General features: G+C 72.0%; 47 protein-coding genes (1 of these 47 running past the window's edge). 23 read left to right on the top strand and 24 right to left on the bottom strand.

Translation table 11 applies throughout. The annotated features are described in order from the left end of the window. On the bottom strand, positions 1 to 459 hold the start of the coding sequence (gene rsmH, locus ACTMMA_RS07795; RefSeq protein ID WP_441189552.1) for a 16S rRNA (cytosine(1402)-N(4))-methyltransferase RsmH. The gene continues 630 nt to the left of window position 1, outside the view; the window shows 459 of its 1,089 coding nt (coding positions 1-459); it begins with the start codon at positions 457 to 459; the stop codon falls past the left edge of the window. Positions 460 to 662: 203 nt separating this feature from the next. Beyond that, positions 663 to 1,100, bottom strand: a complete 438-nt coding sequence (gene mraZ / locus ACTMMA_RS07790; RefSeq protein ID WP_441189666.1) for a division/cell wall cluster transcriptional repressor MraZ — start codon at positions 1,098 to 1,100, stop codon at positions 663 to 665. Between the two features lie 475 nt (positions 1,101 to 1,575). Between mraZ and ACTMMA_RS07785 the strand changes: the two genes are divergently transcribed. Genes ACTMMA_RS07785 through ACTMMA_RS07775 form a run of 3 tightly spaced genes read left to right on the top strand, consistent with a single transcriptional unit; the run spans position 1,576 to position 6,178 of the window. Beyond that, entirely contained in the window at positions 1,576 to 2,562 is a 987-nt protein-coding gene (locus tag ACTMMA_RS07785) for an AAA family ATPase (protein ID WP_441189551.1), read from the top strand. Between the two features lie 26 nt (positions 2,563 to 2,588). Continuing rightward, entirely contained in the window at positions 2,589 to 3,842 is a 1,254-nt protein-coding gene (locus ACTMMA_RS07780; RefSeq protein ID WP_441189550.1) for a DUF58 domain-containing protein, read from the top strand. Next, on the top strand, positions 3,839 to 6,178 hold the full coding sequence (locus ACTMMA_RS07775; protein WP_441189549.1) for a transglutaminase TgpA family protein: 2,340 nt from the start codon (positions 3,839 to 3,841) through the stop codon (positions 6,176 to 6,178). The genes ACTMMA_RS07780 and ACTMMA_RS07775 overlap by 4 nt, the downstream gene beginning before the upstream one ends. Here the strand turns inward: ACTMMA_RS07775 and ACTMMA_RS07770 are convergent. The 6 genes from ACTMMA_RS07770 to ACTMMA_RS07745 all read right to left on the bottom strand — a co-directional run bounded on the left by ACTMMA_RS07770 (position 6,156) and on the right by ACTMMA_RS07745 (position 12,441). Next, on the bottom strand, positions 6,156 to 6,695 hold the full coding sequence (locus tag ACTMMA_RS07770; protein ID WP_441189548.1) for a GNAT family N-acetyltransferase: 540 nt from the start codon (positions 6,693 to 6,695) through the stop codon (positions 6,156 to 6,158). The genes ACTMMA_RS07775 and ACTMMA_RS07770 overlap by 23 nt on opposite strands. Before the next feature lie 8 nt (positions 6,696 to 6,703). Continuing rightward, positions 6,704 to 8,641, bottom strand: a complete 1,938-nt coding sequence (locus ACTMMA_RS07765; protein WP_441189547.1) for an RNA polymerase sigma factor — start codon at positions 8,639 to 8,641, stop codon at positions 6,704 to 6,706. Between the two features lie 207 nt (positions 8,642 to 8,848). Then, on the bottom strand, positions 8,849 to 9,256 hold the full coding sequence (locus tag ACTMMA_RS07760; RefSeq protein WP_441189546.1) for a universal stress protein: 408 nt from the start codon (positions 9,254 to 9,256) through the stop codon (positions 8,849 to 8,851). A gap of 98 nt (positions 9,257 to 9,354) precedes the next feature. Further along, the gene (locus ACTMMA_RS07755) at positions 9,355 to 10,521 is read right to left on the bottom strand and encodes a DUF4192 family protein (RefSeq protein ID WP_441189545.1); all 1,167 of its coding nucleotides are present in this window, start codon (positions 10,519 to 10,521) and stop codon (positions 9,355 to 9,357) included. Positions 10,522 to 10,588: 67 nt separating this feature from the next. Then, positions 10,589 to 11,350 (bottom strand): EcsC family protein, encoded by a 762-nt coding sequence (locus tag ACTMMA_RS07750; RefSeq protein WP_441189544.1) that lies wholly within the window; start codon positions 11,348 to 11,350, stop codon positions 10,589 to 10,591. 74 nt (positions 11,351 to 11,424) lie between these two features. Further along, positions 11,425 to 12,441: a PAC2 family protein gene (locus ACTMMA_RS07745; protein ID WP_441189543.1), complete on the bottom strand. Its 1,017-nt coding sequence runs from the start codon at positions 12,439 to 12,441 to the stop codon at positions 11,425 to 11,427. 148 nt (positions 12,442 to 12,589) lie between these two features. Here ACTMMA_RS07745 and ACTMMA_RS07740 point away from each other — a divergent pair, with 148 nt between their 5' ends. Both ACTMMA_RS07740 and ACTMMA_RS07735 read left to right on the top strand, forming a co-directional pair. Then, positions 12,590 to 14,722: a S9 family peptidase gene (locus tag ACTMMA_RS07740; RefSeq protein ID WP_441189542.1), complete on the top strand. Its 2,133-nt coding sequence runs from the start codon at positions 12,590 to 12,592 to the stop codon at positions 14,720 to 14,722. Next, positions 14,722 to 15,426 carry a 4a-hydroxytetrahydrobiopterin dehydratase gene (locus ACTMMA_RS07735; RefSeq protein WP_441189541.1) on the top strand — a complete coding sequence of 235 codons (705 nt, stop codon included), beginning with the start codon at positions 14,722 to 14,724 and terminating at the stop codon, positions 15,424 to 15,426. Before ACTMMA_RS07740 ends, ACTMMA_RS07735 begins: the two co-directional genes overlap by 1 nt. Here ACTMMA_RS07735 and coaE read toward each other — a convergent pair. Then, positions 15,414 to 16,682 carry a dephospho-CoA kinase gene (gene coaE / locus ACTMMA_RS07730; protein WP_441189540.1) on the bottom strand — a complete coding sequence of 423 codons (1,269 nt, stop codon included), beginning with the start codon at positions 16,680 to 16,682 and terminating at the stop codon, positions 15,414 to 15,416. The genes ACTMMA_RS07735 and coaE overlap by 13 nt on opposite strands. 45 nt (positions 16,683 to 16,727) lie before the next feature. Here coaE and ACTMMA_RS07725 point away from each other — a divergent pair, with 45 nt between their 5' ends. Together ACTMMA_RS07725 and ACTMMA_RS07720 are read left to right on the top strand one after the other, a co-directional pair. Further along, complete coding sequence (locus tag ACTMMA_RS07725; RefSeq protein ID WP_441189539.1) at positions 16,728 to 17,744, top strand: LacI family DNA-binding transcriptional regulator; 1,017 nt, start codon at positions 16,728 to 16,730, stop codon at positions 17,742 to 17,744. A gap of 21 nt (positions 17,745 to 17,765) precedes the next feature. Continuing rightward, the gene (locus tag ACTMMA_RS07720; protein WP_441189538.1) at positions 17,766 to 18,839 is read left to right on the top strand and encodes a glycerophosphodiester phosphodiesterase family protein; all 1,074 of its coding nucleotides are present in this window, start codon (positions 17,766 to 17,768) and stop codon (positions 18,837 to 18,839) included. An 18-nt stretch (positions 18,840 to 18,857) separates the two neighbouring features. Here ACTMMA_RS07720 and hrpA read toward each other — a convergent pair whose 3' ends face one another. The 5 genes from hrpA to ACTMMA_RS07695 all read right to left on the bottom strand — a co-directional run bounded on the left by hrpA (position 18,858) and on the right by ACTMMA_RS07695 (position 26,322). Next, positions 18,858 to 23,132 (bottom strand): ATP-dependent RNA helicase HrpA, encoded by a 4,275-nt coding sequence (gene hrpA / locus ACTMMA_RS07715; RefSeq protein WP_441189537.1) that lies wholly within the window; start codon positions 23,130 to 23,132, stop codon positions 18,858 to 18,860. A 61-nt stretch (positions 23,133 to 23,193) separates the two neighbouring features. After that, positions 23,194 to 23,709, bottom strand: a complete 516-nt coding sequence (locus ACTMMA_RS07710; RefSeq protein ID WP_441189536.1) for an AMIN-like domain-containing (lipo)protein — start codon at positions 23,707 to 23,709, stop codon at positions 23,194 to 23,196. A 45-nt stretch (positions 23,710 to 23,754) separates the two neighbouring features. Then, entirely contained in the window at positions 23,755 to 24,192 is a 438-nt protein-coding gene (locus ACTMMA_RS07705) for a hypothetical protein (protein ID WP_441189535.1), read from the bottom strand. 75 nt (positions 24,193 to 24,267) lie between these two features. Further along, a complete protein-coding gene (locus tag ACTMMA_RS07700; protein WP_441189534.1) occupies positions 24,268 to 25,515 on the bottom strand; it encodes a DUF445 domain-containing protein in 1,248 nt (415 codons plus the stop codon). A gap of 63 nt (positions 25,516 to 25,578) precedes the next feature. Next, a complete protein-coding gene (locus tag ACTMMA_RS07695; RefSeq protein WP_441189533.1) occupies positions 25,579 to 26,322 on the bottom strand; it encodes an HpcH/HpaI aldolase family protein in 744 nt (247 codons plus the stop codon). Between the two features lie 133 nt (positions 26,323 to 26,455). Here ACTMMA_RS07695 and ACTMMA_RS07690 point away from each other — a divergent pair, with 133 nt between their 5' ends. Next, positions 26,456 to 28,876: a hypothetical protein gene (locus ACTMMA_RS07690; RefSeq protein WP_441189532.1), complete on the top strand. Its 2,421-nt coding sequence runs from the start codon at positions 26,456 to 26,458 to the stop codon at positions 28,874 to 28,876. A gap of 27 nt (positions 28,877 to 28,903) precedes the next feature. On the opposite strand, the gene ACTMMA_RS07685 is transcribed toward ACTMMA_RS07690, so the two are convergent. From ACTMMA_RS07685 to ACTMMA_RS07660, 6 genes are all read right to left on the bottom strand, one after another. After that, positions 28,904 to 30,025 (bottom strand): PLP-dependent cysteine synthase family protein, encoded by a 1,122-nt coding sequence (locus ACTMMA_RS07685; RefSeq protein WP_441189665.1) that lies wholly within the window; start codon positions 30,023 to 30,025, stop codon positions 28,904 to 28,906. Between the two features lie 283 nt (positions 30,026 to 30,308). Further along, positions 30,309 to 31,031: an AIM24 family protein gene (locus ACTMMA_RS07680; protein ID WP_441189531.1), complete on the bottom strand. Its 723-nt coding sequence runs from the start codon at positions 31,029 to 31,031 to the stop codon at positions 30,309 to 30,311. A gap of 122 nt (positions 31,032 to 31,153) precedes the next feature. Then, entirely contained in the window at positions 31,154 to 32,179 is a 1,026-nt protein-coding gene (locus tag ACTMMA_RS07675) for an endonuclease/exonuclease/phosphatase family protein (RefSeq protein WP_441189530.1), read from the bottom strand. Between the two features lie 67 nt (positions 32,180 to 32,246). Next, positions 32,247 to 32,600, bottom strand: coding sequence for a winged helix-turn-helix domain-containing protein (locus ACTMMA_RS07670; protein ID WP_441189529.1), 354 nt, complete (start codon positions 32,598 to 32,600; stop codon positions 32,247 to 32,249). Further along, positions 32,597 to 33,049 carry a hypothetical protein gene (locus ACTMMA_RS07665; protein WP_441189528.1) on the bottom strand — a complete coding sequence of 151 codons (453 nt, stop codon included), beginning with the start codon at positions 33,047 to 33,049 and terminating at the stop codon, positions 32,597 to 32,599. The genes ACTMMA_RS07670 and ACTMMA_RS07665 overlap by 4 nt, the downstream gene beginning before the upstream one ends. Before the next feature lie 65 nt (positions 33,050 to 33,114). Then, positions 33,115 to 33,738, bottom strand: coding sequence for a cation efflux transmembrane domain-containing protein (locus ACTMMA_RS07660; RefSeq protein ID WP_441189527.1), 624 nt, complete (start codon positions 33,736 to 33,738; stop codon positions 33,115 to 33,117). A gap of 248 nt (positions 33,739 to 33,986) precedes the next feature. Here ACTMMA_RS07660 and ACTMMA_RS07655 point away from each other — a divergent pair, with 248 nt between their 5' ends. The 11 genes from ACTMMA_RS07655 (at position 33,987) to ACTMMA_RS07605 (ending at position 48,407) form a co-directional block, all read left to right on the top strand. Next, positions 33,987 to 35,222 (top strand): toxic anion resistance protein, encoded by a 1,236-nt coding sequence (locus ACTMMA_RS07655; RefSeq protein ID WP_441189526.1) that lies wholly within the window; start codon positions 33,987 to 33,989, stop codon positions 35,220 to 35,222. A 29-nt stretch (positions 35,223 to 35,251) separates the two neighbouring features. Continuing rightward, positions 35,252 to 35,827 carry a hypothetical protein gene (locus ACTMMA_RS07650; RefSeq protein ID WP_441189525.1) on the top strand — a complete coding sequence of 192 codons (576 nt, stop codon included), beginning with the start codon at positions 35,252 to 35,254 and terminating at the stop codon, positions 35,825 to 35,827. A 19-nt stretch (positions 35,828 to 35,846) separates the two neighbouring features. Continuing rightward, positions 35,847 to 37,607, top strand: coding sequence for an AAA family ATPase (locus ACTMMA_RS07645; protein WP_441189524.1), 1,761 nt, complete (start codon positions 35,847 to 35,849; stop codon positions 37,605 to 37,607). Beyond that, positions 37,604 to 38,878 carry a hypothetical protein gene (locus ACTMMA_RS07640; RefSeq protein WP_441189523.1) on the top strand — a complete coding sequence of 425 codons (1,275 nt, stop codon included), beginning with the start codon at positions 37,604 to 37,606 and terminating at the stop codon, positions 38,876 to 38,878. The genes ACTMMA_RS07645 and ACTMMA_RS07640 overlap by 4 nt, the downstream gene beginning before the upstream one ends. Positions 38,879 to 38,884: 6 nt before the next feature. Then, entirely contained in the window at positions 38,885 to 40,333 is a 1,449-nt protein-coding gene (locus ACTMMA_RS07635) for a hypothetical protein (protein ID WP_441189522.1), read from the top strand. Further along, a complete protein-coding gene (locus ACTMMA_RS07630; RefSeq protein ID WP_441189521.1) occupies positions 40,330 to 41,514 on the top strand; it encodes a coiled-coil domain-containing protein in 1,185 nt (394 codons plus the stop codon). Before ACTMMA_RS07635 ends, ACTMMA_RS07630 begins: the two co-directional genes overlap by 4 nt. Next, complete coding sequence (locus ACTMMA_RS07625) at positions 41,511 to 43,844, top strand: serine/threonine-protein kinase (RefSeq protein ID WP_441189520.1); 2,334 nt, start codon at positions 41,511 to 41,513, stop codon at positions 43,842 to 43,844. The genes ACTMMA_RS07630 and ACTMMA_RS07625 overlap by 4 nt, the downstream gene beginning before the upstream one ends. After that, positions 43,841 to 45,088 carry a PP2C family protein-serine/threonine phosphatase gene (locus ACTMMA_RS07620; RefSeq protein ID WP_441189519.1) on the top strand — a complete coding sequence of 416 codons (1,248 nt, stop codon included), beginning with the start codon at positions 43,841 to 43,843 and terminating at the stop codon, positions 45,086 to 45,088. Before ACTMMA_RS07625 ends, ACTMMA_RS07620 begins: the two co-directional genes overlap by 4 nt. Continuing rightward, on the top strand, positions 45,081 to 46,367 hold the full coding sequence (locus tag ACTMMA_RS07615; protein WP_441189518.1) for a vWA domain-containing protein: 1,287 nt from the start codon (positions 45,081 to 45,083) through the stop codon (positions 46,365 to 46,367). The genes ACTMMA_RS07620 and ACTMMA_RS07615 overlap by 8 nt, the downstream gene beginning before the upstream one ends. Then, positions 46,364 to 47,347, top strand: coding sequence for a double zinc ribbon and FHA domain-containing protein (locus ACTMMA_RS07610; protein WP_441189517.1), 984 nt, complete (start codon positions 46,364 to 46,366; stop codon positions 47,345 to 47,347). The genes ACTMMA_RS07615 and ACTMMA_RS07610 overlap by 4 nt, the downstream gene beginning before the upstream one ends. A 64-nt stretch (positions 47,348 to 47,411) precedes the next feature. Next, positions 47,412 to 48,407, top strand: a complete 996-nt coding sequence (locus ACTMMA_RS07605; protein WP_441189516.1) for a hypothetical protein — start codon at positions 47,412 to 47,414, stop codon at positions 48,405 to 48,407. Here ACTMMA_RS07605 and ACTMMA_RS07600 read toward each other — a convergent pair. Continuing rightward, complete coding sequence (locus tag ACTMMA_RS07600) at positions 48,398 to 48,871, bottom strand: helix-turn-helix domain-containing protein (protein WP_441189515.1); 474 nt, start codon at positions 48,869 to 48,871, stop codon at positions 48,398 to 48,400. The genes ACTMMA_RS07605 and ACTMMA_RS07600 overlap by 10 nt on opposite strands. 92 nt (positions 48,872 to 48,963) lie before the next feature. Between ACTMMA_RS07600 and ACTMMA_RS07595 the strand changes: the two genes are divergently transcribed. Next, entirely contained in the window at positions 48,964 to 50,961 is a 1,998-nt protein-coding gene (locus ACTMMA_RS07595) for a vWA domain-containing protein (RefSeq protein WP_441189514.1), read from the top strand. 38 nt (positions 50,962 to 50,999) lie between these two features. Here the strand turns inward: ACTMMA_RS07595 and ACTMMA_RS07590 are convergent, their stop codons facing one another. Next, positions 51,000 to 52,043 carry a serine/threonine-protein kinase gene (locus ACTMMA_RS07590; protein ID WP_441189513.1) on the bottom strand — a complete coding sequence of 348 codons (1,044 nt, stop codon included), beginning with the start codon at positions 52,041 to 52,043 and terminating at the stop codon, positions 51,000 to 51,002. Between the two features lie 67 nt (positions 52,044 to 52,110). Between ACTMMA_RS07590 and ACTMMA_RS07585 the strand changes: the two genes are divergently transcribed. Continuing rightward, on the top strand, positions 52,111 to 53,085 hold the full coding sequence (locus ACTMMA_RS07585) for an NAD(P)/FAD-dependent oxidoreductase (RefSeq protein ID WP_441189512.1): 975 nt from the start codon (positions 52,111 to 52,113) through the stop codon (positions 53,083 to 53,085). Positions 53,086 to 53,089: 4 nt separating this feature from the next. Next, positions 53,090 to 54,010 carry a hypothetical protein gene (locus ACTMMA_RS07580; protein WP_441189511.1) on the top strand — a complete coding sequence of 307 codons (921 nt, stop codon included), beginning with the start codon at positions 53,090 to 53,092 and terminating at the stop codon, positions 54,008 to 54,010. Positions 54,011 to 54,144: 134 nt separating this feature from the next. Here the strand turns inward: ACTMMA_RS07580 and ACTMMA_RS07575 are convergent, their stop codons facing one another. Beyond that, positions 54,145 to 55,170 (bottom strand): YihY/virulence factor BrkB family protein, encoded by a 1,026-nt coding sequence (locus ACTMMA_RS07575; RefSeq protein WP_441189510.1) that lies wholly within the window; start codon positions 55,168 to 55,170, stop codon positions 54,145 to 54,147. A gap of 46 nt (positions 55,171 to 55,216) precedes the next feature. After that, entirely contained in the window at positions 55,217 to 56,140 is a 924-nt protein-coding gene (locus ACTMMA_RS07570) for an SDR family oxidoreductase (RefSeq protein WP_441189509.1), read from the bottom strand. 210 nt (positions 56,141 to 56,350) lie between these two features. On the opposite strand from ACTMMA_RS07570, the gene ACTMMA_RS07565 reads away from it, so the two are divergent. Continuing rightward, positions 56,351 to 57,640 (top strand): ISL3 family transposase, encoded by a 1,290-nt coding sequence (locus ACTMMA_RS07565; protein ID WP_441189508.1) that lies wholly within the window; start codon positions 56,351 to 56,353, stop codon positions 57,638 to 57,640. Positions 57,641 to 57,671: the final 31 nt, after the last annotated feature.

The following is a 57,671-nucleotide window of genomic DNA, read 5'->3' as shown; positions in this document are numbered from 1 at the left end:
CTCGTAGGTGTTGAGGATCTCCGCGGCGGTGACCCCGCTCGTCTGGTCCATCCGCATGTCCAGCGGCGCGTCGGTGCGGTAGGCGAAGCCCCGCTCCGACTCGTCCAGCTGGAGGGAGGAGACACCCAGGTCGAAGAGGATCGCGTCGGCCCGCGCCAGGCCCAGGTCCGCCAGCACCGCCGGCACGTCGTCGCTGACGGCGTGCACGCCGGTGAAGCGGTCACCGAAAGGGGCCAGCCGCTCGGTGGCCAGCGCCAGCGCCTCCGGGTCGCGGTCGATGCCGATCGCGCGGGCCTGCGGGCAGCGGGTCAGCACGCCCTCGGTGTGACCCCCCATGCCGAGGGTCCCGTCGACGAAGACGGCGCCCTCGCGCTGGAGCGCAGGGGCGAGGAGGTCGACGCAGCGGTCGAGCATGACCGGCACGTGCCGGGAGGCGGTGGGAGGTGCGCTCGGCTTCATGGCGTGCGGCCCGGAGAGGTCTGAGTCGGTCGGCCGGAGGTCCTCGGCCCCGGATCCTGGTCCCCCACCGTCCGTCCTGCGGGTCCGGGACGGGGGAAGTCGTCCCGGCTGTGCGCGGGCTCCGGCGCGGGGGAAGTCGCGTCGGAACATGTCTGGGCGGACGGGGGGAGACCAGGACCCGGGCGCGCGGTGGCGCTCCCGGCTCAGATCAGTCCGGGCACCACCTCCTCCGAACGCTCGGCGAAGGCGGGCTCGGCGACGTCCAGGTATGCGGTCCACGCGCCGGTGTCCCAGACCTCGACGCGATTGCCCGCCCCGATGACGGTGCACTCGCCGGTGAGTCCGGCGTAGGCGCGCAGCACCGGCGGGATGGTGACCCGACCCTGCTTGTCAGGAAGCTCGTCCGAGGCCCCGGAGAGGAAGACACGCTGGTAGTCGCGGACGTCCCGGGAGGTGGTGGTCGTCCCGGTCGTCATCTCGGTGGCGATCCGCTCGAACTCCGCGCGGGGGTAGACGTACAGGCACCGCTCCTGCCCGCGGGTGATGACCAGACCGTCCTCAAGGCGGGCGCGGAACTTGGCCGGCAGGAACATCCGCCCCTTGTCGTCGAGCTTGGGGGTGTGGGTGCCGAGGAAGAGCACTCGGACCACCCCCTCTCGGCTCGGTTCACGGGTCTGTGTCTCCAGGTCGCCCCACTCTACTCCACTTTGCTCCCTCTCCGCAGCAAAATCCCGCATGTTTCCTCGCGATTCTCAACATCGTTGCAGGTCAGGGGCCAGGGAGCGAAGTGGAGCAGATTCTGCCTCCAGGACCACCCTTCCCACCGGCACCGGACCCCGCACCCGGACCGGGGTGACGGCCGAGGATGCGGGGCGTGACCGCATACCCGCAGGTCAGAGCAGTTTCCTCCCGGCACCCGGTGAGCTGTGGAGCGAGGTGGAGCAGAGATATGGAGCGAAGTCCAGCAGAGGTGGGGAGCGAAGTGGGCGGAGGTGTGGAGGGAGGTGGAGCGCAGGCGTGGAGGGAGGTGGGGCGAAGTGCGGCGGGGTCCGCCGGAGTGGGCGCTGCGGGTGCCGGAATGCACGATCCGGGCCCAGGTTTGGCAAGATCGAGGACATGTCTGCGATCTCCCCCGCACCCGACGCGGTCGACCTCGACTCGGTGCAGTCCGTCGCCGTCGCGATCCAGCGCGCGATCACCACCGTCATCGAGGGCAAGGACGACGTGGTCGCGACCGCGGTCACCGTCCTGCTGGCCGAGGGTCACCTGCTCGTCGAGGACGTTCCGGGGGTCGGCAAGACCATGCTGGCCAAGGCTCTCGCCCGGGCCATCGACTGCCGGGTCTCCCGCGTCCAGTTCACACCCGACCTGCTGCCCAGCGACATCACCGGCGTGAGCGTCTTCAACCAGGAGACCCGCGACTTCGAGTTCCGCAAGGGCTCGGTCTTCGCCAACGTCGTGGTGGGCGACGAGATCAACCGCGCCTCCCCCAAGACGCAGTCGGCGCTGCTGGAGGCGATGGAGGAGCGGCAGGTCACGGTCGACGGCACGACCTACGAGCTGCCGCGCCCCTTCCTGGTGATGGCCACCCAGAACCCGATCGAGATGGAGGGCACCTACCCGCTGCCGGAGGCGCAGCGCGACCGGTTCATGGCGCGCCTGTCGATGGGCTATCCGTCGGTCTCCTCCGAGATGGCCATGCTGGCCTCGCACGGCGCGGTGAACCCGCTGGACTCCCTCCAGCCGGTCGCGACCGCCGAGGACGTGCAGCGCGCGATCGAGTCGATCCGTAACCTGCACACCGCCGACGTGCTGCGCCAGTACGTCGTCGACGTCGTCGGCGCCTCCCGTCAGCACCGCCTGCTGCGCCTCGGCGCCTCCCCGCGGGCCGGCCTGCAGCTGCTGCGTGCCGCCCGCGCCCACGCCGCGCTCACCGGCCGCGACCACGTGCTCCCCGAGGACGTGCAGACCATGGCGGTCCCGGTGCTGGCCCACCGCGTCCTGCCCAGCGGCGAGGCCTCGCTGGCCCGGCACAGCCCGGCCGACCTGGTCCGCGACCTCATGGGCAAGACGCCGGTCCCCTCCGGACGCTCCGCCCGCTGAGCCGACGACCTGATGCCGACGACCTGATGCGCTCTCCTTTCGGCCGGCTGACCACCCGGGGCAAGTTGTTCCTCGCCCTGGGTGCGGTCGTGGCTGCTGCGGGAGTGCTCCTGGGCTATCCGGACGTCACGCGGGTCGGCCTGGTCCTGGTGGCCCTGCCCGTGCTGGCGCTGCTCCTGATGCCCAGGCGCACGCCCCGGATCCGGGTGCTGCGACGCATCGACCCACCCCGTCTGACCCCGGACGAGCGAGGGGTCGTCGAGGTCCGCTTCACCAACGTCGGCCGCAGGCGCACCCCGGTCTACCTGGCCGAGGAGCACCTCCACTACCAGCTGGGCGACCGGCCCCGCTTCGTGCTGCCGCGGATGACGCCGGGCGAGGAGCGGCGGCTGACCTACACGATCCGCAGCCGCCACCGCGGGGCCTACACCCTGGGCCCGATCATGCTGCGCCAGCGCGATCCCTTCGGGCTCACCTTCCTCACCCTCCAGCTGTCCGCCACCTCCGAGGTGCTGGTGCTCCCGCGCCTGCACTCCCTCGGCGACGGTCGGGTGCGAGGCACCTCCCGCGGCAGCGAGGGCGAGATGCCGCAGATGGTGGCGCTCCACGGTGAGGACGACGTCAGCATCCGCAACTGGCGCGAGGGTGACGAGCTGCGCCGGGTGCACTGGCCGGCGACCGCCCACCGCGGCGAGCTCATGGTGCGGCAGGAGGACCGTCCCGCCCGTCGGCGCGCCCTCCTCCTGCTCGACTCCCGCTCCCAGGCCCACCCGGGCAGCGGGGTGCGGAGCTCCTACGAGTGGTCTGTCTCCGCGCTGGCCTCGGTCGCCCGCCACCTCGTCGCCAACGGCTTCGTGGTCCACCTGCTCACCGACGACGCCCTGCGCGACGGCACCGCCGACGACCCGATCGAGCTGGACGAGACACTCAGCTCGCTGGCGCGGGTGCAGCCCGAGCAGGACTCCCGCCTCGACCGCTTGACGGCGGCCGCCTCCTCCTTCACCGCCGGCGGCGCCCTGGTCGTCGCCGCGGTGGTCGCCAGCGACGAGGAGTCGCTGCGCACGCTGGCCGCCATCCGCCAGCCCGGCTCCCGTGCCCTCGCCTTCGTCATCGACCCCGAGAAGTTCGGCGGCTCGCGCGGTGAGACGGGGGACGGCGCCTCCTCCCCCACCAGCACGCTGGCCGACGCCGGCTGGCGCACCGTGGTGGTAGGACCGCACACCGAGGTCGCCCAGGCCTGGGCCGCGATCAGCCCGACGTCCGTGGGGAGCATGCGATGAGCGCCCTCGACAACCAAGCCTTCAACCAGGCCTTCCACCGCGGCATGTGGGCCGAGGGGCTCGTGGCGGCCCTGGCCACCCTCGCCGTCGCCTGGCCGCTGACCCAGCTGCTCCGGGAGGACACCTGGCTGGTGCCGGCCGTGCTCATGGTGGGCCTGGTGGCGCTCACCGGGGCGGTCCTGCGGACCATCGACGCGCCCCCGAGCGTGGTCTCGCTGGGCCAGCTCGCGCTGGGCCTCGCCGGCCTGATGCAGCTCTACCTGCGCGACTCGCTGTGGAGGGGTTTCCTGCCGACCTCGGAGACCCTGCCCCTCGCGGGCGAACTCCTGCGCGAGGCAGGTGTGGTGCTGCAGACCTATGCCGCCCCCGCACCGACCACCGAGGGGGTCGCCTTCCTCGTCGTCGCGGTGCTCACCCTGACCTCGATCTCGGTGGACTCCATGGGAGTCACGGGACGGGCGCCGGCCAGCGCGGGCATCCCCCTGGCCGCCGGCTTCCTCGTCTCGGTCTCCAACTCGGGCCAGGCCATGGAGCCGTGGTACTTCGCCGCCGTCGCCGCCCTGTGGCTGGTCATGCTCGCCCAGCAGGGCCACCGCGTGGTGACCGCCTGGCCCTCGGACTCCCGCCGCGAGTCGGTCGGCAGCGACGACGTGTCCTCGGGCATCCCGCGCCACAAGGGCCTGGCGCAGGTGCTCGGCATCGGCGCCCTCGTGGCCGCGGTCGCCGGCGCGGCCGCCATCCCGCACCTGCCGCCGACCTTCTTCGGCGAGGGCCTGGCGCGCAACCCGGACGCCCGCGAGGTGCAGGGCGGCACCGGCGAGGTCTCCTTCACCGAGACGATGGACCCGACGCAGGACCTGCGCAACCAGTCCCAGGAGCCGGTCCTGACCTACCGGACCACTGCTCCGCGGCTCGAGCCGCTGCGCGTGACGTCCACCGAGAAGTGGGAGGACGGCCGCTGGGTCGCCCCGGACCGCGACGAGGGTCCGATCATGCCCGTCGGCGAGCAGATCCCCGCCCCGGAGGGCCTCTCCCCCGAGGTGCCCACCGAGGAGCAGACCCTGACCGTGCTGGGCAACGCCCTGCCGGCCCCGCACCTCGCGGCGCCCTCACCGCTGGCCAGCGTGCGCACCGGCAACGGCGAGACCTTCCGCTACGACCCCACGGACGCCACGGTGCTCCTCGACCGTGCCGCCCCGCGCTACGAGGCGACCTGGCTGGCCCTGCCCGGCGGCACCGAGCTGCCCGAGGGCACCGGTGCCCCGCTGGAGGACCGCAGCGCCTTCCCGGAGGAGGTGCTGGAGGTCGACGACACCACCACCGCCTCGATCGATGACCTGACCGAGGAGATCGTCGGCGATGAGACCAACGACCTGGCCAAGGCCATCGCGATCCAGAACCACTTCCGCACCGAGGGCTACACCTACTCCCTCGAGCTGGACCCCGCTGCCCGCGAGGATGCCACCGACCCGATCGGCGGCTTCCTGGACACCAAGATCGGCTACTGCGTGCAGTACGCCACGACGATGGTGATGATGGCCCGCCACGAGGGCATCCCGGCCCGGATGGCCGTGGGCTTCCTGCCCGGCGAGGTGCAGACCGACGGCAGCCGCAAGGTCGTGGCCGCCAACGCGCACACCTGGCCCGAGCTATGGATCGAGGGTATGGGGTGGACGCGCTTCGAGCCCACGCCCCGGGTCCACGCCGGCCCCCCGCCCGCCTACGCCCGGACCCCTGCCGAGGGAGCGGCCGAGACCGAGACGACCACGACCACCACCCGCACCATCACCCCGAGCGTCAACCCGACGCCGCCCCCCACCCCGGTCGAGCCGACCTGGCTGGACCGCCTCGGCGAGATCCTGCCGTGGCTGGGTCGGATCCTGCTGGGCGTGCTCGTCCTGGCTCTGCTGATGGCGGTCGTCCCGTTCGTGGGCCGTCGCTACCGGGAGGCCGGTCTGCGGTCCGCCGAGGACGTGGGCGACGAGGTCGAGGGTCAGTGGACCCTGCTGACCCGCTCGTTGCAGGACCTCGGCGTCGAGCCTCCGCCGGCCCGCAGCCCCCGCGACATGGCGCGGCACTACGAGGGTGAGACGGTGCTGAACCGGCGCAGCACCGAGGCGCTCGGCCGGGTCACCGCGACCCTGGAGCGCAGCCGCTACGCTCCCCCGGCGGCCACGGCGGCCAAGGACGCCGAACGGATGAGGGAGGACGTGCAGGCGGTGGTCGAGGACGTGCGCAGGGACACGCCGTGGAACGTCCGGCTCAACGCCCTTCTGCTGCCCCGCAGCGGGATGGACGGCATCCGGGCGTGGTTCAACGGCGACTTCCGCCGGTAGACAGCGGCAGCTCCATCTCCAGGTCCGTCGACCCCCGCGTCGGGTGCACGAGCCGCCGGCCGGTCAGCTCGAAGCCGAGCCGCCGGTAGGCGGCGATGGCTCGGACGTTGGTCTCCAGGGCCTGCAGGACCCATCGCTTCGCGCCCTGCTCACGCGCGACCGGCAGGGCGGCCGCGGCGAGCGCGTCCAGCACGCCCCGTGACCGCCACTGCGGCCGGACGTAGACAGCCACCACGAGCAGGTCGTCAGGGAGCAGCCCCTCGTCCTGCGGCCCAGGAGGCACCATGGTCCAGGTGCCGACGGGTCGACCACCGACCCGGGCGTGGAAGGTGCCGGGGTGGGCGCTACGGCGCCACTCCTCCTCGGACCGGCCCACCACGTCGGCGTGCTCGGTCCAGAAGGCCTCCGGCGCGTCGAGCAGCATCTCGAGCCGCAGCTCGCGATAGTCCTGCCAGTCCTGCGGACCCAGCCGCACCACCTCTCCGGGGAACGCGTCCGCAGGGGTGGGTGACAGCATACCAGCCCTCAGTCGAGGTAGTCGCGAAGGACCTGCGAGCGCGAGGGGTGACGCAGCTTGCTCATCGTCTTGGACTCGATCTGGCGGATCCGCTCGCGGGTGACCCCGTAGACCTTGCCGATCTCGTCCAGCGTCTTGGGCTGGCCGTCGGAGAGGCCGAAGCGCATGGAGACGACGCCCGCCTCGCGCTCGGAGAGCGTGTCGAGCACCGAGTGCAGCTGCTCCTGCAGGAGGGTGAAGGAGACCGCGTCGGCCGGGACGACCGCCTCGGAGTCCTCGATGAGGTCGCCGAACTCGCTGTCGCCGTCCTCACCCAGCGGGGTGTGCAGCGAGATGGGCTCGCGGCCGTACTTCTGGACCTCGACGACCTTCTCCGGCGTCATGTCCAGCTCGGCGGCCAGCTCCTCCGGGGTGGGCTCACGGCCCAGGTCCTGCAGCATCTGGCGCTGGACGCGGGCGAGCTTGTTGATGACCTCGACCATGTGCACCGGGATACGGATGGTGCGGGCCTGGTCAGCCATCGCGCGGGTGATCGCCTGCCGGATCCACCAGGTGGCGTAGGTCGAGAACTTGTAACCCTTGGTGTAGTCGAACTTCTCGACCGCACGGATCAGACCCAGGTTGCCCTCCTGGATGAGGTCCAGGAAGAGCATGCCGCGGCCGGTGTAGCGCTTGGCCAGCGAGACCACGAGTCGCAGGTTGGCCTCAAGCAGGTGGTTCTTGGCGTTCTTGCCGTCGTTGGCGATCCACCACAACTCTCGCTTGAGCTTGGCCTCGATCTTCTCGCCGGAGTTGAGCTTCTCCTCTGCGAAGAGACCGGCCTCGATGCGCTTGGCCAGCTCGACCTCCTGCTCGGCGTTGAGGAGGGCGACCTTGCCGATCTGCTTCAGGTAGTCCTTGACCGGGTCGGCCGTCGCGCCGGCGGTCACGACCTGCTGGGCAGGCGCGTCGTCGTCGTCGGCGGTGGACAGGACGAAGCTGTCGTCGTCGGACTTGGCGCCGTCGGCCTTCCCCTTGCCGTCGACGTCCTTGTCCTCGTCGTCCTCATCGGCGTCGGAGTCCTTGCCGGTGTCCTTCTCGGCGTCCTTCTCCGTGTCCTTCTCGGTGTCCTTCTCGGTGTCCTTGTCGTCGACCTCGACCTCCGCGTCGACGTCGTCCTTGAGGTCGGCCTCGTCCGGGTCGACCTCGACGTCAGGATCCTCGGTCTCCTCGACCTCCGCGGTGGTGGAGGTCGCGCCCTTGGCGGCGGTCTTCTTGGCGGTGGACCGCGAGGCCCGCTTGCGCGCCGGTGCAGCCGTCTCCCCCGCGGCTGCGGACGCGGCGGCCCGGGTGGTGCCGGCCTTCTTCGCGGCCGTCTTGGTGGTGGCGGTCTTCGCGGCGGCCGTCTTGGTGGCTGCCGTCTTCGTGGCAGCCGTCTTGCTGGCAGCCGTCTTCGTGGCGGCGGCCTTCTTCGTCGCGGTGGTCTTGCTCGCGGTGGTCTTCGAGGCGGCCGTCTTCGAGGCGGCCGTCTTCGTCGCAGCAGCCTTCGTGGCGGTCTTGCTCGCGGCCGTCTTGGACGCCGCCGTCTTGGTGGTGGCGGCCTTCGTCGCGGCGGTCTTGGACGCGGCCGTCTTGGGCGCGGCCGTCTTGGTCGCAGCGGTCTTGGAGGCGGCGGTCTTGGACGCGGCGGTCTTCGAGGCGGCCGTCTTACGGGTGCGACGGGCGGGGGTCGCGGCCGAGGTGCCATCGTCGCGGATCTCGATCGCCTGGTCGCTGAAGACGCGCAGCACCTTCTTCTGCGCGGCGGGAGTGCTCACCTCGGCGGCCTCCAACGCCTCGCGCACCTGGGAGAGCGCGACGTGCCCCTCGGAGGTCCCCTGCGCCAGGAGCTTCTTGAGCACCTCGTGCTCGAACGCCGGGGGTAGTTCGGTCGCGGGCGGGGTGGTGCTGGAGGTCTTGGCAGTCACGGGGAGAACCAACTCTTTTCTGGCTGTGCGTGCAGCGCCTCGGGAAGGGCCCCGGGCAAGGAGGAGCGTCGGCCTAGGTGTCGTGGAAGTCGTGCGCGTCCTGCGGCTGCCGCAGGCGATCTCGTTCCATTATAAAACGCCGGAGCTGCCCGAGATATGCCGAGGCCCGGCAGACCGCCTCGTGGCGGCCCGCCGGGCGGGTCCGGATCAGTCGTTCTCGCCTGCCTTGACGGCGAGGACGGGGCAGGACGCCTCGAGCAGGATGCGCTGGGCGTTGGAGCCCAGGATCAGCTTGCCGATCGGCGAGCGGCGGCGCAGCCCGATGACGATGCACGAGGCGTCGCTCTCCTCCGCGACACCGACCAGGTCCTCGGCGGGCTCGTTGCCGCGCACCAGGGCGCGGACCTCGTGCTCGACACCGGCGGCGTCGAGGTCGGCCTGGACCTTGGCCAGCTCCTCCTCGAAGCGCTGGGCCTCGCTCGCGTCGAAGTCCCGACCACCACGGTGGGAGTTGACGACGATCAGCTTGACGTTGCGCAGCTTGGCCTCTTCGCTGGCCTGGCGCAGGGCGGCGCGGCCTTCGCGGGTGGGAATGTAGCCGACGATGACAGACATGGGGGCCTCTCCTCTTGTGGTGCTCCTGCCTGCGCAGATTACACCGCTCCGGCCCCTCGCTGTCGTCCGGCTCCACCCGCATCGCCGGCCCCTCTCCCTCAGGCCGCGCGCGCCGCGGCTGCCATCACCCGCGGGTTCACGCCCTTGGACAACGCGACATCGAAGAGCATCGCCAGGGCGTAGCCCGGCTCCCGCTCCAGCGCGAGCGCGATCGTCTCGTTGGCGAGGGTTCCCTGGCCGTTCCACCAGGCCACGCAGCCGGCGATCGTCAGCAACGACGCGGTGCGTCCCTCCGGGAGCATGGACGACAGCTCGACCAGCCTGGTGACCGCCTGCTCCTCGCTGCCGGGCACCAGGGCAGGCACGGCATCCTGCAGGGCCTCATCGCCGGCCCGCAGCGCCATCTGTCGTGGCGGGAAGAGCTCAGGCACCCAGCGCGAGAGGACGAGGTCGCGGGTGGCCCGGTCGGTCAAGGTCACCCCGATGGCGGCCCGCACCTTGGGACTGGGCGCCTCGCCCTGGGTCACCCATCTCCCCAGCGCGGCCAGCGCCGCCTCCTCGTCGAGCCGCGACATGTCCAGGGCCAGGATGTCCTCGGCGAGCTGCGTCACCCCGGCCGCCCGCTCGTCCCGGCGGCGCACCAGGTCGACGACATCCCCTCGCCGGCGTCCGGGATTGCGGCCCTTGAGCACCCAGTCAGCGATGGCGGGGACGTCTTCGGGGCTGGGCAGATCTCGCCAGTCACCCGGCGCGTGCTCGACGTCGCCGTCCTCCCCCACGACGGGACAGACCTCGCCGGCCGTGATGAGAGGCAGGTGGGTGCCGCCACGCACGACGTGCACCTCGTGGGCGGCGACCCCCACCGTGGGAAGGATGGAGCGGCACTGCCGCAGGATCTCGGCGGCCAGGTCGTCGTCCGCGTCGTAGAGGAAGACGTGCGCCAGCAACGCCGGTCGTGTCTGCCCGCCGAGCCAGCGCTCCATGCCGGAGTGGTCGAGGCTGAACCCGTCAGCGTGGTCGCGCCGGACCAGCTGCGCCATCGGCTCGACGATCTGAGCGACCATCGGCGCCACGGTCTCGGGTGAGGACGGGAGGTCGACCCGGAGCGTCACCTCCACCGCGGAGCCCGACCGGCCCCGTCGTGGGAGGCGTCCGGCGATGAGGACGATGGAGCTCTCGGGGGTGTAGCCCAGGAGATAGGGCACGCTGGTGAGAAGGTGCGCAGCCCCCCGGAGCGCGGGCGTGGACGTCTGGTGTTTCGTCATGCCCCCACAGTGCCGCGAACCGGCCCGCACGTGCGGGCCGGTTCGCGAAAACCTGTGGATAACTCGGTCAGGCGCTGGTGTCGGCGAGGTCGCCGAGCACCGGCTCTGCGGTCTCCCGCAGGGGGAACTCACGCTTGGCGTGGTCGGCGATGCGCTTCATCAGGAGTCCGTCCAGACCGGCACCCACGACGCCGCCGGCGACGGGGACGAAGCGGATGAACCGGCTCAGGGCCTTGCCGCCGACCGAGGTCAGCAGGCGGAAGCCGACGGCCTTGTTGATCATCATCCCGGCGGCCTTGGGCATCCGGGACATGGCCATCCGCGCCAGTCGACCGGAGCCGGTCATCGCGCTCGCGGCCCCGAGGCCGGCCTTCTGGATAAGGTCGTCCGCGTCGGCCCCGACCAGGCTGAGCAGGATCGCGGCGCGGGCGCCCTCGGTGCTCACGTCGTAGCCGCGGGTCTCGGCGATCCCGGCGACCATGCGGGTGGCGAGGGTGTAGAACTCGAGCACGTTGGCCGGCAGCGACACCGGCATGGTCACCAGGCCGCCGAAGCCGGTGACGAAGCCACCGACGCCGGCCATCTTGACGTGGTCGGTGACGATCTCGTTGACCGCCTTCTCGACGTTGTTGCCGTGCTTGCGACGGGCCTTGGCCACCACCTGGGAGGATGAGCCGAGCGGTCCGACCCCGTCGATGCCGAGGTCGACGATCTTGCCGACGAAGCCCTTGGCGAGCTTGTCGAGCGGGCCGTCCGGCTCGGTCTCTGCGGCGTTCGCGGGTGCCTGCTGGGCGACCGGGCGGTCGTCCTTGGAGTCGAAAAGACCCACGGGTGTCCTCCTGGAGGGATGGGTGGAAAGGTCCTGCTGCGTCATCCTCGCACGGCGGCGGGGACGTGTCCTGGTCAGCGCGACGGCTCGTCGCCGGGCGGAATGTCTCCGGGAGAGCTCTCCCCGGGGGCTGCGTCGTCGCGGTCGTCGTGCGGGTCGTCGCGGTCGTCCTGCCGTTCGTCCTCGTCGCCGTCGGCCGACCTCAGGAAGGCCTCGAGCTGGGCGCCGATCTCCTCGGCGCTGGGCAGCTCGGCCTCCTTCTCGGCCAGCAGGCTGCGCCGGCGCTGGCCCTCGACGAAGTGGTCGTAGCGCTCCTCGAGCCCCTGGACGATCTCCCGGGCCTCGTCGTTGTTGGCCAGCTCCTCCTCGATCCGACCGCGCGTCAGCGCGGCCAGCTCGACCAGGCCTGTGGTCGGCAGGACGAGCCCGCCGAGCTCCATGACCGCGTCCAGCGCGGCCACGGCGGCGTCGCCGAACTGCGTCTCGGCCAGGTAGTGCGGCACGTGCACGGCCACGCCGAAGGTCGACAGGCCGGCCTCACCGAGGCGCAGGTGCATCAGCGCGTCGGCGCTGCCGGGCACCTTGACCTGGCCGAAGAGCGGCTTGTGGCCCTCCAGCCTCGACGGGTCGCTGGCGAACCGGGTCGTCCCCACCGGGCGGGTGTGCGGGACGGCCATGGGGATGCCGTGGGCGCTGACCATCGTGCGCACCCCGAAGGCGAGCCCCAACTGCCGGACGGCCTCGATGAAGGCCTCCCACCGGAAGTCCGGCTCCGCGCCGTGCAGGAGCAGGAAGGGCTCGCCCGCGGCGTCGATCATCCGGTAGAGGATCAGCGCGGGGTCGTCGTAGGACGCGTAGTGGTCGGAGTCGAAGGTCATCAGCGGACGCCGCGACCGGTAGTCGATCAGCTCGTCGACCTCGAAGCTGGCCACGACCTCGTGCTCGAGGGTGTCCAGCAGGTGCTCGGCCACGGTGCTGCGCACCTGGCCGGCGTCGAGGAAACCCTCCAGGGACACGAGCAGCACGGCGGCAGGCTTGGGCTGCCGCTCGGCGTCGGTCTCCAGGCGGAACAGTGGCGAGTGCCTCGTCACAGGTGGTCTCCTCTCGGTCTTCGAGGGGTCCAACGCGCAGGACACGCTCCAGATTCCGGGGTATGCGGTTCTCCTCGCCTTCTCCTCGCCCTCTCCAGCCCCGCTTCTCCGGGGGCCTCTGTGGGCGGGAGGTGTTAGAACAGGACACATGACCACACCGGCCTCGCCGTTCCACGACCTGTCCCACTACGTCGCCATCCCCCGGATCTCCGGGCTGGCCCTGTCCCCCGACGGCGATCGCCTGGTGACCACCGTGGCGACCCTCAACCGCAAGGGCACCGGCTACGCCTCGGCTCTGTGGGAGATCGACCCGACCGGCCAGAGCCCGGCCCACCGCATCACGCGCAGCACCAAGGGCGAGGCCGGGGCCGCGTTCGCCGCCAACGGCGACCTCTACTTCTCCTCCTCCAGGCCCTCCCCCGACAGCGACGACGAGGAGCCCCGCTCCGCCCTCTGGCTCATCCCCGCGCGTGGCGGCGAGGCCCGCATGGTCCTGAACCGGCCCGGCGGGATCGCGGGCGTGGTCAGCGCCAAGGACGCCGATCGCGTCCTGGTCACCGCCGGGCTGCTGCCGGGCGCGAAGGACGAGGAGCAGCACGCGGCCCTGGCCAAGGCCCGCAAGGAGGGCGGGGTCGATGCGATCCTGCACGCGGGCTACCCGATCCGTTACTGGGACCACGACCTCGGGCCCGAGGTGCCGCACGTCTTCGCCGTCGAGCGCGGCCCCGACCCCGCCTCCGACCCCGACGAGGGCGAGGACGAGGCCCAGGCCCCGCTCCCAGGCACCCTCGACCGCTCCCCCGAGCTGCGCCTGCGCCTGCTCACCGGCGAGCTGCCCACCCCCCTGCACGAGCCCCAGCCGGTGCTGGCCGACGACGGCACCTTCGCGCTCCTGACCGCCGCCGTGCCCATGGGCCGTGCCGACCTGCGCGAGAAGGTCGTGCGCATCGACGTGACCACCGGCACGGTCAGCACGCTGGCCGACCTGGAGGGCCAGGAGGTCGGCGCGGGCCCGATCAGCCCCGACGGCAGCCGTGCCGTCGTCGTGGTCAGCCACCTCAGCGCCCCCGACCGCGCACCGCACCCGCGGCTGCACGTCATCGACACCAGCACCGGCGAGCTGACCCCGCTGGCCCACGACTGGGACCGATGGGCCCAGCCGGTCGCCTGGACCGCCGACGGCAAGAGCGTCTACGTCCTGGCCGACGACGACGGCCGACGCCCGGTCTTCCGCATCGACGTCGCCTCCGGCGAGGTCACCCAGGTCACCCACGACGACGCCGCCTGGAGCGACCTCGTCCTGGCCCCGGACGGCCGCACCGCCTACGGCGTGCGCAGCTCCTACGAGTTCCCCTCCGAGGTGGTCCGCCTCGACCTGGCCACCGGCGAGGTCACCGAGCTGCCCGGTCCTGTCGAGCGTCCCACGCTGCCGGGCACGCTCGAGGAGATCGAGACCACGACCGAGGACGGGACGCGCGTGCGCGCCTGGCTGGCGCTGCCCCATACCCCCAAGAAGGACCAGCCGCACCCCATGCTGCTGTGGATCCACGGCGGCCCGCTCGGCTCCTGGAACGCCTGGTCCTGGCGCTGGTGCCCGTGGCTGCTCGTCGCCCAGGGCTATGCCGTGCTGCTGCCCGATCCCGCGCTGTCGACCGGCTACGGCCAGGACTTCATCCAGCGTGGCTGGGGCGCCTGGGGCGAGGCGCCCTACACCGACCTGATGGCGATCACCGACGCGGCCGAGGCGCGCGAGGACATCGATGAGACCCGGACCGCGGCGATGGGCGGCTCCTTCGGCGGCTACATGGCCAACTGGGTCGCGGGCCACACCGACCGCTTCAAGGCGATCGTCACGCACGCCTCGTTGTGGGCGTTGGACGGCTTCGGGCCGACCACCGACGCCGCCTTCTACTGGCAGCGGGAGATGACCGAGGAGATGAGCCAGGCCAACAGCCCTCACCGCTTCGTCCAGGACATCGTCACGCCGATGCTGGTCATCCACGGCGACAAGGACTACCGCGTGCCGATCGGCGAGGGCCTGCGGCTGTGGTACGAACTGCTCTCCCGCTCCGGCCTGCCCCAGTCCGAGGACGGCTCGACGGTCCATCGGTTCCTCTACTTCCCGCAGGAGAACCACTGGATCCTCAGCCCGCAGCACGCCAAGGTCTGGTACTCCGTCGTCGAGTCCTTCCTGGCCGATCACGTGCTGGGCCAGGAGCCCTCGGCGCTGCCCGAGGTCCTGGGGCTCTCGGCCCCGGCCGAGGAGGGCAAGGACTCCTGATGGGCCGCGACCAGACCCGCCTGACGCCGCACGCCGCCAGCAACGACCCCGAGCTGGCCGACTGGCGGGTGGTGCTGGGGCGTCTCGGCACCCGCTTCGACACCGGTGACTTCGCGACGGGCGCCAGGCTCGTGGCGGCCATCACCGAGGCCGCCGAGGAGCTGGACCACCACCCCGACGTCGACCTGCGCTACCCGCACGTGACGGTGACGACGGTCAGCCACGACGTCGGGCATCTCACCGGCAGGGACCGGGAGCTGGCGATGCGGATCAGTGCCGCGGCGCGCGAGCTCGGTGTCGAGGCCCGCCCGGCCGAGATCAGCGTCCTGGAGATCGGGCTCGACGTCATGGACGCCTCTGCCGTCGCCCCGTTCTGGCGGGCGGTCCTCGGCTTCGAGCCGGAGTCGCCCGAGGACGAGGCCGACTGCCTGGTCGACCCGGCGTCCCGCCACGCGGCCCTGTGGTTCCAGCAGATGGAGGAGCCGAGGACGGAGCGCAACCGCTTCCACCTGGACATCACGGTGCCGCACGACATCTCCCGCGACCGGGTCGACGCTGCCCTGGAGGCCGGTGGGCGCCTGGTCACCGACGAGTTCGCCCCGGCCTGGTGGGTGCTCGCCGACGCCGAGGGCAACGAGGTCTGCGTCTGCTCCTGGCCTTCGAGACGGGACAGCGGGGAGCCCGAGGACGCTCAGCCAGGCTGACCCTCGGCCCGCCCGTCAGGCTCCCAGCCGGTGGCCTCGGCCCACTCCCGGGCCCGGGGCAGGGCCGCCGCGAACCATGGCTCCTTCGCCTCCGCGTAGTCGGTGGAGCCGAGGCCCTGATCCTGGAGGCCGAGCTTGAGGTCGCGGTAGTCCTGCCGCGCTGCCGGGTCCTGCCGCAGCCAGTCGCGGAACTGCAGCGCCAGCTCCCACGCGGGTGACTCGGCCGGACGGACGTGGCAGTGGAGCACCCTGGCCGGGTCCGCGGTGGCCACCATCCGCTTGGGCCAGGTCTCCCGGGTCGCGTCTGCGTGGGCATGGCCGACGTGGGCATGGCCGACGTGGGCATTGTCGACGTGGGCATGGTCGAACCACCCGCCGTCGCGATCGACCACCAGCAGCCCGACCCTGGCCAGCCGCTCCCCCACCGCAGGGTCGTCCAGCAGCGCGGTGTCCTCCACGATGACCTGCAGGTCGATGACGTCCTTGGCGACCAGGCCCTCGATGCTCGTGCTGCCGACGTGGTCGGCGCGGAGCACCGCCTCCCCGAGGGCATGCCGGACCCGGGCGAGCAGGCGGCCGGCCTCGGCGGGCCAGCCGGGATCGGGGTCGACGAGCGTGAGTTGCTCAGGCCGGCGCGAGGGTATGCCGTGGCGCAGGTTCTCCTCGAAGGGCACCAGCCGCTCGCTCCAGATCTCGTCCACCCGCGCGTGCAGCTCCTCGACGGTGCCCGTGTTGTCGAGCAGCACGTCGGCGGCACGGTGACGCGCGGCGTCGTCCGCCTGGGCCTCGATCCGCCGCCGGGCCTCACCCTCGTCCATGCCGCGGTCGCGCACCAGCCGCTCGAGGCGCACCTCCGCCGGCACGTCGACGATGACCGTCAGCGCGTAGTCCCCCGCACGGTCGAGCTCGACCAGCAGCGGGATGTCGTGCACGACGACCGCGTCGTCCGGTGCCGCGGCGACGAGCTCCCAGGTGCGCTCGGCGATCGCCGGGTGGGTGATCGCCTCCAGGTCGCGACGTGCCTGCGGATCGGCGAAGACGATCGCCCCCAGCGCGGCCCGGTCCAAATACCCTTCGCTGCCCAGCACCTCGGGACCGAAACGCTCCGCGATCGCGGCGAGCGACGGCATACCCGGCTCGACGACCTCCCGCGCGATGACGTCGGCGTCGATGACCACCGCCCCCAGCTCCGCCAGCCGACGGGACACCGTCGACTTGCCCGACCCGATCCCGCCGGAGAGTCCTACCCAGAGCATGCGGTCCAGCCTAGTGACGCAGGCCCGTGTGACACACTGACGCCCATGTCACGCCGGCCCACCATCGGTGATGTCGCCCAGGCGGCCGGCGTCTCCCGCACCACGGTCTCGCACGCACTCCGAGGAATGGGTCAGGTCAACGCCGAGACCCGTCAACGTGTCCTGGACGCGGCGGAACGGCTGGGCTACCGCCCCAGCGCCCGGGCCCGCAGCCTGCGCCTGGGCACGACCAACTCCATCGCCCTGATGTCCTCGATGCCCACGGCCGTGTCGGCCGGGAGCTCGCGCATGGGCTTCTTCACCGAGGTGGCCGCCGCGGCCGCGGAGACAGCGCTGATGCGCGGCTACAGCCTCGTCCTCGTGCCGCCCGCCGAGACCGCGCAGAGCCCGTTCGCCCACGTCGACGTCGACGGCGCGATCCTCGTCGAGCCTCGTGCGGACGACCCCCTCGCCGCGGAGCTCACCGCCCGCTACCTGCCCTTCGTCTCCATCGGCCGCCTCCCCGGGTCGGACGCGCCGCACGTCGAGATGCAGGGCGGGCGGGGTGCGGCCCTGCTCCTGGAGCACCTGCGCGAGCGGGGTGCCCGGACGATCGCGCTGGTGTGCGGGGCCAGCGAGCGCCACTCCTACGTCGACACGCTCCAGGCCTATGCCGACTTCTGCGCGGGGACGGGTCAGGAGCAGGTCGTCGCCCGCATCGACGAGGCCGAGGGCGAGGAGGGAGGGTATGCGGCCACCTCCCAGCTCCTGCAGGCCCACCCCGACCTCGACGGTCTCTGCGTCGTGATCGACGCCCTGGCCACCGGAGCCCTCCGGGCGATCCGGGATGCCGGGCTCCGGGTCCCCGAGGACGTGCTGCTGGCGACCCGCTACGACGGGGTGCGCGCGAAGGTGTCCGAGCCGCCGCTCACCGCGCTCGACCTTCATCTGCCCGAGATCGCCGCTGCGGCAGTGGATCTGCTGCTGCGGACCCTCAAGGGTGAGGCGGGCACGCCGACGTCCGTCATGGCGGAGGAGCCGGGGTTGGTGGCGCGTCGTTCCACCGACGGGCTCCGGCGGTAGCCGAAGCGATAGCGTGCCGGCGTGACCAGTCAGCCGATCGCCGTCACCGCCCTCACCCGGTCCCGCCCCCTCGTCGTGGCGCACAGAGGCGCCAGCGGCTACCGGCCGGAGCAGACGCGGGAGGCCTACACCCTCGCGGCACGTCAGGGGGCCGACCTGCTCGAGCTCGACGTGATCTCGACCGCCGACCACGTCCTCGTCGCCCGCCACGAGAACAACCTCGCCGGGACCACCGACATCGCGACGCGGCCCGAGTTCGCCGCCCGGCGCACCACCAAGGTCGTGGACGGCGAGCGTCAGGACGGATGGTTCACCGAGGACCTCACCCTGGCCGAGCTGCGCACCTTGCGCGCGGTCGAGCGGCTCCCGGACCTGCGCCCGGACAGCGCCGTGCTGGACGGCCAGCTGCCGATCCTCACGGTGGAGGAGGTCTTCGAGCTGCGCGCCGAGCTGGCGGTCGAGCTGGGCCGACCCGTCGGGCTCTACCCGGAGATCAAGCACTCGGCCTACTTCGCCGCCCTCGGCCTGCCGATCGAGCCGGTCCTGGCCGACCTGCTGGCCAGGTTCGACCAGAACCGGTCCGACGGCGACGTGCTCCTGCACGCCTTCGAGCCCAGCAGCCTGGCCACCCTCGCCGACCTCGGCGTGCTGGCCCCCCGGTCCCAGCTCATGTGGAACGGTGGGCGGCCCGCAGACGCCGGTCTCCACGACCCGGACTACGCCTGGTGGTCGAGCCAGGAGGGCCTGGCCGAGCTCGTGCGTCGAGGCGTCAGCGGCATCAGCCCCGATCTGTCGATGGTCGTCTCGGTGAACGAGGACCACTCGATGGGCTCCGACACCGGCCTGGCCGCCCGGGCCCACGAGCAGGGTCTGTGGGTGCACCCCTACACCTTCCGGGCCGAGAACGCCTTCCTCTTCACCGACTTCCGCCGAGGCGACGGGGGGTCCGAGGGGGACGCCACAGCCGGCGACGACCCCGCGGTCAAGGGCGACCTCGCCGGTATGGTCTCGGCTTTCCTCGACGTCGGCATCGACGCGGTGAACACCGACCATCCCGACCTCGCGGTGGCCACGCTCACCCCTCTCACCCCCTGACAGACCCACGACACGTCTTCAGCCTGCCGACGCGTCCTCCGCGGCATCCATCAGGGCGTAGATCCGCTTGGCCGAGACCGGCCCGGCGGTCCCCAGCCGCTGGGCGAAGAGAGAGACCCGCAGCTCCTGCAGCGACCAGACGACGTCGAGCACGTCCGGGTCCTGGCGGCGGTGCGGGGGCAGCTTGTCCAGGAAGGCCGCCAGCTCCTCCTCCACGACCTGCACGTCCTGCATCCGCTCGCGGTCGCGGGGCAGGTCCTGCACGCCCTTGTCGAGCCGCTCGGCCATCGCCCGCAGCCAGACCACCATCCGCGGCAGGCGGGCCCACCCGACCTCGGCCACGAAACCGGGGCGGATCAGCTGGTCGAGCTGCCGGCGCAGGTCGACCGCCATGTCGGCGGCGGCCGGGGTGGTGAGCCGCTGCAGCCGTAGCGACACCTCACGGGCCGTGTCCAGGATCGGCACCAGCGCCTCGACGATCTCCAGCACGCGCGGGACGGTCTGCTGGCGCACGGCGACCAGCGCCGCCTCGAACTGCACCGGCGTGCGCACCGTCGCGCCGGGCAGCCCGGCCACCACGGAGTCGACCGCGGCGGCGAGCGCGTCGTCCAGGAGTGCGGGCACCGACCCGTGCGGGTTGTGGCCCAGGGCCAGTTTCTGCTGGTTGGTGAGCAGCGCCAGCAGCCGCTTCCAGGGCGGGGCCGTGTTGAGCAGCAGCAGCCTGCGGATGCCTCGGCGCGTCTCCCGGTCGGCCTCCGACCGGGTGGCCAGGACGCGCACGTCCACCGCCCCGCCGGTGTCGACCAGCGCAGGGTGACCCTGCACCGTGCGGGGCCCGACCTTCCGCGCGAACGACTCGGGCAGCGGGTCCAGGTCCGCGGGCCAGGTGGTCAGACCTGTCCTCTCCACGCCGGAGGCGGCGGCGGCCATCGTCGTGCGGACGTGGCCGGCCAGCTCGGCCTTCAGCGCCGCCAGGTCCTTGCCCTCGCCCAGCACCTCGATCCGCCCACGAGTCCTGCCCCGCCCCGGACCACCACGCCCTTGCCCACCACGCTCACCGCGCCCAGATCCCTTGCGCCCGTGTGCATTTCCCTGCGCATCTCCGGCAGGCTTGACCGCGCGCTCGACCCGGAAGGTCATCTTCAGATGGTCGGGCACGCGCTCCCACTCCACGTCCGCGGCGTGCACCCGCACCAGTCCGCGGCGGGTCAGCTCCGCAGCCAGCGCCTCGCGGACGGGGAGGGCGCCGACCGAGCCGGCCTGCCGCATACCCTCCAGCGCCGCGCGGGCGTGGTCCGGCGCGGGGACGAAGTTGCGCCGCAGGTCCTTGGGCAGCGCCTTGACCAGCGCGGTGACCAGCTCCTCGTGCATGCCGGGGACCAGCCAGTCGAAGCCGTCCTCCTCGACCTGGTTGAGGACCTCGACCGGCAGGTGCACGGTCACGCCGTCGGCGTCCGCGCCCGGCTCGAACTGGTAGGTCAGCCCGAAGGTCAACTCGCCCTGCGTCCAGCTCGTGGGGAAGGCGTCGCCGCGCACGGCGTCGGCCTGCTCCTGGTTGACCAGCAGGTCCTCGGTGAAGGTCAGCAGCCGCGGGTCCTTGCGCCGCGCATCCTTCCACCAGGTGTCGAAGTGCGTCCCGGAGACGACCTCGGCGGGGATCCGCTGGTCGTAGAACTCCACCAGCGTCTCGTCGTCGACGAGGATGTCGCGCCGCCGCGCCCGCGCCTCGAGCTGCCCGAGCTCCTTGACGAGCTTGCGGTTGGCGTGGAAGAACTCGTGCCGCGTGTCCCAGTCCTCCTCGACCAGCGCGGTGCGGATGAACAGCTCCCGCGCCAGCTCCGGGTCGATCCGGCCGAGGGGCACCTGGCGCCCGGCGACGAGGGGTATGCCGTAGAGCGTCACCCGCTCGTCGGCGACCGCGCTGCCCGCGGACCGGGACCAGCGCGGCTCCGAGTAGGACCGCTTGACCAGGTGCGCCGCCGCGCGCTCGACCCAGGCCGGGTCGATCGCGGCGTTGGTGCGGGCCCACAGGCGGGTGGTCTCGACCAGCTCGGCGGTCATCACCCAGTCGGGGTTCTTGCGGTGCAGCACCGACCCCGGCTGGAGGACGAAGTGGGCGTTGCGGGCGCCCAGGTAGTCCCGTTTGTCCTTGTCGTAGAGCCCGACGTGCGAGAGCAGGCCGGCCAGGAGCGACTGGTGGACGGCGTCGGCGTTCGCCGGGTGGTCGTTGGGCGTCAGGCCGAGGCCCTTGGCCGCCTGGCGCAGCTGGGTGTGCAGGTCCTGCCACTCGCGCACGCGCAGGTAGTGCAGGTGCTCGGCCTTGCAGAGGCGGCGGAAGGCGCTGCCGGAGAGGTCCTTCTGCTGCCGCTGCAGATAGCGCCACAGGTTGAGCAGGACGAGGAAGTCGCTGTCGACGGTGTCCCTGGCGGAGGCGGAGTCAGGGTCCTTGGGTCCACGACCGTCAGCGCCCTGGACGCGGACGGGTGCGCCGGTGCGGCCGTCGCCACGCTGCCCGTCCCGGCCACCGCGACCGCCCTCCCCGCGCGGGACTCCCCCGACCTTGCGGAACCGTGCGTGCAGCTGGTCGGCGTGCGCCTGGTTGTCGGCCGGCCGCTCCCGCACGTCCTGGATCGAGAGCGCCGAGACGATGACCAGGACCTCCTTGAGCGCGCCGTGCCGCTCGGCCTCGACCAGCATCCGGGCCAGGCGCGGGTCGACCGGCAGCGCCACGATCGCCCGGCCGTAGGGGGTGATCCGCTTGCGCGGCAGATGAGCGGGGGCCTCGGGGTCGATGGCCTGGAGCTCGGTGAGGAGCCGCACGCCGTCGGTGATCTGCCGCGCGTCGGGCGGCTCGATGAACGGGAAGCGCTCGATCTGCCCCAGCCCCAGGCTGGTCATCTGCAGGATGACGCTGGCCAGGTTGGTCCGCAGGATCTCGGGGTCGGTGAACTCCGGGCGCGAGAGGAAGTCCTCCTCGCTGTAGAGCCGGATCGCGATGCCGTCCGCGAGCCGTCCGCACCGCCCGGAACGCTGGTTGGCCGAGGCCTGGCTGATCGGCTCGATCGGCAGCCGCTGCACCTTGAGCCGCTGGCTGTAGCGGCTGATCCGAGCCGTCCCGGTGTCGATGACATAGCGGATCCCGGGCACCGTCAGCGAGGTCTCGGCCACGTTGGTCGACACCACGATCCGTCGTCCCGCGTGCCGGGAGAAGACGCGGTGCTGCTCGGCCGCGGAGAGACGGCCGTAGAGCGGCAGGATCTCGGTGGCGGGGAGCCGCATACCCTCCAGGGCGTCGACCACGTCGCGGATCTCCCGCTCGCCGGAGCAGAACACGAGCACGTCCTCCCCGCGCCCGTCGCGTCCGGAGGCCTCGGTCCACAGCTCCTCGACGGCCTCGACCACGCCGGTGACCTGGTCGACCTCGATCTGGGTCGCCTCGCCCTGCTTCGTCGGCGGGCCCTCGCGCAGCAGGGGGCGGTAGCGGACCTCCACCGGGTAGGTCCGCCCCGACACCTCGATGACGGGGGCCGGCCTGCCCTCGGCATCGGCGAAGTGCTCGGCGAAACGCTGCACGTCGATCGTCGCCGAGGTGATGATCACCTTCAGGTCGGGCCGCCGGGGCAGCAGCTGGCGCAAGTAGCCGAGGATGAAGTCGATGTTGAGACTGCGCTCGTGCGCCTCGTCGATGATCAGGGTGTCGTAGCGCCGCAGCATCCGGTCGTGCTGGAGCTCCGAGAGCAGGATGCCGTCGGTCATGACCTTCACGAGCGTGTCGTCGCGCGACTCGTCGGTGAAGCGGACCTGGTAGCCGACCAGGGTGCCCAGCTGCGCGCCGAGCTCCTCGCTGAGGCGTTCGGCGACCGACCTCGCGGCGATCCTGCGGGGCTGTGTGTGGCCGATCATGCCCTCGACGCCGCGCCCGAGCTGCAGGCAGATCTTGGGCAGCTGGGTGGTCTTGCCCGAGCCGGTCTCGCCGGCGACGATCACGACCTGGTGGTCGCGGATCGCCTCGCGCAGCTCGTCGCGCCGCTCACTGACCGGCAGGTCGGCCGGGAAGCTGATCGACTCCGGTGCGGGGAGGGCGGCCCTGCGGGCCTCACGACGCTCCTGCCAGCGGGTATGCGGTCGCCCGCCTCTCCCGTCGCGTGTCCCTCGGTCCCGTCCCCCTCTGTCCCGTCCCGCTCGGTCCCGTCCCCCGCCGTTCCGGACGCCTCCGTCACGCCGCGGCCTGCGTGATCCCCGGCCGCGTGGGCGCTCGCCCGGGGTGCGGGCGGGGTCGGGATTTTCAGGCACGTCTTCCACTGTACGAGCAGGGCGCAAGCGGATTGGAATCCGCGACGGGTCTGCGAACGCGTCAGGGGTGCTGGACGTCGATGACGATCCGCGACGGGTCGGAGAGGGCGAAGACGCGGTAGGCCGTCTGCTCGGTCAGGCCCAGGACGATCTGCTGCTGACCCTCGAAGAGCCCGCCGAAGACGACCTCCTCGACGACGGTGCTCCCGCCGGGGACGGGGTCGCCCGCGTAGCGCTCCGGCGAGTCCACGATCCAGTCGATCCCCCTGACCCCTAGCTGGAGATAGGTCTGCCCCGCGACGTCGAGCGGCTCCCCCGTCGGGTCGTGGAAGACCTGGTCGGTGAACGCGGCGTACCACCCCAGCCCCACCTCGTCGCCGGTCAGGTCGAGCACCACCCGGTCGAACCCGTCATGCGTGCCCGTGCGGACCCCGGTGATCTCCTGGGCGTCGCCGATGGTCGCTGCCCCAACCTCGGAGGTCCCCGTGTCCTCGGGCGCCTCAGGGGCGTCGTCGGTCGTCTCCTGCCCGTCCTCGGCCGATGTCTCCTCGACCGTCTCGTCTTCCGACTGGGGCACGCCGGAGTAACGCGGCGACCGTGCCACCCTGTGGCGCCGCGCTTCTCAGGCTGCACCGTGCCGGGACAGGAGCGCGGAGGCGACCGGAAGAGGAGTGACCCCCGCCGAGGTCACGAGGAAGGTGCCGAGGAGTCGGATCCCGGTGCGACCGCATACCTCGATCGCATGTTGATGGAGGGCACGGTCGGCGTCGGTGACCGACCCCCAGTGGCGCACGATGGAGAGCACCACCGAGGCGACCTCCGGCACCTCCCCGGTGATCTCCAGCATCCGCTCCACCGTGAACGAGAGCTCGTCGGGGTCGGGGATGTCGCCGACGAAGACCGGTTGGGCGAGCGTGTCGTCGCGGCGGCAGAGCAGCAGGCTGAGCCCGCCCTTCATCCGGTCCTGGTCGGTGACGCACAGGTCGAGAAGGTCGGCGGCGAGCACCTGGTCGCTCAGTGGTCGGGTGGGCCAGTCGTCAGGGACGTCTTCGAAAGTCATGCCGGAAGACTGCCGAAAAAGCCCTCCCCGGCGCAGAAGTTGTCCACAGGCCCCCTCCTGGAGGCTTGACCGGTGTCAGAGGAACTGCGACAGCGTGTGGATCACCAGGCCCACCAGGGCACCGACGATCGTGCCGTTGAGGCGGATGAACTGCAGGTCGCGGCCGACGTGCAGCTCGATCTTGTCCGAGGCCTCGCACGCGTCCCACCGCTTGATCGTGGAGGAGATGACCGAGGTCAGCTCGGGGCCGTAGCGGGAGACGAGCCCCACCACGGTGTCCGCGCTCCAGGCGTCGAGGCGGGCGCGCAGCCCGTCGTCCTCCACGACCCGCCGGCCCAGCGCCGCCAGCTCGGTGGCGATGCGGGTCCGCAGGTGGCCGTTGGGGTCGTCGAGCGCCTCCAGGATCGCCGAGCGCAGCGTCTCCCCCAGCCGGACGCCGGTGGCGCTGACCTGGGGGTGGTCCAGCAGGCGCTCCTTGAGCGACTCGAAGCGCTCGCTGGTGCGCGGGTCGTGCTGGAGGTCGCGGCCCAGCTCGGAGAGGTAGTCGTCGACGGCCCGGCGGAGCTTGTGCTCCGGGTCGTCCTTGACGTCGCGCGCCCAGCGCACCGCCTCCTGGTAGACCCGTCGGGTGACCTGGTCGTTGACCCAGGCGGGCGCCCACGCGGGCGCGCGCGAGCGGATGATGTCCTCGACCTGGTCCTGGTGGAGGGACAGCCAGGCGTGCAGCTCGCGGACCGCGAGGTCGACGAGTCCGTGGTGCGAGCCGTCCTCCACGACGCGCTCGAGCAGGTGGCCGGCGACCGGCGACAGCGGCTCCTTGCGGGCCTTGGGGATGATCACCTCGTCGACGAGGGTCCGCAGCTCGTGCTCGTCGATGCGCTCGATGCCGCGGCGCAGGAAGGGCACGGCCTCGGCGACGATCCGCTCGGCGTTCTCGGGGCGCCCGAGCCACTCCCCGAGCCTGCGCACCACCTGGGCGTCGAGGAACTTGTCGCGCAGGACGGCCGGCGTCAGGAAGTTCTCGGTGACGAACTGCTCGAGGCTCGCGCCCAGGTCGTCCTTGCGCTTGCGCACCAGTGCCGTGTGCGGGATCTTCAGCCCCAGGGGGTGCCTGAAGAGGGCCGTCACGGCGAACCAGTCGGCGAAGGCGCCCACCATGCCGGCCTCCGAGGCCGCGTTGACGTAGCCCCAGACCCCGTCCCGCCCGTGGGTGAGGACGTAGATGATCGCCATGACGACCAGGAGCCCGGTCGCCACGAACCGCATCCGGCGCAGCCCTGCGCGGCGGTCCTCGTCGGTGATCCGGATGGTGCTCTCTGCCACGTGGTGCTCCTGGTGCTGCGATGTGCCGTGCGGCCAGCAGGTGCAAGCCCCCGGAGGACCAGACTATTCCGAGGAGCTGTCGGTGGCGATCTCCGGCGAGCGGGAGCCGCGGTCGCCGAACCGCTGCGCGAGACCGGCCTCGAGGCAGCCCAGGTCGGTCTCCACCGCGACGAGCTGCAGCGGCGGGAGGAGCGGGGTGAGCGTCGGGGAGCCGCTGAAGCAGCCGGTGATCTTGCCGGCCCGCTCGACCGTGGCCCGCACCTCGTCGATCGCCGTGATCACCTGCGGATCCCGAACCTCGGGTGCGCCCAGGCTCAGGGTCAGGTCGTACGGTCCGACGAAGATCCCGTCCACGCCCTCCACCGCCACGATCTCCTCGCGCGCGGCCAGCCCGGCGGCGGTCTCGACCATCGGGAGCAGGAGCGGCGGGTCCTGGTGCGTGATCCGTGCGGAGCGCGAGAGCCCGAGGCTGCGACGACCTCGAGGGGGCGGGTATGCGGCCGCCACCAGCTCTCGTGCCTGCTCACCCGACTCGACGGTCGGCACGATCACACCGTCCACGCCGGAGTCGAGGATGGCCCCGATGTGGGCAGGATCGTGGGAGGCGGCCCTGGCCACGACGGGCAACGAGGTGGCTCGGGCGAGGGGCGCCAGGTCGTGGACACCGAGGCTGCCGTGCTGGAGGTCGACCGCGATCCAGTCGACGGCGTCAAGGCTCACCAGCTCCAGGCCATCGGCGGACAGGAAGGTCAGCCACAGGCCGGCGAGCTCCGTCTGACTGCCGAGCCCTGCCGCGAATGTCCTCACAGCCCGGAGCCTACTCCCGCCCGAGGGGGTTCGCTGAGAGCGGAATGTCGACCCTTGACCTGTCGGACATATGTTCTATTATTGAGGGGACGTCGCAGGTAGAAGCATCGATCAAGGGGAGGGGAGGGTCACGATGTCTGAGCTGACGCTGAGCGAAGTCCTTCCACCAGAGAGCGAGTCCTCCCCCGGTGAGCGGTTCCTGCGCACCCTGCTGACGAAGAAGGTGCCACGCCTGGAGATCTCGTATGACGGCGTGTCCCAGGATCACGCGCCCGACGAGTCACCAGCCGACGCTCCAGCCTCCCCGATGGGTCGCCTTCGTCAGGCCCTCGCGGACCTGGGTGTAGCCCCGCACGCCCAGGAGTGGTTCGCCATGGCGGCACAGACCGCGGGTGCGCTCGAATCGGGCCTGGACCTGGATACCCTCCCCGCCGGCACCTCCGAGACCCGTGTGTCCGAGACCAGCGTCGGGGCGCCGGACCGGAGCGCCCTCGTCGCGGCCGGCTCCCGGGTCCTTGACCGGTTCGGCGCGCTCACCGCCCTCCGTTCCCATCTCGATGCCACGCTCGTGCGCACGGCGCGCGAGCTGTCCCTGCGCACGGGCCGGGTGCTGCTCGCCGACCGTGGCCTGGCCGCCCCTTCGGAGATGACGGCTACCGCGCGCAAGCGTTGGCTCTCGCGGTGCCGGAGCACCGCGGCCGCCGAGATCACCGCGTTCACCGGCCTGGGCCAGGGCGAGGCTCGCGACCTTGTCACCCTGGCCACCACTCCCGCTGACGTCTCCGACACCGTGGCCACGGCCATGGACCACGGCGTGGTGCCGTGGAGCCTCGCCCGCCCCTACTACCGGGCCAGCGCCGAGCTCCCCCACGAGGACGCCGCCCACGTGGCCGACGTGCTGTTCGGCTCCGACCCCGGCACCGTCGCGCCCGAGCGGCTCGACCCGGAGGGACGCCTCAAGGACGAGCCGTGGAACCACCAGGAGTTCCGCAAGGCCTTGGACCGCGAGATCCAGGCGGTCAGGTCGCGAGACCAGGATGCCGCCCGGGAGGCCCGCGAGCGAGCCCGGGAGTCGCGCGACCTCATCGTCCGGCTCAACTCCGACGGCACGGGGCAGGTCATCATTGGGTGCACCGCCACCCAAGCCACCGCGACCAAGGACCGGGTCGAGCGGGGTGCCCGGCTCGCCCGCCACGGCGGTGACGAGCGCACCCTGGGCCAGCTGCGCAGCGATCTGGCGATGAGCCTCCTGCTGCACTCCACCCTCAACCTGCCCGAGCTGCCCACCGATCCCGACCTGGTGACCACCGAGCACACCGATCAGATGACGAAGGTGCTGCTTGCGCTGCCCAGCGCCGTGCTCAACGTGGTGGTCCCCTACTCCGCCCTCCTCCACGACCCAAACCAGCCCCTCCCCGACTTCGCTCGCACCGGAACGAGCATCGGGGACGAGCCACCTCGCGACCCGGATGGTCCGCCACCCCACCCAGACACGCCGTCGACCGACCCCGATGGTCTCCCTTCCGCCTCGCCGGGCCGCTCCCCCGACCACTCCGATCCAGCCATCGCGACGGCCAGGGAGACGGTCTCTCGCATCCTGAGCGACGGCGGAGATCTCTTCACCGTCAGAGCAGCTGCCGAGGCCGGCCTGTACTCACCTCCGGAGACCCTGGCCGTCGGCGAGACGCTCGGGGTCAAGCCCTACTTCCTGACACCCGACGAGGTTCGGGACCTCGCGCTGCAACCCGGCACGATCATGTATCGACTCCTCACCGACCAGGCCGACGGCAGATGCGTCGAGCGCACGGTGGACAGCTATGCCCCGGACGGCCTGATGCGGGCCCAGATCCATGCGGCCGACGTCACCTGCCGAGCACCGGGGTGCGTCCAACATGCCAGCTACGCCCAGCTCGACCATGTCCTGGAATGGCCAGAGGGCCCGACCGCCGAGCCCAACCTGCAGACGGCGCACGAGGGCCATCACCACCTCAAGACGTGCAAGGCGTGGCGGGCGGTGATGGATCCCAGCGACCGGACAGTGACGTGGACGACCCTCCTGGGCCGCATCTACCGGACCCGGGTCCACGACTACCGGCAGTACACCCGCCTCTACAACGACGCTCTCGCCCGCATCGAGAAGCGCATCCGGGCCGTGCTGGACGACCCGGCGGCATCCGAAGCCACCCGGAAGCACGCCCGCAGCGACGCCATCGACCAGGCGGTCATCGAGGCCTTGTCCTGGCGCGACCCCCGACAACGGCTCAGCGGGGAGGACGAGGAGGAGGCCGGCGACCGCAGGTTCGAGGGCTGGGCCACGACGATCCTCACCCACACCTCCCCCGACGGCCGTCGACGCACCGGTCCGCTCCCGGAGACGCTGGAGGCCGAGCGAGCCCGTCAGCGTGAGCGCGCGGAGACGCCGGCCACCACAGAGGGAGCAGTCACGGCAGGCGAGGCAATCACGGCAGACGAGGCAGGCACGGCAGACGAGGCAGGCACGGCAGATGACCGGCCGGACGGGACTGTCTCACCGAGCGACGACGATGCGAGCTAGGACACGACTCCGTCGTCCCGACGGAGGTCACCGAGCCTCGGCAGCTCCCTCTGACCAGACCTCCTCGGCCCAGACCCCCGTCTCCCACGCCCGCTCCAGCACCTCCAGGTAGGGCTCGAGCACCCAACCGCGCTCCCCCGCCCACTCGTCGCAGCAGTAGGTGTCGGCATACCGGCTCCCGTCGTCGCACAGGAGCGTCACGATCGAGCCGACCTCCCCCGCAGCCCGCATCTCGCACGCGAGCCGGAGCACCGCATACAGAGAGGTCCCCGTGGACGGACCGCACGACAGACCGGTCCGCTCACCCAGGAAGCGCATCGCCGCCACGGACGCCGCGTCGGGCACGCCGCACATCCGGTCCACGACCCCCGGGATGAAGCTCGGCTCCACCCGCGGGCGGCCGATCCCCTCGATCCGCGACCCGCACGGGCGATAACCGTCCAGCTCCCCGAGGAAGCCGGGCAGGAAGGCAGACCCCTCCGGGTCCACCACGCACAGCTGGGTCGCGTGCCCCCGGTAGCGCACGTAGCGCCCGATCGTCGCCGACGTCCCACCCGTGCCGGCGCCCACGACGATCCAGCTCGGCACCGGGTGCGGCTCAAGCTCCATCTGGTGGAAGATCGACTCGGCGATGTTGTTGTTGCCGCGCCAGTCCGTGGCGCGCTCGGCGTAGGTGAACTGGTCGATGAAGTAGCCGTCATACTCCAGCGCCAGCTCCCGGCTGACGTCGTAGACCGCGGACGGGTCGTCGACCAGGTGGCAGCTGCCGCCCTCCTGCTCGATGAGGTGGATCTTCTCCGGGCTCGTGTCCCGGTGCATGACCGCGACGAAGGGCAGGCCCAGCATGCGGGCGAAGTGCGCCTCGCTCACCGCCGTCGACCCCGAGCTGGCCTCGATGATCGTCGTCCCCTCGTGGATGTAGCCGTTGCACAGCGCGTAGAGGAACAGCGAGCGCGCGAGCCGGTGCTTCAGGCTCCCTGTCGGATGGGTCGACTCGTCCTTGAGGTAGATGTCGACGTCCCACCCGGCCGGCAGATCGAGCTTGATCAGATGCGTGTCGGCGCTGCGGTTGGCGTCGGCGCGCAGCTTGCGCACCGCCTCGTCGGTCCAGGCCCGGTCCGTGGGGCGGGGCGGGCGGCGGTCGGTCAGGGGCGCGACCGTGGAGGGTGCTTCGGTCGGGGGCGCGACGGTGCGCTGCAGATCGGTGGCCACGGTCCCGACGCTACCCTCTTCCGCCGCGGCCCGACCCACCACTGTCGGCGGCGTGCTCGGTCAGGGCTGTGCGTAGGAGATTGGCGGCCATCGTGCCCGCCGTGCCCGCCCCCAGGATCAGGAGCTTTCTCATGCCCCAATATAGGCCCGGGGGTATGTGGTTGGGCGCGTTTTCGGGTCAGTGTGACCGACCAGACACCTCACCTCACCTCACGGCACCTCAGCCACCGAACAGGTCCCCCAGCCCGCTGCCGCCGCGGCGCTCGCCGGCACCTGTCGGCCCGGCGTTCTCGGCCGGCTGGACGAGGACGTGCCCGTGGCCGGTGAAGGCCATCTGGATCATCTCGCCGGTGCCACCCCGCAGCATGGAGCCGAGCCCACCGCTGTCGACGCGCAGGTCCATCCGCACCCCGCCGGTCCAGAGCACCACCGCCTGGGCGTCGCCGAAGGTCGGCGCCGACGCGACGTCGAGGGCGACGGGATCGCCCTTGGTGGTGACCGCCACATACCCCGTGCCGCGCAGCGAGACGTTGAACAGGCCGCCGGCCATCATGCCGCCGCGCGCCGAGACCCGGTGGATGTCCCACTGGATCGAGGAGCTGAACGCGAGGACGTTGGCGCCGTTGACCGACACCATGTCGTCCTCGAGGTAGAGGATCTGCACGTCGGAGGCGTCGTCGGCGAGGAAGAGCTCACCCTGCCCCGTGCACTCCATCATGGCCACGCCCTCGCCGGTCACCGCGGACTTGAGCATCTTGTTGAGCCCGCCGGAGCCGCGGTTGGCGAAGCGGATGTCCCCCTGGTAGGCCACCATGCTCCCCAGCCGCGCCATGACCGGCCCGTAGTCCATCCGGACCTTGAGCATCTTGCTGCTCTGCCGGACGAACTGGTCCCGCGCCTCGGTCTCCTTGAACTCCTCGAACAGCGATCCGTGGATGGCCATGCCCTGCTCCCCTCGTGCGTGCCTGATGCGTCGAGAGCTCGACACCTTGAGTATGCGGCCGCGCGCCCCCGCGCGTCAGGCCGGGCCCGGTGAATTCTCGGGTCAGGTCAGGACAGGTCGGGTCAGGCAGGGCGGTGCCGGAAGCGCGCCCGGACGATGCCGTGATCACCCGTGCCACGCGCCTTGTGGTCCTCCTCGTCCAGGTGGTCGTTGTAGATCACCAGCCCGTCGAAGAGCCACCGCCGTCGGCGCGAGTGGTCGTAGAGCTGCTCCGAGACGAGCACGTGGTCCAGCGACTCGCGCATGTCCTGGAAGACGTGGGTGTAGTAGACGTCGCGGGTGTCGCGATACTCCTGCAGCGTCTGCCCGGCGTAGAGCCCGTTGTCCGCCCCGCCGACCGAGCCACCGACCAGGTAGCGAGGCTGCTCGGTGAGGATGTTGAGCGTGTTGGACGACTGGCCGTCGTTGAGGTCGCCCAGCACGATCACCGGCGTGGTGGTGCCCTTCAGCTCGGCGGTGAGCAGCACCCGCAGCGCCGCCGCCTCGGCGGTGCGCCGGATCGTGGCCAGGGCCGCACCCAGGGCGGTGGCGTGCGGCTGGAAACGCTCGCGCTCAGCCGCATACCAGCCCTCCTTCCACAGCTGGGTCGGCGCCTTGGACTTCAGGTGCGCGACGTAGACGGCGATCGCCTCCTCGTCCTCGCGCGGCTGGATCTCGAAGCGCAGGACCGGCCTGGAGAAGCCGCGGATGCCGACCGAGATCTCCGGCGTCTGCGGGTCGTCCCCGGACGACTCAAGCCGCAGGTCGTCGGGGAAGTCCTCGATCCACCGCGCCGACCCGGGCACCAACAGACCGGACCGCACCAGCGCCCCGCAGACGATCTTGGCCCCCGTCGCTGGCTCGGCCAGCAGGTCGTACTCCCCCTCCGACCCCGCCGACCGCACCACCTCCGCCAACGCCTCCGCGTGCCACAGCTCCTGAACGCCCACCACGTCGGGCGCGAGGTCGCGCAGCAGCCGTCCCGTCCAGGCGACCTTGGCCGCATACTCCTCCTCGGTCCAGCCGCCCGCGTCGCGGTACATCGGCCCGCCCGGCAGGTTGAGGTTGTAGAGGTTGAAGGTCGCCACGCTGAAGGTCGTGAGGTTCATCGCTCCCCCGCTCGATCGGTCCGTCTCGAGATCACGTCCAGCATGGCAGCAAGGACTGACAGCGCGGCTAGCTTCTCCGCAGTCCTTCCACGATGCGGTCGAGCGCGGCGAGATGGCTCTGGTACGCGGCTCTCCCGCGCCTGGTCAGCCGATAGGTCGTCCGGGGCGTCTTGCCCTCGAAGGCCTTCGACACGGCGAGATAGCCAGCATCCTCCAGGATCGTGGCGTGCTTGGTGAGCAGGGCGTAGCTCAGGCCCATCTCCTCACGGAGCGTCTGGTAGTCGGCGCTGTCGACGCTGGCCAGGGCGCTCATCAGGGTGAGCCGGACCGGCGAGTGCACCAGGTCGTCCAGCGCGGCCCGCGCCTGGGCCAGGGTGGGGCGACCCTGACCCGGCGGCGACAGGGACCGGGCTTTCGTCACCGTGCCCCCGCCCGGGCCAACCGCCACCCCACGACGGCCAGTGGCGCGAAGGCCAGCGCCGACACGGCGGTCGTGAGCGGCCAGCCCACGTCGTGCTCACCCTGGGCGATCCAGAACCAGCCCGCCACGGTCGCCACGAGGAAGGCCCAAGCCCCGGCGAGAAGCGCGGCGCGCCGATGACCCCGCGGGTGTACCCCCTCCGCCCCCCGCCGCTGCAGGCCGAGCCAGGCGAGCCCGAAGATCATCAGGAAGAGCAGGGCGAACCGCAGGATCCCGCCCCACTCGAACGCCAGCGCCTGGAAGAGCACGGCATGCCCCACGAAGAGCACGAGCGCCAGGACCATTACCCACCAGCCCTCCGCCGCGCTGACCCCGGACGTCCCCCTCCCGTCAGACCTCCCCTGGGCCGACGCGGAGCTGAACCTTCCCTCGGACGTGGAGTGCCTCATACCCGGACCATAGCCGTGACTCAACGATTCGTAAAGTGCACGACGAAACGACCATGACTCGACGTCTAGTCGTCCTCGACGTCCTCGCCCGCCAGCGCCTTCGCCGCCAACCTCTCCTCGGTGGCCACCTCCCAGACCTCCTTGGCCGCGCTGACGTTGACGACGACGATGATCACGCCGAGCACGATGTCCGGCCACCCGCTGTCGGTCAGCCAGGTCAGCACGCCCATCCCGATGATCGCCAGGTTGACGATGATGTCGTTGCGCGCGGTGACGAAGGCTGCGGTCGTCATCGACCCGCCGTGGTGCCGGATCCCGGACAGCAGCCAGGCGCACACGCCGTTGACCACGACGGCTCCACCGGCGGTGAGGACCAGCGACAGGACGTCGGGCGGGCTCGGGTCGCCAGCCTTGGCGAAAGCCGCCCAGGCCGCCGCGACCGCGGGCACCAGGATGATCCCGGCCATCACCTTGCCGGCGAGCGCACGCCTGGCCAGCGGCCACCCGAGCGCGAGGAAGATCAGCAGGTTGACCGCCGTGTCCTCCAGGAAGTCCACGCTGTCGGCCAGCAGCGCCACGGACGCGATGGACAGCGCGACGACGACCTCCACCCAGAAGTAGCCGAAGTTGAGCCCGGCCACCGTCAGCACGGTGCGCCGCAGCTTTTCCCTGGGTATGTGGTCGCTCACCGCAGCATTCTCCCCCTCCACACCTCTCCCTGGGCCACCCCACGCCTCCTCACGCCTCCTCACGACCCTGCCGAGATCCGCCCGTGTCCTCCTTCTGGTGGGCATCCCCCGTGTGCGAGGGTGGAACCCGCGACACAATGGGACCGTCAGTGCAGACTGAGGGTCCGACAGCCGTGAGGACCCTCGCCACCAGCAGGTCCTCCACCAGGGGGCCAGGCCGCCCACGCGACCCGAGGAGAAGAACCACGATGTCCGACCAGCCGCAGCAGCTCGCCGCGCCCCAGCCCCTCGAGGCCCCGTTGACCCTGACCGCCCCGGCCCCGCCGCAGCCGGTCGCCGAGACGGCCGCCCCGAAGATGGCGCCGCAGGTCGCCGCCGAGGCGGTGCCGGCCCTGGACAAGAAGGTCGAGGAGTTCCTCCACGGCCTGACCCAGACCGAGACCAAGAGCCCGGAGTTCGCCAAGCGCGCCGCCGACGTGCGCACGATGGGTGACGCCGAGATCCGCGCCGCCGCCGAGACCTCCAACCGGCTGCTCAAGTCGCCGGTGCGCGCGCTGCACGAGGGCGGCATCTCCAAGGAGTCCAAGGTCGGCCGCACCCTGATGGAGCTGCGCCGCACCGTCGAGGACCTCGACCCGGCCGACGCCAAGGGCACCAAGAAGTTCCTCGGGATGATCCCGTTCGGGGACCGCCTGCGCGACTACTTCCGCAAGTACGAGTCGGCCGAGAAGCACCTGGACGGCATCCTGCACGCGCTGCGCTCCGGCCAGGACGAGCTGTCCAAGGACAACGCCGCGCTCAACCTGGAGAAGCAGCAGCTCTGGGACACCATGGGCCGCCTCAACCAGTACGTCTACATCGCCGAGCAGCTCGACGCCAAGGTGTCCGCGCACGTCGCGCAGCTGGAGGAGACCGACCCGGAGTCGGCCAAGGCGATGCGTGAGGACGTCCTGTTCTACGTGCGCCAGAAGCACCAGGACCTGCTCACCCAGCTGGCGGTGTCGATCCAGAACTACCTGGCCATCGACATCATCATGAAGAACAACATCGAGCTGATCAAGGGTGTCGACCGGGCCTCGACCACGACGGTCAGCGCGCTGCGCACCGCCGTCCTGGTCGCCCAGGCGCTGAACAACCAGAAGCTCGTCCTGGACCAGATCACCGCGCTCAACACCACGACCAGCGACATGATCCAGCGCACCTCGGAGATGCTGCGCGACAACTCGGTCGCCATCCAGGAGCAGGCCGCCTCCTCGACCCTGGGCCTGGAGCAGCTGCAGGCCGCCTTCGCCAACATCTACGAGACGATGGACGCGATCGACGCCTTCCGCTCCCAGGCGCTGGACAACATGGCCCAGACCATCGGGGTCCTGGAGGGCGAGGTCGCCAAGAGCCAGGACTACCTGGAGCGGGCCAAGAAGACCGACATCCGCCTGGCCGGCGGCTCCCTCGACCTGGGTGACACTTCCGGCACCGGACGCTGACCGTGGGCTTCGGAGACCTGCTCGACCGCATGCTTGGTCGGACCCCGGCGACCCCGGAGTCCGACCGGCTGGTCCTGCCCCCTCCCCCCACCGCCGAGGAGGTGCTGGAGGCGCTGAAGGAGACCGAGACCTCCCTGACCTCCAGCGCCCTGCCCTCCGTGGTCGTCGCCCGCGCGCAGCGGGTGATCGACACCGCGCGCGACACCGTGCCGCGGCTGAAGCGGATCAGCGGCAGCGACCTCGGCTACACGGTCATGGCGACGGCGACCGACTACCTGCCCGAGGCGATCGGCGCCTACCAGCGCCTGCCCCGCCGCTACGCCGACACCCGCCCCGTCGACGGCGCCAAGACCTCCCTCATGGTGCTCGTCGACCAGCTCGACCTGCTGGGCCTGACGATGGACCGGGTCTTCGACGCCGTCTACCGCGACGACGCCCGCGAGCTGGTCGCCCAGGGCCGCTTCATCGCCGAGAAGTTCGGACACGCCGGTGACGGCGGGGCGCTGCGCGTGGACTCCGCCAGCGCGCCCGTGCCCGACATGCCCGAGGCCGACGACCCCACGGGGTCGGTGACCGCCCTCGCCCCGCCCGAGAGGAACCCATGATCATCCAGCAGAGGAACGCATGAGCACCCAGCAGCTGCGCGACGCCGTCGAGATCCTCGCCCGCGTCGGCCGCGAGTCCGGCCTCGACGAGTCGATGGCCCGGGCCGAGGGCATGGCCCTGGCCGCCTCGGTCATGGAGTCGTCCACCGGCGCCAGCGAGCTGGCCCGCACCTGGGGCAGCGCGTTCGGCGTGCCCGCCAGCGAGTTCTTCGGGATGGTGCCGCGCGGCCGCCGCTACGGCTCCATCGCCACCACCGGTCTGGCCACCCTGGTAGCCGAGGGCAGCCCCCACGCCAAGGGGTATGCGGAAGCTCTCGCCTCCGTGGCCACCTCCGCCTGCGCGGTGCCGGGGGCCTCTGCCCTGAGCGTCGGCAAGGCGACCGCCGCGGCGCGGACCCAGCTGACCGCGGCCGGCGTCCGCCCAGAGCCGGTGCTGCCGACGCCGGGCCCCGCCGGCCCGACCCCGACCGGCCCATCCCCGACCGGCCCATCCCCGACCGGCCCATCCCCGACCGGTGGGACGACAGGATCTGGCGCGACGCCGCATACCCCCGCCTCTTCTTCCTTGGAGACCATGGGTCACGACCTGCTCCGGCGCGCGCAGGAGCAGTCGGAGCGGGTGCGCGACATGCTCGGCAGCCTCGGCCGCGCCGCGACCGGCACCGGCCCTGGATCCAGCGCTCCCCCGCAGGATCCCTGGGCCGGGATGCCGCCGCTGCCCCCTCAGCCGACCGGTGAGGTGCGGCCGCAGGACCTGATGCCGCAGGCGCCCGGTGGACAGGGAACCGGGACCGTGGGTGCCCCGGACCAGCTCGCGACCCAGGAGGATCCGGACGCGACCCCGGCCACCGAGACCGATGGGCCGGCCGAGCCGGAGCGCAGCCTGGAGGAGCTCCTCGCCGAGCTCGACGCCCTCATCGGGCTGGAGCGGGTCAAGGCCGAGATCCACCGTCAGGTCGCCGTGCTCAAGATGGACGCGCGTCGTCAGGAGGCCGGCCTGAAGGTCGCCACCCTGACCCGGCACCTCGTCTTCGTCGGCAACCCGGGCACGGGCAAGACGACGGTGGCGCGGCTGATCGGCGGGATCTACCGGGCGCTGAAGCTGCTGTCCAAGGGCCAGCTGGTCGAGGTCGACCGCTCCGAGCTGGTCGCCGGCTATCTCGGTCAGACCGCGGCCAAGACCGCCGAGGTCGTGGAGTCGGCCAAGGGCGGGGTGCTGTTCATCGACGAGGCCTACAGCCTCAACGGCGACCAGTACGGCAAGGAGGCCATCGACACCCTCGTCAAGGAGATGGAGGACCACCGCGACGACCTGGTCGTCATCGTGGCCGGCTACCCCGCGCCGATGGCGGAGTTCGTGGCGATGAACCCTGGGCTGGAGAGCCGGTTCCGGACGATCATCGAGTTCGACGACTACACCGACGACGAGCTCGTGGCGATCCAGGGCACGCTGGCCGAGAAGATGGACTACGACATCTCCGAGGACGCCAGCACGCGCTTCCGCGAGATCCTGAAGGCGACGCCGCGCGGGCCGAGCTTCGGCAACGGCCGCTTCAGCCGCAACATGCTCGAGGCTGCCATCGGGCGGCACGCGTGGCGGTTGCGCGACGCCGAGGACGCCACCGTCGAGGAGCTGCGCACGCTGGAGCGGCAGGACTTCGAGGACCGGGACGCCATCGACCTGAGTGTCGGCGACGGCGCCGAGGGGCCGCCCCTGGAGCCGGCCGAAGATGGCGTCGATGGTGGCAGTGACGATGGCGGTGACGAGGTGACGAGGTGAGCGCTCCGGCTCCGGGCCAGGGAGCGAACCAGGCGCAGGCACAGCAGGCTCAGGCACAGCAGGCGGCCGCGCCGCAGCAGGCACGGGCACAGGCTCAGCAGCCCCAGGCACAGCAACAGGCTCAGCAGCAGGCCAAGCAACAGGCTCAGAAGCCACGGCGGACCTCCTCGACACCTGGCCGGCTCCGCTTCGCGCGGGCCCTGGCGACGGCGGCGGCGGCGCTGACCGGCATCGCGGCCACGGGCACCTTCGACACCGGCGGGGTCAACCCCACCCCCAACGTCATCGCCTCCCAGTGGGTCGCGGCCGAGCGGGCGGGCATCGCGGTCGCCCAGGGTGACCTCGATGCGGCACGGGCCGTGGCCGAGGCGAGCACCGGAGGGGAGCCGGACAGGGAGAGCTTCCACACCGCATACCAGGACGCGGTCGAGAACCTCACCGCCTCGGGCAGCGACCAGCCGCGCAGCGCCGGGGCCCGGGAGCTGCTCCACGCCGACGTGCTGGCCGAGCGGGCGATCGAGCAGGCGCGCACCGACGCCGAGGGGGCGGCGCAGACCTACGCGACCTCCTCCGCCGCCTCTCGCGCCGCGGGGCAGGCCAGCGGACAGGTGGCCTCGGAGTCCGCCGAGAACCTCAACACCGGCTCGCGCTCCGGGCTGACCGCGCTGCTCGGCGGCCTGGCGACCGTGGTGATGATCGGCGTCATGGTCTGGCTGGCGCTGCTGACGCGGCGGATGATCAACGTGCCGCTGCTGATCGCGACCGCGATCACCGGCTGGCTGACCTACGTCTCGCTCAACCCCTCGGCGCTGCCGGTCAGCTACGAGGACCGGGTCGACGCCGTCGCCACCCGAGCCACCGCCATGGAGGAGGTGCTGCAGGCCAGGCAGGCGCAGTATGCGGTCGCCCTCGGCCTGGAGGACGAGCTCCCCGTCAGGCTGGACGCCGAGATGAACGAGGCGACCCGTGCGATCCGCGCGCTGGGCGAGACGGGCTACAGCACGACCTGGCAGGAGGCGTCGGAGGGGATCGACACCTTGATGGACGCCTCGGGCACGACCGCCCGTCTCCAGGTCATCGACGCCACCGGGTCCGCCTTCGACGAGATCACGACCGCGCTGCACAACGACCTGGTCGAGCAGTTCGACGACGCCGAGTTCGGGGTGGGCACGACCGCCTCGGTGACCTCCGGCTTCGCGCTGCTGCTCGGCATCATCGCCGCCGCACTCGCCTGGAGCGGGCTGACGCAGCGGCTGAGGGACTACCGGTAAGGAACGATGACGGACAAGGACGAGACCGAGCCCATGCTGGTGCTGGGCCCCGACGTCCCGGACGTGGAGGACACCACGCCCGAGGAGCTGGCGCGGCGGGCCGCGGAGGCCGAGCGGGAGATCGCCGAGCGCAGGCGGCAGGCCGAGGCGGAGATCGCGGCCAAGCGGGCCGAGGTCGAGCGCCAGCTGCGCGAGCAGCAGCTGGAGGTCGACCGCCGCGAGCGCGAGCTGGCCCGCCAGGAGCGGCGCCTCGGCCGGACCTCGGGAGGCGCCGGGCGGTCGCGCAACCACGGCGGCGGCCGGAAGACACCTGCCAGACCCAAGGTCCCGATCCACCAGCGGCCCTTCCACCGCAGCTGGCTGGCCGCGCTCCTCGCGCTCGGCGGCGCCGGGACCCTCGTCGGGGCCGCCTTCGCCAGCGGTGTCGACACCGACCACCGCGCGCACGAGGCCTACCGCAGCGAGGAGTTCGCCTACGCCCACTGGCAGCGCGCCGCCCTGCGTCTGGACGAGGACGTCGTCTCCCACCTCGCGGGCAACCATGTCGCGTCCCCGGGCCAGGACCCCGTCTCGGTGGAGATGATCCAGCAGGCGGTGGAGCTGACGCCTGACGGCCGCCGCTACTACGCGGAGGACGCGGTGGACTCCATGGCGGTCATCCTGGCGCCCAGCACCTCCCCCATCCGTGCCCTCTCGGAGTGGGGCGACATCCGGACGCGCACGAGCATCGGGGTCACCACCTACCAGCTCCGGGACCACCACGACGAGCTCACCGACGACACCTGGGTCCCCTACGCCCTGGCCGGCATCGCGCTGCTGCTGCTCATCGGGCTGGCCTGGCTGGCCTTCGCCGGGGGCGCCGTGGTGCCCGGTGGGCTCGCGGTGCTCGCCGCCCTCATGGCCGGGGCCGTCATCATCGGTGCCCCCGATCCGGGCACCATCGCCGAGGCGGACGAGGCCCACGAGCGGGCCCTGGACCAGGTCTCGGACCTGGTGCGTGACGTCGAGACGCGGCTCAACGTCGCCTTCGGTCTGCGGTCCGGGTCCTGGTTCGACCGTCCGGACTTCTGGGAGGCGGAGGACCTCGGCCTCACCCCGACCCCGGAGCTGGAGACCTTCCACCGTGCCCAGGAGGCGCTCGGGCAGGTGGTCCTGGACGGGCCCTCCCGCGAGGCCTGGTGGTCCGAAGAGGTCTTCAGCGCCGCCCTCCCCTACGTGCAGGCCGCCCAGCCGGTGCTGGACACCGAGCTCGAGGAGCTCGAGCAGGCCCGTCTCGACGTCGACGAGGCCCTCACCCGCAGCAGCCTGGACGGCAACCTCACCTTCTACGGCAGCGGCCTCGGCATGCTCGCCGCACTCGGGTCGCTGGGTGCCGGGGCGGCGCTGGCCGCACGCCGGGAGAAGGCTGACGCTCGCGACAAGGCTTCCCGCCCCACGAAGGACCAGGCCCGATGAGCACGTATGCGGTCTCCCCCACCGCCCCCGGGTCCCTGGGCACCGACGTGCCGCCCCGGGAGCTGCTGCGCTACCTGGACGCGATGATCACCTGGAAGGGTCAACGGCGCTCGGAGCTGGAGGACCTCGACCGGGCGGCGATCGCGCTGGAGAGCCCGCAGGAGCGGGCCGCCGTCACCCCGGACGTCACGCTCTCGATGACCCTGTGGCAGGCCGTCTCGGACCGGCTCGAGCTGCTCATGGCCACCTGGGACAACGGCCGCGTCGAGGAGAGCGATCGCCGCCGCATCACCACGCTGATCTGGGGCAGCCTGGAGCAGCCGGGCTCCCGCGGGGCGGGGCAGGCCCTGGCCGTCTCCCTCCCCGAGGCCTGCCGCCTCTCGGACTCCCTGGCCTCCTCGCTGCGCTCCCGCCTGCGCCTCGACGGGGCCGACCCCCGCGCCAGCGAGCGGGTCGGTGCCCTGCGCCAGCAGCTGGCCCGGATCGCCGACCAGGTCGCCCTCATCCCCTCCAAGCGTCGCCAGAGCGCCGCGCAGGCCCACGCGCTGCTGGAGCGCCGGCTCGAGGACGTGGCCGACCGCCTGCGCCGGGGCGGCGATGTCGTCGGTTTCCTCGGCCCCCTGGAGGCCGAGGCCGCCACCACCGAGCGCGACCTCATCGTGGCCGCCTCCGCCCGCGCCCACGCCAAGGTGGAGCACGCCCAGGCCACCCGCGAGGTCGCCGAGCTCAGCGCCCGCGGGCAGGCGGTGCGGGCCCTGGCCGAGCGCGCCCGCGCCCGCGTCCAGCCCGCCCCGACGCTGGGGGTCCCCGACGTCACGGCCCTGGGGGACATCCCGTCGGACCCCGACGAGCTCAGCGCCTACCTGACCCGCCTGGAACGGGTGGACCGGGCGCTGACGATGGCCCAGACGACCTACGCGGCCGCGCTGGCCCGGCGCGAGGACCTGGTCCAGCAGGCCCGGGCCCTCGCCTCGGCCCTGGGCCCGGACAGCGGCGCGGGCAGCGCCATGGTGCCCCTGGTCCAGCAGACCGAGCGCCTCATCGCCGACGAACCGACCGACCTCACCCAGCTGGAGGCCCTGGTCCAGGCCCAGCAGTCGTTCGCCCGCACGATGGGCATCACCGTCGACCCCGCACCGACCGGCTCGACCGCCGACCCCTCGAAGGGAGACGCCCGATGAACCGCTGCGTCGAGCCAGGCTGCACCGGCTCCTACGAGGACGGCTGGTGCAACGTCTGCGGCTCGCCCGAGCCCTCGCAGGCCCCGGTGGCAGCACCTCCCGCGCCAGAACCAGTGGCCGCGCCCGCCGCCGACCCGAGCACCGCCGCAGGTCGGGGACGCGCAGGTGAGGGGCGCGCAGGTGAGGGACAGGGAGCCGGGAGCGATGGCATACCCGCAGGATCCGCGGCCTCGGCCGCCCCGCAGGTCGCCACCCCCGCCCCCGGCCAGACCCGTGAGGCCCTGCGCGCCGCCGTCGTCCGCCGTCAGCGGGCCCTGGCCGGCGTGCGCCGCTCCAAGCTGGGCATGGGTCTGACCCAGGTGCCGCCGGTCCCGCCGGCCGACCCGACCCAGGCCGTCATGGAGGACCCGCAGGTCCCCGAGGACCGGCGGGTCTGCCCCAACTGCGGCGCCGACGTGGGCCGCTCGGCCGGCGAGGCCGGCGGGCGGCAGCAGGGCTTCTGCCCGCAGTGCCGCGCGCCCTACTCCTTCACCCCCAAGCTGTCCCCGGGCGACCTGGTGGCGGGGCAGTACGAGGTCGTCGGCGCCCTCGCCCACGGCGGGATGGGCTGGATCTACCTGGCCCGCGACAAGAACGTCTCCGACCGCTGGGTCGTGCTCAAGGGCCTGCTCAACACCGGCGACGCCGACGCTCTGGAGGCCGCGGTCGCCGAGCAGCAGTTCCTGGCGCAGGTCAAGCACCCGCTCATCGTGGAGATCTACAACGTCGTCACCCACGACGGCGACGCCTACACGGTGATGGAGTACGTCGGCGGCACCAGCCTCAAGCAGATGCTCAAGGCCAGGCTGGCCGCGGCCGGCGGGCGCTACAACCCCTTCCCCGTCGACCAGGCGCTGGCCTTCGTCCTGGAGACCCTGCCGGCCTTCAGCCACCTGCACGACCTGGGGCTGCTCTACTGCGACTTCAAGCCCGACAACCTCATCCAGGAGGGCGACGCGGTCAAGCTCATCGACCTCGGTGGCGTGCGTCGCCAGGACGACCTCGACAGCCCGATCTACGGCACGGTCGGCTACCAGGCGCCGGAGGTGGCCGAGGTCGGCCCCTCGGTGGCCTCCGACATCTACACGATCGGGCGCACGCTGTGCGTGCTCACCTTCGAGTTCCGCGGCTACCAGTCCGAGTATGTGGATTCCCTCCCCCCGGCGAGCCAGGTGCCGCCGTTCGTGGAGCACGACGCCTTCTTCCGGCTCGTGGCCCGGTGCTGCGCCCCCGACCCCAACGACCGCTTCCTGACCATCGACGAGCTGCGCTCGCAGATGATCGGCGTGCTCCGGCAGGTCGTGGCCGCCAGCAGCGACCACGCGGCGACGTTGTCGGCGCACTCGGCCGCCTTCGAGCAGCCGGTCTCCACCGGCGAGACGCTGTCGTGGTGGGAGTTGCCCGACCTCAAGCGGGACGACACCGACCCGATGCTGGACTGGCTCTCCTCCCTGCCCGACGAGCCGATGGCGCGCCACCAGGGGTTGCTGAAGGCGGCCGAGCAGACACCCGAGGTGCTGCTGGCCCGCGCCCGCACCGGCATCCAGATGGGCCAGGAGGCCTGGGTCGACCAGGCCGTGCGCGGGCTGCTGGCCGAGGACCCGTGGGACTGGCGCGCGTCCTGGGTGCGGGGCCTGTGGGCGCTGTCCCTGGCCTCCGGCGACGACGAGGCCTCGCGAGCACGCCGGGTGCAGCAGGGACAGCTGGCGGCCGGTCACTTCGCCGCCGTGCGCGACGCCCTGCCCGGGGAGATCGCGCCGCGGCTGGCGCTGGCGCTGGCCAGCGAGCTGGGCAACTACAGCAAGGCGGCCGAGCTGGACTACGAGCGCGCCTGGCGCACGGACGCGGCGTATGTGGCTCCCGCCGCCTTCGGGCTGCACCGCGTCCGGCGCGGCCGGGGGGACGAGGAGGGTGCGATCGCGGCCCTGGACTCGGTCCCGGCGAGCAGCCGGGCCCACCCGCTGGCCCGCTGGCTGCGGGCCGAGATGCTGCGGGCCCGCGGGACGCTGGCCGACCTGCGCGAGTCCGTCCACGCGGTCTCGCGCCTGACCCTGGACCCGCGCCAGCGGGCCCAGTTCAACGCCACGATCTACGAGCAGGCCCTGGAGCAGGTGGGCAAGCACGGAGAGAAGAAGGACTGGCGCCTCGGTGAGGTGCCCGTCACCCAGGACGACCTTCGCAAAGCGGTGGAGAAGGAGTATCGCGTCCTGGCCGACTACACCCCCGACCCCCTCGAGCGGGCCGCCCTCATCGACCGGGCCAACGCCGTCCGACCCTGGAGCTGGACATGACGCAGACCCCCGACCAGACGCCCGACCCCGAGCAGCCCGACCCCGACGAGACCGTCGACCCGAGGGAGCCCGAGCAGCCCGAGCAGGAGATCGTGCCGCTGGAGCCCCCGGACCCGGCCGACTCCGAGCTGCCCACCTCCGACCAGCCCGAGCCCGATGAAGAGCCCGAGCCGTTCGCCGACGGCCCGCCCCCGCTGCCCAAGCCGCTCCTGGTCCTGGACGGCGAGCTGCCCCCGATGGAGGAGCCGGAGCCGGTCGAGGAGGTCGACCACGGCACCTGCGCGTGCGGCGGCAAGTTCGACGAGGACGGCTGGTGCACCGAGTGCGGCGAGCGCCGTCCGGACCCGCGCCACCACTTCTCGGCCCAGGCCGACGAGCGCGTCGCGATGGTCTGCGACCGTGGCATCCGGCACGAGTCCAACGAGGACGCCGGCGCGGTCTGGGGCGAGACCACCGCCGAGGGCGGCCACCGCGCGGCCCTGGTGGTCTGCGACGGCGTGACCACCGCGACCCGGTCTGCGGAGGCCAGCCTGGCCGCGTCCTACGCCGCGCTGGAGGTGCTCTCGACCAGCGACGATGACCCCGCCGACCGGCTGGCCCGCGCCGCGGACGCCGCGGCGGGAGCGGTCGACCAGGTGGGCGAGGACTTCCCCGACGCCGCCCCCTCGTGCACGTTCGTCGCGGCGGTCGTCGAGGACGGCACGGCCACGGTCGGCAACGTCGGCGACAGCCGGGGCTACTGGCTGCCCGACGAGGGCGAGGCGCGCCGGCTGACCCGGGACGACTCGATGGCCGAGGAGCAGGTGGACTCCGGGGTCGACCGGGCCACCGCCGAGGCCGGCCCCCTGGCGCACACCATCACCCGCTGGCTGGGACCGGACTCCCCCGACCACACGCCCTCCATCAGCAGCCAGGACGTCTCCGCCCCGGGCTGGCTGATGCTGTGCAGCGACGGGCTGTGGAACTACGCCTCCGACCCGGCCGACCTGCGCGCCGTCCTCCGGCAGGAGGCCCAGCGCCTCGAGCTGGAGACCCGCGATGGGCAGGCGACCGGCGGCGCCGACCCCCTCGCCCTCGCCCAGGCCCTCGTCGACTGGGCCAAGGGACGCGGAGGCGCGGACAACATCACGGTGGCGCTCCTACGATCGGGAGCTGCCACATACCCGCAGGAGGCCCAGCCGCCGACCACGCGACCCGAGGAGCGAGCTGTCGGTGGCGCGGGGCAGGATGGGTCGCATGGCTGACTTCACGGCGACGGTCCACCAGAACGAGTTCCTGCCCGACGGCGGCACCGACGTCCACGCGATCGTCTCGGTGACCTGCACCGGGGCCGGCACCGTCGCGCCGATGAGCTCAGCCTCCGGCGAGGCCGGCGAGATCATCATCGTCGACGTGTCCGGCTCGATGGACGTGCAGGGCGTGCAGGCGGCGGCCTACGCGGCCTCGGCCGCCCTCGACCAGATCGTCGACGGCGTGTGGTTCGCGATCGTCGCGGGCAACCACGAGGCGGCGCTGTGCTATCCCAACGGGACGCAGGCCGCGATGGCCCGCATGTCGCCGCAGACCCGGCTGGAGGCCAAGCGCTCGCTGCAGCGCCTGGCGCCCGGCGGCGGCACCGCGATGGGCCGGTGGCTGCTGGCCGCCGGACAGCTCTTCGGCACCGTGCCGAGCCTGGTCAAGAGGCACGCCATCCTGCTCACCGACGGCGCCAACCAGCACGAGACCCCCGACGAGCTGTCCTGGGCGATCGAGCAGGTCAGAGGACGTTTCCAGGCCGACTGCCGTGGCCTGGGCGCCGCCTGGCAGGTCGCCGAGGTGCGGCGTATCGCCGAGGCGCTGATGGGCACCGTGGAGCTCATCCGCACCTGGGACGGGCTGCCTCAGGACTTCGCCCAGCTCATGCAGCAGTCGATGGGCCGCGGGGTCTCCGACACTCAGCTGCGCGTCTGGGCGCCGCAGGGTGCCGAGGTGCTCTTCGTCAAGCAGGTCTCCCCCACGCTGGAGGACCTGTCCTCGCGGCGGGTCGACGTCAACCCGCTGACGGGCGGCTACGACCTGGGCGCCTGGGGCGACGAGACCCGCGACTACCACGTCGCCGTGCGCCTCGCCCCCAAGGCGGTCGGTCAGGAGCAGCTCGCCTCCCGCGTGCAGCTGACCGTCGGCGGCCAGGTCGTCACCCAGGGCCTGGTCAAGGCGCGCTGGTCCGGCGACAGCCTGCTGACCGCCCAGATCAGCCCGGAGGTCGCGCACTACACCGGGCAGACCGAGCTGGCCTCGGCGATCCAGGACGGCCTGCGCGCCAAGGCCATCGGTGACGACGCCACGGCGACCTCCAAGCTCGGGCGCGCCGTCCAGCTCGCCCAGGAGACCGGCGACGACGCCGCGACCTCCCGCCTGTCGCGCGTCGTGGACATCGAGGACGCCGCCACCGGTCGGGTCCGTCTGCGCCGCAACGTCGACAAGCTCGACGAGATGGAGCTCGACACCGCCTCGACGAAGACCACGCGGGTGCGCCCGACGTGAGCGCGGTCTGTCCCGAGGGCCACCGCAGCGAGTCGACGGACTACTGCGACACCTGTGGTGCGCCCATCGGCGCACCCTCGGCTCCGGGGGCGGTCGGCTCCGACGCTCAGGGTATGCCGCACTCCTCACCCTCTCCCGCTCCCGCCTCCCCCGAGCCGGCGGCCGAGCCGCTCACCTGCCCCCACTGCGGCGGCCTGAACGTCCAGGACGCGCTCTTCTGCGAGGAGTGCGGCTACGACTTCACCACGGGCACCCCGCCGATGGGGTCGGCACCCTCCGCCACGGACGAGGGCGACGAGGACGTGGAGGCCGTCGTCGAGGATGAGCCCGCCGACGAGAGGCCTGTTGAGGAAGATCCTGTCGAGGAAGATCCTGCGGAAGAGGAACCGGTTGAGGAAGAGCCGGTCGCAGAGGAGCCAGCAGGGGAGCCCGAGCCGGAGCCTGAACCCGAGCTAGAGCAGCCGAAGCCGGAACCCGATGTCACCGAGCCCGAGCCGACCCCCGCGCCGGTGAGCGCGTCGACCAAGGGCAAGCCACGGCATACCCCGCCCTCCCGTGCCCTGTCGAAGACCTGGGTGGTCGAGCTGTGGGTGGACCCCGACTGGTATGCCGTCCAGCAGACCGACGAGGCCTGCCCCAGCGCCGGCCTGCCCGACATCGTGCTGCTGCACCGCAGCACCGCTCTGGTGGGGCGCCCGTCCGGCAGCCTGGGCGTGCGCCCCGAGGTCGACGCCGGCAGCGACTCGGCCGTCTCCCGGAGGCACGCGCAGCTCAGCAGCGACGGGCAGCGGTGGTGGATTGAGGACCTGGGCAGCAGCAACGGCACCTTCGTCGGCACGGTCGGCGAGGATCTCCCGCAGGCGCCCATCCCCCCTGGTCAGCGGGTCGAGCTGGACCTGCACGACCGGATCTACGTGGGAGCGTGGACCCGCATGGTGCTGCGCCCGGCGACGGCCTCCGAGGAGCAGGGACAGGGCTGACCCCGGCGCGCCACGCGCCCGCTCCAGGCCCGCCGAGAGGCCCGAACGGCTTAGAGTCGGGGACATGTCCGACGCCTACCCCGAGCCCGAGGCCGACCCCGACGTCGAGCCCGATCCCGAGCCCGGGGCCCGACGGGGCCGGCTGCGCCGTGCGGGCCGCAAACTCGTCCGTGTCGGCGGTCTGCTCCTGGCCATCGCCCTGGTCCTCACCCTCATCGGTGGCCTGACGACCCGCAACCTGCTGGACAACCTGCGCACCCACTCCGCCGAGCTGCTCGACGGCGTGGGCTCTGTCGAGCTGACCGCAGGCGACGAGCGCACGCTCTACGTCACCGGTGGCCTGATCACCCCGGGCGAGCAGGTGCCGACCCCGGTGGAGAACATCACCTGCACCGTCCAGGGCCCTGGGGCGGCGGTGCCGGTCAACCACCTCAAGGACGAGGACAAGAGGATCGGGATCGACCTGGCGCTCGCGCGCTTCCAGGTGGTCGGCGACTTCCGCGCCACGGCGACGGGCACCCACGAGATCAGCTGCACCGGCCTGGGCGTGGTCGTCGCGCCTGAGGTCGGGGCCGCCTCCGCGCTCGCCCGTCTCGGCGCGCTCGCGCTGGGCAGCCTCGGCGTCTTCGCCGGCGCGACCCTGCTGCTGCTGGGAGCGATCCTGAGCCTGCTGATGCGTCGCGGTGCGGACGAGCCCGAGGACGACGACCTTGACGACGGGGCGCTCCCACCGGAGCAGGGTGCCGAGAAGTGGTGGGAGGAGGGCACGCCCCGGCCTGCCGACGAGCAGGGCCCCGACGAGCAGGGTCCCGACGAGCAGGGTCCCGCCGAGGAGACCGCCGGGGACCTCGACCAGGAGGTCGGTCACGGCTACGAGGACCTGGACGACGACGGCTTCGTCGAGCTGAGCGACGAGGAGCTCAACGCGCTCACCGAGGAGGAGATCTCCGAGCTGGTCGCCTCCGGCGCGCTGATCTTCGTCGACGAGGACGAGGAGCTGGTCCACCGCCCGGACGACGACGGCGACCACCAGGCCGCCCGCAGCGACACCTACCGCTGAAGCCCGGCGGCGGCGCGCAGCAGATCGGCGAGCTTGGGATGGTGCGGTGCCAGCAGACCGGCCGCGTCGGCGAGCTCGGCGGGGGTGGCGGCCGACCGCAGCGCCTGGTGCGCGGCTGCCTCGCCGGTGTCCGCGGACAGCTCGTGCCGGGTCGTGGTCCAGCCACCCACCGACTCCCGGATCTGCTCCAGCCTCCCGGGTATGCCGTGCTCGCCCACCTTCCCCTCCTCCACCGCCGTCAACAGGTCGCGCACCTCCTCCAGGCGGCGCATGACGGCGGGGTTGCCGATCTTGATCCGGCGACCGGACCCGAGCTGGGACAGCATCGGCGGGGAGATCCCCAGCACCTTGGCCAGCCCGGCCTGGTTGAGGCCGAGCCCGCGGGTCAGCCGGCCGAATACGTCGGCCAGTGGCTCGCCGTAGACAGCGACCTGCTCGGCGATGTTGCGCTCGATCTCGTCCACCTGACACCCATCCACTTGACTTTGCGATTGCAAACACTCTAGATTTGCTATCGCAAATGTACCTGACCTGTTCGACGAGGGGAAGAACGACCATGAGAGCACCCACCCGCACCACGCCCCATCGACGCGTGTTCGCGGCGCTGGCGGCCATGGCCCTGCTGACCGCGAGCGCCTCCGCCGCGGTGGCCGGCCAGGCGGAAGAGTCCGGGTCCGAGGACGGGCAGCTCCTCCTGCTGCTGGACGCCTCCCGGTCCATGGAGGACGCCGACGGGACCGGTGCCCCCAAGATCGAGGCGGCCAAGACTGCTCTGGAGGTGGTGATCGGCGACCTGGACCCGGGGCAGTCCGTGGGCCTGCGCGTCTTCGGCGGTTCGGTGCCGCTGGACCGACCCATGGCCGACAAGTGCACCGACTCCGAGCTGGCCGTCCCGATCGGCACCGACAACGCCGACGAGCTGCTCCAGGGGGTCGAGGACTACATGCCCCTGGGCGAGACGCCCATCGCCCACGCCCTCCAGGAGGCGGCCGAGGACCTGGGCGACGAGGGCAACCGGACGATCCTGCTCGTCTCCGACGGGATCGCCACCTGCGACCCCGACCCCTGCGAGGTCGCCGAGCAGCTCACCGAGGATGGCCTCGACCTGGTGGTCCACACCGTCGGCCTCGGTGCCGACGAGGCCACCAGGACCCAGCTTCAGTGCATCGCCGAGAACGCCGGCGGCACCTACTTCGACGCCGACGACGCGGAGACCCTCACCACCGCCCTGACCAGGATCTCCACCCGCGCCTTCCGCCCCTTCTCGATCTCGGGCACGCCCGTCGAAGGCAGCCGCGATGTCGCGGACGCCCCGCAGATCGGTCCGGGCATGTGGACCGACACGATCGCGAACCGGGAGAGGGTGCGCAAGCACTACGCCGTCGAGCGGACCGTCCCCGGCTCACGGATCTACGTGGGAGCGACCATGCGCCCCTCCCGCCCCGCAGGGCTCTCGGCGATCAACCTGCGCCTGGAGACCCCGGACGGGCAGACCTGCGCGATGACGACGGGGATGGTGTGGAGCGGGGGCATGAGCAACTCCTTCGGCTCGGCCGGGACGAGCTCTGCGGACTACGCCGACGACGGGTGCGCGGAGGCGGAGACCATCATCGCCTCGATCGAGGCACAGGGCGGGTCGAAGCAGATCCTGGACCAGCCCATCGAGCTGAGGGTCGAGGAGCTGGGGCCGGCCCAGGACGAGGAGCTGCTCCCCGGTGAGGCCCCCGATCCCGAGTGGTCGGGCCTCGAGCCGGGCACGGTCTCGGAGGAGATCGTCGGCGGTGCCTCCTTCCACGACGCGGCACCCATCGAGCCGGGCAAGACCTACGGGTCCGACCTGCTCCCCGGTGAGATCGCCTTCTTCCGGGTGCCGGTCGACTACGGGCAGGGGCTGGAGGCGATCGCCGAGAGCCCCGTGCCCGACAAGGCCCTGGCCGAGCTCATGGGCCCCAGCTCCGACGTGCTCGACATCGCCATCTACTCCCCGCAGCGGGCCGAGGTCCATGACGTGCTGGCCGAGACGGGCGCCAACGAGCGGGCCGTGCTCTCGGGGGCCGAGGCGGGTCGTGCGGCCGCGGTGATGCCCGAGGTCAGGTGGTCCAACCGCCACCCGGCTGACGACCCCACGGTCGCCGGCGACTATGTGGTGGCCGTGAGCCTCAGCTCGTCGCGGGAGGAGCCCATCCCGCTGGGCTTCACCATCACCGCCGACACCGTCGGCGACCCGGACGGAGAGCCCACGTTCGTCGGGGCCGGCACCTCGGCGGGCACGACGGACGACGAGCAGGCCACCGACGGCCAGGGCACCAACGGCCAGGGCAACGACTCAGGGGCGAGCCCGGCGGTCGACGACGCCGCCGAGACCGAGGCCCCGGCGGCCGACGTCGGGCAGACCACGGAGCCGACCTCCGGAGAGGGCACGACCGCCGGCAATGCCGCCGACGGCACCGGCGACGGATCGCAGGACGAGGGCATCTCCCCCGTGGTCTGGGTGCTGGGCGGTCTGGGAGTCCTGCTGGGTGCCGCCGGCGCGGTCCTCCTCGGTCGCCGCTAGGCCTGAGCCACCGGCCCGAGCTCCCGGCAGAGGGTCCCTCAGAGGATCGCGATCAGGGTCGCCAGCAGGATGAGGGCGAGCCCGAGCACCAGCAGCGCAGGCCCCGCCCACGCCCCCGAGGCGCGGGCGGGGCTCTGCACGTCCCCGGCCTCCTCCGCGTCCGGTGCGGCCAGGTTCTCGCGCGCCCTGTCATCGGACACGACAGCCCCGGCAGATCCGGCGGGCCCCTCCTCGTCCCAGCCCGGGGGAAGGGGCGGCACCTGGTCGAAGACCTCGACCTCCCCCGCGTCCCAGGTCGTCCCCTCCCCGACCAGGCCGGTCCGGTGCAGGGCGGCCCGCGCCGCGGCCGCGTCGGCGGGGCGGTCGTCGGGGTCCCTCGAGCTCAGGTCGAGCAGCAGTGCGGAGAGCTGCACCGGCGCCTCGGCGCGCACGAGCGCGACGGCCAGGTCGCCGACCGTGTCGGGACGCTCCCCCAGCAGCAGCTCTGACGCCGTCATCCCGGCCGCGAAGAGGTCGGCGCGCGGGTCAGGGTCCCAGCCCGGGGAGAAGGTTTCTGGAGCCGCATACCCGACCGTGCCCACGACGTGGGAGACATGGGTGAGGCGAGGCTGGTCGAGCGTCGTGGCGATCCCGAAGTCGGCCAGCCGCATGCGCGGGTAGTCACGCCCCGTCGCGTCCAGCAGCAGGTTGGCCGGCTTGACGTCGCGGTGGACCAGGCCTTCGCCGTGGATCCGCTCCAGGGCGAGCAGCAGCTGGTCGAGCAGCACCGCCACCCACGTGGGCGACAACGGTCCGTGGTCGCCCACGAGCGTGGCCGCGGACCCGCCGCGCACGATGGGCATCGTGAAGAGGACCCGCTCGTCCTCGCCCGCCCAGCCCAGCGGCGTGAGCACGTGGGGGTGCTCGACCCGCACGGCCTGCTCCCGGACGAACCGCAGCAGCGAGGCCGCATCGGCCTGGCGCATGACCTTCGCCGCCACGTACCGCGCCTCCCGGTGGTCCCAGGCGCGCCAGACGACGCCCGCCCCGCCCTCGCCGAGCGGGTCCACGAGCTCGTAGCGTCCGCCCAGAACTTCTCCCACGAGGCCTCACCCTAGAAGATGCCCGCTCGCGTGGAGGCGGGACCGCCGCGCTCCTAGGCTTGGGCGGGTGAGCCACGATCTCTGGGACGTCGTCATCGTCGGTGGCGGTGCGGCAGGACTGTCCGCCGCCCTGATCCTCGCCCAGGCACGCTGCGGGGTGCTCGTCGTCGACGGGCAGGAGCCCCGCAACCGCTTCGACGACCACCTGCACGGCTACCTGGGGCGCGACGGGATGAATCCCGCCGACCTGCTCGCCGCCGGCCGCGCGGAGGTCGAGGGGGTGGGCGGGACGATCCGCGCCGGGCGGGTGGAGACGGTCCAGGCCTTCGGCGAGGAGGGTATGCCGCGCTTCCGGCTCTCCCTGTCCGACGGCTCCGAGGTCCTCACCCGCCGGCTGCTGGTCGCGACCGGCCTGCGCGACGAGCTGCCGGACGTCGAGGGGTTGGAGCGCTGGTGGGGGCACGAGGTCTTCCACTGCCCCTACTGCCACGGGGTGGTGATCCCCGAGCACGCGCTCGTGGGCGTCCTGGCCGCGGGCAAGGGGTCGATCGACGAGGCGCATCTGCTCCTGCAGTGGGCGGAGCGCGTCGTGCTGCTGGCCCACGACGTGGTCGAGCCGACCGAGGAGGACCTGGTCGGGCTCCGCGCCCGCGACATCGAGGTCGTCACGGGCCGGGTCGTCGCCACGATCGCCGGTGGTGACGACGGCGAGCGCCTGGTCGGGGTCCGCCTGGAGGACGGGACCGAGGTCGGTCTGGACGAGCTGCACGTGTGCCCGACCGTCCATCCCCGGCACGACCTGCTGGAGCAGCTGGGGGTGGTGGTGCGCGAGGAGGCCGACGAGCGCGGCATCGTGGTCCCCACCGACGACGCGGGCGGCACCGACGTCGAGGGGGTGTGGGTCGCCGGCAACGTCCGCGACACCAACGCCCAGGTGGTCGACGCCGCCGCCCAGGGCCTGAAGGCGGCCGTGGCCATCAACTCCTCGCTGACCAAGGAGCTGGTCCAGGAGCGCCGTTCGGCGGCCGAGGGCATACGGTGATCCCATGAGCACGCCCAGCAACTATGCCTACGGCTCCACGCCCGCCGCTCCGTCCGGACCTCCCGCCAAGGGCGGACTGCGCCGTGCGGGCTGGTGGATGTTCATCATCGGCCTGGTCCTGTCCCTCATCGCGGTGGGCGCGATGATCTGGGGCGGCACCCAGGCGGTCAAGACCTACGAGGAGATGACCCGCAATCTCACGACCGTCGACGGCTCGACCACGCTGCCGATGGAGACCGGGTCTGCACGCCTGATCCTGGCCGAGTCCGGCCAGTCGCCCAGCTGCACGGTCACCGCGCCCGACGGCGAGCAGGTGCCGATCGAGTCCGACCCTGCGCTCGAGGACGCCGCCGGGGAGGGCGGCTCCTACCGCGTCGTGGGCGCTGTCACCGCCACCGAGGCCGGTGACCACGTCATCGAGTGCACCGGCGGCCAGGCCCAGGTCAGCGGCCCGGTCGATGCGGGCGCCTTCGCCAGCATCGCGGCCATCGGGCTGGGTCTGCTGGCCCTGCTGCCCCTCGGCCTGCTCACCGTCATCGGGCTGATCATGTGGCTGGTCGGCCGCAGCAAGGACGGCCGCGCCGCCCGCCAGCCGGCCTCCCCCGGCTACCCCGGTGGTTATCCCACCTCCGGCTCGGGCTACTCAACCGGCTACCCCACCTCCGGCTCCGGCTACCAGGGCTCGGGCTATCCCCAGCAGGGCGGCTACCCCCAGCAGGGTGGTTACGGGACCGGCTCGGACCAGAACCCGCCCTACCCGCCCGCGCCCTCCGGCAACCCCTCCGATCCGTATGCCGCTCCCCCGCCCCCGTCCGGCTCCGGGCAGGGCTACGGGTCGGGCCAGACTCCTCCCCCGGGGCAGGACCCGTTCAAGGGCCAGAACCAGCAGTTCGGCCACGACGACGGGGCCGACGGGCAGCGGTGATGAGCCCCTACGGGTTTGCTCGCTGTGGGCGAGCAAACCCGTAGGGAGGCAGACCGTGTCGCCGGTGGGGAGCAGAGCGTGTCGCCGATCGCACGCAGAACGTGTCCCCGGTGGGGCGCAGAGCGTGTCGCCGGTCAGTCGTGGTGGGGGCTCTGCTCGGGGTCGGGCTTCGGGACGGGGATGCGTCGTGACACCGGCTGGTCGAACCGCACCTCGACGTCCTGGTAGTCCTTGATCACCGTGGCCGCGGCCGCCTCGCTGTAGGTGCGGACGTCCGCGGGGGTCAGCGGAACCGAGCTGGTGAACGGCCCGAGCAGGGCGCGCGGCCACAACCTCTTGACCCGGACCACGTTGATCTCCACGGCCAGCACCACGACCTGGGCGGCGATGAAGATGAACCCGAGGAGCCCGAGCACGAAGGCGAAGACACCGTAGGTGTCACCGGCACGGTTGACGATCTGGTTGGCGTAGGTGATCCCGAACCTCTGCAGCAGCAGCCAGCCGAGCGCCGCCACGAAGGCCCCGGGGAGGACCTGTCGCCACGCGACCGGGTAGGAGGTGCCCAGCCACATGCCCAGGCTGAAGACCAGCCAGGCCGTCAGGAAGCTGCCCACCACGACGAGCCCGGGCACCATCTTCTGGAAGCCCGCGCTGTAGGCCCATGAGTTCGTCGCCAGCACGGTGACCACGGTCGTGCCCAGCAGCATCAGGCCGGCCACGGCGATCAGCGGCAGGGAGCGGATCGGCGAGCGCAGCGGGTCGGGCCGCTGGTGCCGGGGCACGGCCCAGGCGATGTTCATCATGTGCAGGGTCGCCTGCGAGGCGCGGATGGCGCCCCAGACCGCCACGACGACGCCGACGACCAGGGCCGAGGTGCTGCCGCCCAGCCCCTCCTGGCTGATCTGGTTGCCGATCACCGGGAACTGGCTGACCGCGCTCTCCACGATCCAGTCGCGCCAGGCCGGCTCATCCTCGAGCAGGAAGCCCAGGATCGAGGTCAGCAGCAGGATGAGCGGGAAGAGCGCCAGGAAGCCGTAGTAGGTGATCAGCACCGACAGGTAGACCCCGTGGTCGTCGATGAACTTGTAGATCACCGCGACGGGGAAACCCAGCCACCGATGACGGCGCTGGAGGTCGTCGAGGCGCTGGGGAAACCGCATACCCCGATTGTGACGGTAGGCGGCTCCCCCGTGCCTCAGGTGCCGGTCACGGAGAGTCGGCACCGCCGTTGACGTTGAGGGTCTCCCCGACCACGTAGGAGCTCTCCGCCGAGGTGAGGAAGACGTAGGCGGGGGCGAGCTCGACGGGCTGACCGGCGCGGCCGAGAGGCTGGCCCTTGCCGAACTTGGGCAGCTTGTCCTTGGGCTGCCCCTCGACGACCTGCAGCGGCGTCCAGATGGGGCCGGGCGCGACGATGTTGACGCGGATGCCCTTGGGCGCGAGCTGCTTGGCCAGGCCCTTGCCGAAGTTGTTCATCGCGGCCTTGGTCATGGCGTAGTCGAGCAGGGTCTCGCTGGGGCTGTAGGCCTGGACCGAGCTGGACAGCACGATGGTGGAGCCGGCGGGCAGGTGGGCCACGGCGGCGCGGCACATCCAGAACATCGCGTAGACGTTGGTCTTCATCGTCAGGTCGAACTGCTCGTCGGTGATCTCCTCGATCGACTCCTTGGCGACCTGCTTGCCGGCGTTGATCACCAGCGCATCCAGACCGCCCAGGCCCTCGACCGCCTTGGCGATGACCTCCTCTGAGGCCTCCTTGTCGGTGATGTCGAGCGGGATGCGCACGCAGGTGCGCCCCTCGGCCTCGACGAGGCCAGCCACCCAGGCTGCGTCCTCCTCCTCGGCAGGGAGGTAGTTGATGGCGACGTCGGCGCCCTCACGCGCGAAGGCGATGGCCACGGCGGCCCCGATGCCCGAGTCGCCGCCGGTGACCAGGGCCTTGCGGCCCTCGAGGCGGCCGGTGCCGCGGTAGGACTCCTGGCCACGGTCGGTGCGCGGCTCCAGCTCCTTGTCCGAGCCCGGCATGGGCTGGTCCTGCTTGGGCGGGGTGATGTCGGGATGGCGGGTCGTGGGGTCGTCGAAGGTGAGCTGGTCGGACCCGGATCCGGTGGACTTCTTGGTGGCTGCCATGCCTCCAGCCGACCATCCACGGGGCCGGCGCGCACCTCGAACGAGCACTCACCCCCACGGGTGGACCCGTGGGGGTGAGTACCGTCACGGGACGGTCCTTGCAGGATAGGGGCCCTTCAACTTTGAGCGTGGTGGGGCCCTGAGGTAGGGCTCGCGGCCCTGCGCCAACATGGGTGTTGTCTAGACATCCCATGAGCGAGGACCGCGAGCGTGCACCAGCCTACGTTCGACGTCGATGCGGCGTCGATCCTGTTCAACCTGTCCGGCTACCGAGTCGTCTCAGCCAGCCCTGCCGTCGGCGATGAGCAAGCGCGGCAGGTGGTGATCGAGACGACCACGAGCGAGGGCGCGTGCCCGTCCTGCGGGGTGCTGTCCTCGCGGGTCCAGGCTCGACCCATGCAGCACGTCAAGGACGTCCCGTGCGGCGGGGAGTCCCTGGACGTGCTCGTGCGCAAGCGGCGCTACGCCTGCCGGGAGCCGCTGTGCCCGCGGCGCTCGTTCACCGAGGAGACCGAGCAGCTGCCCGCCCGGGCCCGGGTCACGACCCGGCTGGCGGAGCAGGTGATCACCGCCTGTCGGGCCGAGCCGCGAGCGGTCTCCCGCGTCGCGCACGAGGCGGACCTGTCGTGGCCGACGGTAATGCGGATGCTCACCAGCACCGTGGACCTGGATACCGGCGTGGACCGCCGGCACGTCAAGCATCTGGGGATCGATGAGCACCGATTCCGCACCGTGCGCTACCTGCGCGATCCCGACACCCAGGCCGTGAAGCGGGTCGAGCCGTGGTCAATCGTGTTCACCAACCTGGACGACGGGGCCATCCTCGACGTCGTCGATGGACGCCGCGGCAAAGTCGTCACGTCCTGGCTGGCGGCCCGGCCGCGGTGGTGGCGCCGGCGCGTGCAGATCGTCGCCCTCGACATGTCCGGCGAGTTCCGTGCCGCCGTCCGCAGGGCACTACCGCGCGCCCGGGTCAGCGTCGACCACTGGCACGTGGTGCGGCTGGCGAACGAGATGGTCACCAAGGTCCGCCGGCGCCGGGTGTGGGAGCTGCACGAGCGCCGCGGCCGGGCCACCGACACCTCGTGGAAGTACCGCAAGCTGCTCACCTGCGCCGGTGATCGGCTCACGCTGCGTCAGCGGACCAAGCTGCAGCAGATCCTCGCCGAGGACGTTGAGCTGGCCGTCGCCTGGGGGATCAAGGAGCACGTCCGTCAGGTTCTCAGCGCCACTGACACGTCATCGTTCCAGCGGCACTGGGCCCACCTCGAGCGCGCCGTGCGCGCCACCCGCCTGCCCGAGCCCGCAGCGCTGTTCCGGACCCTGCGCGCGTGGCGGCGGGAGCTGCTCACCTTCTGCCGAACCAGGGTGACGAACGCGAGGACGGAGGCGGCGAACCTGACCGCGAAGACGATCAAGAGGGTCGGACGGGGGTACCGCAACCACGACAACTACCGATGCCGCATCATTGGCTACGCGCCCCGACCCATCGCGGCGTGAACACCCGCGCCACGCTCAAAGTTGAAGAGCC

Origin of the sequence: Ornithinimicrobium panacihumi (assembly GCF_052073805.1) — a bacterium.
Classification (GTDB): domain Bacteria; phylum Actinomycetota; class Actinomycetes; order Actinomycetales; family Dermatophilaceae; genus Ornithinicoccus; species Ornithinicoccus panacihumi.
Note: the sequence above shows the minus strand (reverse complement) of the source record. Positions and strands in the feature narration are given on the sequence as shown.

Coding starts and splice junctions, on each gene's coding strand:
- ACTMMA_RS07770 (WP_441189548.1), bottom strand. CDS start 6,695: ATGCTGTCACCCACCCCTGCGGACGCGTTCCCCGGAGAGGTGGTGCGG.
- ACTMMA_RS07785 (WP_441189551.1), top strand. CDS start 1,576: ATGTCTGCGATCTCCCCCGCACCCGACGCGGTCGACCTCGACTCGGTG.
- ACTMMA_RS07775 (WP_441189549.1), top strand. CDS start 3,839: ATGAGCGCCCTCGACAACCAAGCCTTCAACCAGGCCTTCCACCGCGGC.
- ACTMMA_RS07725 (WP_441189539.1), top strand. CDS start 16,728: ATGTCACGCCGGCCCACCATCGGTGATGTCGCCCAGGCGGCCGGCGTC.
- ACTMMA_RS07780 (WP_441189550.1), top strand. CDS start 2,589: ATGCGCTCTCCTTTCGGCCGGCTGACCACCCGGGGCAAGTTGTTCCTC.
- ACTMMA_RS07570 (WP_441189509.1), bottom strand. CDS start 56,140: ATGGCAGCCACCAAGAAGTCCACCGGATCCGGGTCCGACCAGCTCACC.
- ACTMMA_RS07580 (WP_441189511.1), top strand. CDS start 53,090: ATGAGCACGCCCAGCAACTATGCCTACGGCTCCACGCCCGCCGCTCCG.
- ACTMMA_RS07675 (WP_441189530.1), bottom strand. CDS start 32,179: ATGAACCTCACGACCTTCAGCGTGGCGACCTTCAACCTCTACAACCTC.
- ACTMMA_RS07615 (WP_441189518.1), top strand. CDS start 45,081: ATGGCTGACTTCACGGCGACGGTCCACCAGAACGAGTTCCTGCCCGAC.
- ACTMMA_RS07740 (WP_441189542.1), top strand. CDS start 12,590: ATGACCACACCGGCCTCGCCGTTCCACGACCTGTCCCACTACGTCGCC.
- ACTMMA_RS07650 (WP_441189525.1), top strand. CDS start 35,252: ATGCTTGGTCGGACCCCGGCGACCCCGGAGTCCGACCGGCTGGTCCTG.
- ACTMMA_RS07595 (WP_441189514.1), top strand. CDS start 48,964: ATGAGAGCACCCACCCGCACCACGCCCCATCGACGCGTGTTCGCGGCG.
- ACTMMA_RS07605 (WP_441189516.1), top strand. CDS start 47,412: ATGTCCGACGCCTACCCCGAGCCCGAGGCCGACCCCGACGTCGAGCCC.
- ACTMMA_RS07620 (WP_441189519.1), top strand. CDS start 43,841: ATGACGCAGACCCCCGACCAGACGCCCGACCCCGAGCAGCCCGACCCC.
- ACTMMA_RS07735 (WP_441189541.1), top strand. CDS start 14,722: ATGGGCCGCGACCAGACCCGCCTGACGCCGCACGCCGCCAGCAACGAC.
- ACTMMA_RS07635 (WP_441189522.1), top strand. CDS start 38,885: ATGACGGACAAGGACGAGACCGAGCCCATGCTGGTGCTGGGCCCCGAC.
- coaE (WP_441189540.1), bottom strand. CDS start 16,682: ATGCTCTGGGTAGGACTCTCCGGCGGGATCGGGTCGGGCAAGTCGACG.
- ACTMMA_RS07655 (WP_441189526.1), top strand. CDS start 33,987: ATGTCCGACCAGCCGCAGCAGCTCGCCGCGCCCCAGCCCCTCGAGGCC.
- ACTMMA_RS07755 (WP_441189545.1), bottom strand. CDS start 10,521: ATGACGAAACACCAGACGTCCACGCCCGCGCTCCGGGGGGCTGCGCAC.
- ACTMMA_RS07705 (WP_441189535.1), bottom strand. CDS start 24,192: ATGACTTTCGAAGACGTCCCTGACGACTGGCCCACCCGACCACTGAGC.
- ACTMMA_RS07680 (WP_441189531.1), bottom strand. CDS start 31,031: ATGGCCATCCACGGATCGCTGTTCGAGGAGTTCAAGGAGACCGAGGCG.
- ACTMMA_RS07665 (WP_441189528.1), bottom strand. CDS start 33,049: ATGAGGCACTCCACGTCCGAGGGAAGGTTCAGCTCCGCGTCGGCCCAG.
- ACTMMA_RS07760 (WP_441189546.1), bottom strand. CDS start 9,256: ATGTCTGTCATCGTCGGCTACATTCCCACCCGCGAAGGCCGCGCCGCC.
- ACTMMA_RS07630 (WP_441189521.1), top strand. CDS start 40,330: ATGAGCACGTATGCGGTCTCCCCCACCGCCCCCGGGTCCCTGGGCACC.
- ACTMMA_RS07575 (WP_441189510.1), bottom strand. CDS start 55,170: ATGCGGTTTCCCCAGCGCCTCGACGACCTCCAGCGCCGTCATCGGTGG.
- ACTMMA_RS07690 (WP_441189532.1), top strand. CDS start 26,456: ATGTCTGAGCTGACGCTGAGCGAAGTCCTTCCACCAGAGAGCGAGTCC.
- ACTMMA_RS07645 (WP_441189524.1), top strand. CDS start 35,847: ATGAGCACCCAGCAGCTGCGCGACGCCGTCGAGATCCTCGCCCGCGTC.
- ACTMMA_RS07625 (WP_441189520.1), top strand. CDS start 41,511: ATGAACCGCTGCGTCGAGCCAGGCTGCACCGGCTCCTACGAGGACGGC.